Source organism: Amycolatopsis sp. NPDC003861 (assembly GCF_053605405.1).
This window is the reverse complement of sequence record NZ_JBSGJD010000009.1, coordinates 1-57671: the sequence shown is the minus strand read 5'-3', so window position 1 is coordinate 57671 and position 57671 is coordinate 1. Positions and strand designations below refer to the sequence as shown.

Sequence of the window (57671 nt, the reverse complement as noted above, 5' to 3'; positions counted from 1 at the left end):
TCGCCGGCGTGTCCGGCGCGTTCGCGCTCATCAGCACGCTGAAGCTGCCCCCGGCGGTGGCGGCGTTGGCCGGCGTGCTCTGGGCGGCCGTCATCCTGAACCTCGACCGGATGCTGATCGTCAACATCCGGCGCCAGTCCGGCTGGCTGCGCAACCTGGGGGCGGCGGTGCCGCGGCTGCTGCTCGCCGTCGTGATCGGCTCGGTCGTCTCGATGCCTCTCGTGCTGCGGATCTTCGAACCGGAGATCGCCAACGAGATCCAGGTGATGCACTCGGACAACCTGATCGCCGCGCAGGAAAAGCTGAACCGGCAGTTCGCCGACATCGACACGACACAGAAGAAGGTCGACGAACTCCAGGCCGTCGCTTCGGGACAGAGCCAGCCCAGCGTCAGCGGGGACACCGACGTCGTCGCCGCGCAGCAGCGAGTGACCGCAGCCCAGCAGGCGTATGACAAGGCCGCGGGCGAAGCCCAGTGCGAGCTGGTGGGCAGCTGCGGTACCCACGAACCCGGAGTCGGCCAGGCGTACCTGCAGGCCAAGGCGAAAGCGGACCAGGCGAAAGGCGACCTGGACACGGCCAACTCGCAGCTGAACGACGCCAAGAAACGGGCGCAGGACAAGATCGCCGGCGGGGCCGCCTCGAACGCGAAGGCCGCCGCGGCCGAGCTCTCGACCCTCGTGCCCCGGCTCGAGGAGCGCAAGAAGGCGCGCACCGAAGCCCAGGGCCGGCTCGACCGCGGCGAACTCGGCAACGACGGCCTGCTCGCCCGGATGGAGGCGCTCGACCGGCTGACCGAGGGCAGTTCGCAGATGCAGCTGGCCAAGCTGGCCCTGGCGTTGCTCTTCCTGCTGATCGAAGTGCTGCCGGTGGTGGTCAAGCTCCTGTCGCTCGTCGGAGAGCCGACCTTGTACGACAAGCTGCTGGCCAAGGAGGAGAAGACCCTCGAGAAGCGGGCCGGCGGCCGCACCGACCTGACGCTGGAGATCGAACAGGACCTCCAGGACCAGCAGCTCCAGCAGGCGAAGCTGGCCAACAAACAGCTGGTGGACCAGCAGGCGCAGATCGCCAAGGCGGCGATCGAAACCTGGGGCCGGATCGCGAAGAGCCGCAGCGACGAGGAGCTCAAGCGGTGGTACCGAGTGCATTCCGGGGAGCCGGAACCGGCCGCCACGCCACCACCGCCCGCCACGCAACCCGTTGCCGTGACCGTGCCACTGGGGCCGCTGAAGCCGCCGGCGGCTGCGCCCGGTGCCGGGCGGCACCGGGTGAGCACGAGCCAGACCTACCGGCAGTTCAAGGCCGACGCCGGTGCGCCGCCGAACCCGGTGCCGCGCAACGGCACCGCCGTCCCGCACTCCTGATCGCGAAAGGAACACCACCATGGAAGCGCACGGCGCCAAGTTGCTGCCGTTCTACATCGTCATCGACGCGTCCTATTCGATGTCGGGCAAGAAGATCGACTCCGCCAACCGGATCATCGTCCAGGTCAGGGACGCCCTCGCGCAGAACCCGATCCTCTCGGACAAGGTCCGGATCGGGCTCGTGGACTTCGCCGACGACGCCCAGGTGCAGCTACCGCTGTGCGACGTCCTGGATCCGAGCCTGTCGATGCCGGTCGTCAAGCCGCGTGGTGGCACGTCGTACGTCGCCGCCTTCCGGCTGTTGCGTTCGACGGTCGCGGCGAACATCAAGCAGCTGAAGGGGGACGGCTTCAAGGTGCACCGGCCCGCGGTGTTCTTCCTGTCGGACGGCGCACCGACCGACCCGCAGGCCGAGTGGCAGGCGGCCTTCGCCGAGCTCGTCGGGGACAAGGCTTACCCGAACGTCATCGCGTTCGGTGTGGACGACGCCGACGCGCGCGTCCTGCAGTCCTTGATCCACCCGTCGACCGGCGGGAAGCAGATGCAGATGTACCTGATGGAAAAGGGGGAGGACGCCGCCAGGGCGATCACCGCCATGGCCGAGATCATGATCTCGAGCGTGCTCGAGTCCGGGCGCAGCCTGTCCCACGGAGAATCGGGGATCAAACTGCCCGACAAGGAGGACTTGCCTGCCGGGGTCACCGCGCACACCGCCGACGACGACTTCGTGTGATGTCCGAAATGGACGGGACAGCGGGCACGACCGCGGCGGCGCACTCGCCGGAGGACGTCCTGCCGCGGACGGCCGAACCGGTCACCGGGCCGCCGGCCCCGGCGTGGCGCGGCGAGTTCCGGATCACGCCGTTCGCCGTCGGCGACCCCGGCCGGGCGGCCACCGCGCCGTCCTATCCGGATCCGGACCACTGGGACCAGCGCGACACGGTGCTCGACGGCTTGCTGCTGAACAGCGCCGAGGGACGGCCGCCGATGGTGCTGCGCGCGGCCAGCACCCGTGGCCGTGCCCACCGGTTCGCCGGCAAGGTCCGCCAGGACGCCTACGCCTTCCGGTGCGACGGCCGGTTCGTGGTCGCGGCGGTCGCGGACGGCATGTCGAGCCGCCCGCTGTCGCACCTGGCCGCGAACGTCGTCACCCGGCACGGCTGCCACCTGGTCGCCAAGCTGCTGGAGACGACGGACCCCGAAGCGCTGGACTGGGCGCACGTCCTGCGGGTGCTCGCCACGAAGGTGATCAACGCGGGCCGCCGCCAGCTGCAGGTGGCCGCGCAGCCCCGCGTCGTCGACCCGGACGCGCCGGAGGTGGCCCAGGCCCTCGCGACCACCGTCCTGTTCGCGGTCGTCGACATGCGCCCGGCTCTCGACGGCCATCCGGTTCACCTGCTGGCCCACGGCGACACCTCGGCCTGGGTGCTGCGCTCGGGTGTCCGCTGGGAGCCACAGCACCCGGTCAAGAACCAGGGGGCCACCGTGGCTTCCTCGGCCACCGCCGCGCTCCCGTACCTGCCCGAGCACCCGCCGCCGGTCGTCCGGACGCACCTCGCGCCCACCGACGTGCTGGTGCTCGTCAGCGACGGGGTGGCGGACCCCCTCGACGACGGGACCGGCCCGGTCGGAAGGTTCCTCGCCGCGAACTGGCGGCGTCCGCCCGAGCCGCTCGCGTTCGCCGCGCACGTCGACTTCGCCCGGCGGTCGCACGACGACGACCGGACCGCCGTGGCGATCTGGCCGGGGGAAGCCGGAGCGGGAGTGCTGCGGTGACGGGGACGCTCGCAGAGAACGCCGTCGTGATGCGGTGCCAAGCCACGGTGATCCGGGCGCTCACCGGCCGGTGTGCCGCGGCCGAGGTCGCCGAGGCGACTGCCCGCCTGGCGCAGCTGCCCACGGACCACCCCGAACGCGCCCGGATCGCCGCCGCGATGCTCATGGCGTTGTTCCGCGCGACCCATGCGAGCAACGGGGCGGCGACCGAATACGCCGCCTCCGCCGGTGACCTGCTGCGGCTGGCGGAAGCCGACCCGCCCACCGACCCGCAGTGGACGCAAACGCGGGCCCTGGCCCGGATGAGCGCGCTCCTGCACGCCGGGATGCAGGGGGAGCTGACCGATCTGACGCCCCTCGACGACGAACTCGGCGCCCTTGGCGACCTCGCCGGGGACAACCCGGAAATGGCCCCGGTTCTCGGCGTGCTGCGGACGATGTCGGGGTTCATGCGCGCGGTGAACGACGGCAACGAGAGCGTGGTCCGCCGCGTGCCCGACGAACTGGCGGCCCACATCGAGCAGCTGCGGGACCGGCCGGAGTTCGCGTCGCTGCTGGGCATGCTCGAACCCATGAGCCGGGCCTTCGCCGCCAACCAGCGCGGTGACCACGCCGAGACGCTGAAGTGGTTCGAGGCGAGCCGGCAGTCGGCCCAGCAGCTGTCGGGTCAGGATCTCGTCCAGCAGACGATGATCGACACGGTGACCCGCATGGAACCGTTGCGCGCCCTGCTCGGTGGGGCCGGCGAGGAGATGACGGAGGAACAGCTCGACCGGCTGCGGGAGCTGGCCGACCGGCCCGACGCCGCTGCGCACGACCGGGCCCTGACCCACCTCGCGCTGGGCGGCGCCTACCTGCGGGCCGGCCGGGAAACCGACCTCGGCCGGATCGACCTCGCCATCGGCCACTACCGGCAGGCACTGGAACTGCTGCCGCCCGAGCACCCGGAGCAGGCGTTCTGTCGTTTGTCCGTCGCCCTCGGCCTGTTCCGGCGGTCCGAGGTGGCCGCGAACACCGATGGTCTGGATGAGGCGGAGGAGCTGCTGCGCGGAGCGTGTGACCGGCTCGGCGGCCCGCAGCACCCGCACTGGGTCATGGCGAACGAACTGCTCGGCGCGGTCCGGGAGCGCAACGGGCACCACTACGACGTGGGGGAAACCGGCCTGCTCGCGCAGCGCAGCTACGCCTGGCGTGCCCTGCTGGAGTCCGACGCGGCCGGCGCGAAGATCGCGGTCCGCGATGCCGCCGACGGTGCCATCAGCCTGGCACGCCGTTGCCTGAACGCCGACAACCTCGTGGCCGCGTTGCGTGCCTTGGACACCTGCCGGGGTCTGATGCTGTTCGCGGCGACCGAACTCGCGAAGGTGCCCGCCCGGCTCGAAGCGGCCGGGCACGCCGAGCTGGCCCGGCGCTGGGAAACCGAAGGTGCCGAGTCCGGCGGGCTCCGTCGCGAGGTACTTTCGGTGCTCACCCAGGCTTCCGACGAGGCGGGCAGCCTGCTGGACCCGCCGAGCGTCGACGACATCCGCACCGCACTGGCGAACCTGGAGGCGGACGCGCTCGTCTACCTGGTACCGGCGGAATCGCCGCTGCCCGGTCTCGCGCTCATCGCTCCGGCCGACGGCCCGCTCGCGTGGATGGCCTTGCCGGAGCTGTCCGTCCACGACGACGAGGGCGTCGAACGGTATCTGATCGCCCTGGCCGACCGGTCCCGCGAACTCGTGACGCTCCCGGCCGAGCCGGAGGACATCCCCCCGGCCCGCGACCTCTCGGCCGTGCCGGAGGACGATCCGCTGACCGGCAGCTTCGACGCGTTGTGCGACTGGGCTTGGCGTGCGGCCATGGGCCCACTGCTGGACGGGTACCTCGGCGGGCGCACGCCGCGTGCGGACGGTGCTGTGCCGCGCATCGTGCTGATCCCGATGGGCGACCTGGCTCGCATCCCGTGGCAGGCCGCCCGGCGGCGAGATGGTGTCCACGCCGTGGAGCTGGCCGCGATCTCGCAGGCTGTCTCGGCTCAGCTGCTGTGCGAGAACGCCGCGCGCGCGCCGGTTGCGCTGTCCGCCGGGGGCCTGGTCGTCGGTGATCCGGACACCGGCCACGTCGCCCTCGGCCTCGACGCCGCCCGGCTCGAGGCACACACGGTCCGGCAGGAGTTCTACCGGGGCGCCCGGTACGTCGGCCGTCGGCCGAACGGGACAGTCAGCCCGTCCGGGCGTGGCACGGCGGATGAGCTCCGCCGGTGGCTCACCGATTGCGGACCCGGCGCCGGAGCCATGCTCCACCTCGCCTGCCACGGTTCGTTCGCTGCGGGGCTCGACGACGCGAAAGCCTTCCTCCTGCTGGCCGCGGCGGATCCGGCCGAACCGGGCTGCGGCGAGCTGTCGGCGGAGGAAATCCTCGAACTGCTCGTCGCCGTGCCGGAGCGGCAGGTCGGCCTGGTGGTCCTCGCCGCCTGCCACACCGGGCGGTCAGTGCACGGCTATGACGAGGCGTACAGCCTCGGCACCGCCTTCCTGACCGGCGGTGTCCGGTCGGTGCTGTCGACCCAGTGGAGCATCCCGGACGCGCAGACGCCGTCGATGATGTACCTGTTCCACCACTACTGCCGCCGGGAGGGGCTGCCGCCCTGGCAAGCGCTGCGGCAAGCCCAGATGTGGATGCTCGATCCCGCCCGGGTGCCGCCGGCGGGCATGCCCGCGGAACTCGTTGCGGCCGTGCCGTGCGGTGCACCCGCGCCGGTCGCCGCCTGGGCCGGCTTCATCCACTTCGGACACTGAACGGAAGGACGAACCGTTGACCGGAGACACGATCGCCGGGCTTCGCGCCGAGCTGGCGGACCTGGACGGCCCGGCCAGACTGAGTCCCCTCGTCCGGCTGGCGCAGCAGCTCGCTCAGCAGTACTGGCGGGCGGGCCCCGGCCGCCCGGCGGCCTTACCGGACCTCGACGGCGCGATCGCCGCCTGGCAGGAGTGCCTGCGCTACCTGCAGGAGGGCGACAGCGTTCGCGCGCAGGTCACCGCCCAGCTCGGATGGCTGCTGGGCGCGCGGTACAGCCTGCACACCGAAGACGACCGGGACCGGGACGTGGGGCTGCGGGTGCTGGGCGAGGCGTTGGACTCGCCGCACCTCGCCAAGGTGCACCGGGAGATGTGCCGGGTGCAGCTCGGGCAGCTCAGCTTGTTCAAGGTGAACAAGCTCTTCCAGACGCCGGGTGCGGCGATGCAGCTCGTGACCGGCGGTGCCCCCGCGGACGTCAAGGCCGACGTCGACCGCGCGGTCGCCTGCTTCCGCCAGGTCCTCGCCGAGGGGCCGTCCTCCGCCGACCTCGAGCGTACCGTGGAGCCGATGCTGGCGGTGGCCGAGATCATGCAGACCATGGTCGGCGGCACCGGCTTCGACCTGCAGGCGATGATGGGGGCGATGGCGAAGATGCAGGAGCTCCAGGGGCGCTTCGGCCGTCTTTCCGGGACGAATGCCGTTTTCCAGGGGACGGAAACGTTCTTCTCCTTCGCCGACATGCGGGCGGTCATGGAGACCGCGCCGATCGACCGTCCCGTCGCCGTCGTGGAACAGGCGCCGCCGGAGTCGGCTTCGCCGCAACCCCGGACGAAGCCCGAGCCGGCACCTACCGACAGCGATCGGCTGCGGAGCTCGCTGGCGGGCAAACTGGGCACCACCGACTCGGATCGGCCGGTCTGGGCACGCGCCGCCGATCTGCTGCTGCCGGACGCTCCCGGGCTCGAGATCGACGTCGTCGACGAATTGGTCGCGCTGGCGACGATGGTCGCCGAATCAGGGGAGAGCGACGCCGAAGAGGCCGCCGTGGACCGGTTCGTCCTGGCCGTGACCCTGAACCTGCGCAACCGGCTCGACGACGACGGCGACCGGGCCGACGCGGTCGCCGGCGCCGAAAGCCTGCTGGCGGCGGTGCTCGCCCTGCCCGCCGATCACCCGGCCACCACGACGATGCTGCTGGCCCTCGGCGCGTTCCTCGACGAAGCGCGGCCGTTCGGCGAGCCTCTGGAAAGCGTCGCGGGCGAATTCGCGGACCGGGTCGACGCGGTGCTCGCGGCCGGCGTCGCCGACCCGGCCGACCTCGCGGCCCTGCACGCCCTGCGGTGCCTCTGCCGCGCCACGGAGGCCGTCGGTGACTTCCGGCGCGCCGCGGTTCCCCCGGACTACCCCTGGCGCACCGCGCTCAAGGCGGCTGCGCAGGAGATCGGGTGAGCCCGGCGGGACGGCGCCGGGCGCTGCTGATCGGCGCGCGGACCGGCCGGCTGGCCGGCGTGGAGCGGGACGTCGCCGCGATGGGCGGGGCGCTGGGCGACTGGGGCTTCACCAGTACGACTTGTGCAGGAAGCGAGGCAACCCGGTCCGGAATCCTGGACGCGTACTCGCGGTTCGTCGACGAGACCTGCGTGGAGGACGCGGCCCTCGTGTACTACTCGGGCCACGGCGGGCGCAGCATCGCCCCGGAGGGCGCCCCGATCCAGTTCATCGAGCCGGTCGACTACGACAAGTCCACCGAGCACGACTTCCGGGGCATCACCTCGCTCGAACTGTCGCTCCTGCTCACCCGGCTGACCTCGAAGACGAAGAACGTGACAGTCGTGCTCGACAGCTGTCACGCCGCCCACATGTCCCGCGACCCGGAAAAGGTGGTCAAGGCGCGGTCGGCGCCGGTCCCGTACCAGCACCTCGCGGCCCACCTCGACCGGCTGCGGCGCGAGGACCCGTGGCTCGCCCGGTGGACGCCGCCGGGCAACCCGGACGCCGTACGCATCGTGGCGTGCGCGCCGGAGCAATCCGCGTACGAGTACGTCAACGCCGACGGCGTCCGGACCGGGCTGCTGACCGACGTGCTGGTCCGGACCCTCGCCGAGGCGAAGGACAGCAGGCTCGCGGTCTCCTGGGCCACGGTTGTCGACCGGGTGCGCCGCCGGGTCCTCGCGCTTCTGCCGGTCCAGCGTCCGGAAGCCGAAGGACCGGCCCGGCGGCTGCTGTTCGACGTCGCCGAGTCCGATCCGGTCGCGACGTTGCCCGCCGCCATGGTGGCCGGCAGGGTCCGGCTCAGCGGGGCCGCGCTCCTCGGGGTCGTGCCCGGCGACGAGTTCGTGGTCGTGCCCGGCGAATCCGCCGGTCCGGACGGGAGGCGGATCGGGGAGGTACGCGTCGACCGGGTGGATCCGGCGGCGGCCTGGGGTCACCTGCGGCCGGCAGCCGCGGAGCTGCCGCTCGGGGCGCGGGCCCACCCGCTGCGCACGGTCACGCCGGCGATGCCGGTCCGGCTGGCGGCCGCGGATCCGTGCCTCGCCCCGCTTACCCGGGCCGTCGAGGCCGCACCACTGATCCGGCTCGGCCGCCCCGGCGAGGAATCCCCCGTCGAGGTCGGCCGCGACGACGACGGCGGCCTGGTCGTGCACGACGAATCCGGGCCGCTGCACCGGCCTCGCCCGGCCGGCTCCGAAGGCGTCCGGCGGATCATCCGTGATTTGACCCGGGTGGCCCGCGCCCGCGCTCTTCGGTGTCTCAGCGAGCAGCCGGGGGAAGCACCGGACCTGCCGGTGTCGATCGAATTCGGCCGGGTCGAGGCCGGCCGCGCCGTGCCCCTGTCCACGTCGGGTTCCGTGCTGCACCTGGGGCAGCCGATCTACGTCCGGGTGCGCAACGAAAGCCCGGACCCGATCTACGTGTCCTTGCTGGACATCGGGGTCGCGTCGGCCATCTCGGTCCTGAACCCCTCCTCTCCCAGCGGCGTTCGGCTGCCGCCCGGAGGGCAGTACACGTTCGGCGGCAACGACCTGACCGGTGCTCTGCGCGGGGTGGCGTTGAGCTGGCCCGCCGAGCTCCCCCGTACGGTTCCGCGACCCGAGACGATCGTCGTCCTGGTGACGGCCGAACCCGTCGACAGCCGGGTCCTCGAGCAGGACGGAGTCCGGGCGGCGCCGCTCCGGACCGGTCCGTCCTCGGGGAGGAGCCTTCGCGTGCGCACGATCGATTTCGAGCTGGTTCCCGCGCCCGCGCTGCCGGTGGACACCGCCCACTTCGAGGTCGATGAGCGACCGGAGACCTCGACGTGGCTGTGGCGTCCCGGAACCGGGACTTCGGCCGACGTCGCGGTGTCCCTGCGTGACGTGGCCGCGAAGCCGGGGACCCGGCTGGATGTGCTGGTGGTGACCGGAAGCCCGGACGGGCCACCGGTGTACTTCGAACGCACCGAACACGTTCGTGCTCCGCGCCTTAACGAGCTGCCGGTCCACCGAGGACCGGTTACCGGCTACCTCGACATCGCGGTATGGGCCTCACTCGACAGCCCGGGAAGTCCTTCCCTGCACGAACTGCTGCGCGAGCGTCCGGTCGCCGATGAGCCGGGCGAGCCGGACGTGGCGGAACCGGCGACCTTGGCCGGCGCCCGCTTCACCACGAACATCGTCAATGCCGCCGACGCCGCGCTCCGGGCGGCGTCAGCCGATTGCGCCGGGCTGTACCGGACGACGCTGCTGGGCCACGAAGAGTTCGGTGCCGGACGGCCGGACATCCGGACCACGCTGCAGGCAGGGCGGGTCTCCTTCCGGTGCCTGGTCGAAGAAGTCACACCCGATTAGACCCAGGAGGATCCGTGCGTTCGTCAACGGACAACCCGATGGCGGGCAGTGTCCCGCTGTTCCTCGACGTCCTGGTGCGGTCCGTCGATCTGGCGCCCGGCGGCATCGAGATCGGCCTGATCCGGTTCTCCGGCTGGCAGCTGCACCGGATCGATCCGCTGCCGGCCGGCTTCGCCGGGCACGCGGCGTATCTGGTCCGGGTGAACTACGAGTTCGACGTGCCTCCCGGGGAGACGCCGCCGGCCTGGGCGGAGGTGCAGTTCGCCTTCGACGCCGCCGAGGTGATGGTGGTCGACGTGATCCCCCGCGCGGTCACGGTCGCCGAGCCCGCACGCACCTACGAGCTCACCGGGCAGCTCAACTTCGTCCGCCGCGCCGACAGCCGCTCCTGCTGGGCGGCCGACGCGAGCGAAGCCAACGTCGCGCTCCCCGCCGTCCGTCCGGAGGTGGCCAGCTTCGGACTCGGGAGTGCGCGGGTGCGGTGGCGGCACTCCGGCGGTGTCCATGTCGGCACGCACACCGCGTGGCTGGTCCTGCTGACCCCACCTGACTACACCGAGCTGCCGGTGCTGGCCGGCGGTGCCTACCACCTGGCGGCGGACGGCGGGCTCGGCCTCCGCGCGAGCGGTGAGCCGGACGCGTTCACCGTGCGGCTCCCGGGAGCGCCGCGACCGGACGTCCCGGCCATGCCCGCCGGCGACGGCAGGCCCCGCGTCTTCGTCTCCTACGCGCAGGAGTCCCTGGCGCACAAGCAGGCCGTCATGAGGCTGTGCCGGCTGCTGAGCCGGGCCGGCGTCGACGTGCGTGTCGATCAGGACGGCCTGGAACACCGTCGCAACTGGGACGAGTGGACCACGACCCAGCTCCTGCGCACCGATTACGTGATCGTCGTGGCGTCACCGGTGTACAAAGCGGTGGGCGACGGCGAACTGACCGACGGGACGCGCCACCGCGGTGTCCGGTCGGAGTACGGCAGGCTGGCCGACCTCCTGCACCGCGAGCGGGACCGGTGGACGAAGAAGGTGCTGCCGGTCGTCCTGCCGGGCCGGTCGCCCGACGAGATCCCCCTGACGTTCCTCCCCGCGATCGCCGACCACTATGTCCTTTCCGACATCACGGCGGACGCGGCCGCGGAGCTGCTGAAGGTCCTGTTCACCGCCCCTGCGGAGTGAAGCCGGCCCAGCTCTCGATGCCGATCGCGCGGGACCCGGGCGGCCGCAGCTCCAGCAGCGGCTCCGGCATCCCGTCGAGCGACGGTGCTTCCTCGAGCAGGGCCATCTGCGCCCGGCGCAGCGCCTCGGCGGGGGCGGGGGCGAGGCCGTGGCGGCGCACGTTCTCGTGGAACAGCCACATCAGCGCGGCCGTGCACCAGCCGGCGGGCACCCGCCACAGGGAGCCCACGACGGTCCGGGCGCCGATCGCCAGGAAGGTCGCCGAGAGGGACAGCGCCTCGTCGTAGTCCACTCCGGACACCTGGGTCGTGCACCCGGCCAGGACGACCAGCGCGAGTTCGAGGGGCCGGGCCGGGCTCAGCTCCAGGAGGTCCCGCGCCGACAGCGCGCCACCGGCCAGCTCGATCCGGGACTGCAGGGGGCTGCGCATGTCCGCGAAGGCGTGGCAGGCAAGGTGCAGCACGCCGAGCGGGTCGCGCAGGTGGTCTCGCACCTGTTCGGAGGTGCCCGAACCGGCCGGGGCCGGGACCCACCAGTGCGCCTGGCCGGTGCCGCCCAGGAAGACACCGCCGGGGTAGCAGGAGTCCCGGATGGCCACTGCTTCGGCGGCACCGTCCGGCAGGTCGCCGACGGGATTCCCGACCAGCAAGGCGGCGTCGTTGCGCACGTGGGGGCGGGCCACGGCTTCGCAGAGCAACCGCCCCGAAGGGACGTACGAGACGGTCGCGTCCTGCACGAGGTGCCGGTCGTGGCCGTCGACCTGACGATACGCGGCGTGCCACGGCACCAGCCCGAGGACGCCGAGCGGCACCAGGACGAGCCGTGGATCGCGCCCGGCGATCTCGGTGGCGTGGGCGAGGAGTTCACCGGCTGCGGCGTCCCAGGCCCAGCCGCAGACTTCGCGCAACTCGGTGCACCACTGCCGGTACTCGGGCCCGGTCGGGTCCTTCGCGTCGTCCCACGCGGCGTAGGCCTCCTGGTAGCGCTTGACCGGCTCGGCCTCGCCGAGCTTCGGCAGCGGCCGCACCACCGGGTCACCCTCCGCAGAAACGAGAACGGCGAGCGCCCCGTGGTGGTCGTTCGCCGGCAGGAGATAGGCGAGAACGTCGGAACCCTGCGTGCGCAAGGCGTTCCGGAGCTCCTCGACGCCGGGCGGGCTGAGGAGGTCTTCCGAGTCCTTGGCCAGCACTCGGAGCACCTTGCGCCGCAGACCACCCCAGCGGGTGCCCGGCCCGCCGTGCTCGGGAGTCAGCGGCTCGTCGACGCCTCCGGTGGACTCCCATTCGAGCGCGAGCCGGTCCTCGCCGAGGCTGCTCAGCTGGGCTGAGGCCGCCCGCGTCGTGTTGGCCGACCGCAGCACCAGGCTGCGCCGCGCGTCGACGATCTGGACGAGTTCCGCCACGGCACCGTCGTCGACGCACCAGGCGGTGAGCCGGTCGGCGGCGTCCATCGCGGTGCGCGCGATCTCCATCGCGTGCTCGCTCTCGGACTGGATCAGCACGCGCCAGGCGGCGTTCTCCACGATCTGCCGGGCGAGCTTGCGGCTTTCGGCGAAATCTCCGGAACGGCCGCGCCGCCGCAGCGCGGCAGCGAGTGAGGTCGCCTGCTCGGTGACCAGCGGGGTGCCGTCCCGGTGGATCCCGGTGAGACACGCCCGGTAGGCTTCGATCGCCCGCTCCAGCGCCTCGGTGTCGCTCGGGTCCAGCAGCGAGAGGTTGTCGTACGCGACGGCTCGCGGCACGTGCACCCCCAACGCCTCCTCTTCGTCGGCCGGAACCTTCATGGTCGACCACCGCGCGCAGATTTCCCTCAGCGCACCGGCATCTTTGTTCCTGATGGCGACGAGCACTTCGTCGCTGGCCATTACCGGTGCCAGCAACTTCCTGAGCCACGATTCGGCGCGCGCGCTGTCACGAGCGGGCGGCGGGTCGGTCCCCAAGGCGGCTGCCCCGGTACGGAGGACAATTTCGAGCATGTCGTAGAGCGGCTCGTTGGTGGGGTTGGGCGGCAGTGCGTCCAGAAGGTCCCAGGCACTCCGAGCGAGCTGGAAGACTTCCGGTATCTCCTTCCCCGCCTGGACGGCTCGGTTCACCTCGTAAACCCGGTGCATCGCCGCGGCTTCGGCGCGGGTGGCCGGATCCGCGGCCTGGTCGTCACGGACGCCGGCGAAATAGGCCAGCCCTGCGTCGAAGGCACTCAAGGATCCGGTGGCCGATCCCACCATGGCGAGCAAGGGGTGCATGAGCAACGGAAGGTCGTCCAGGCCCTCCGACAGCTGCGCTTCGGCGAGCGTCCTTCGCAGGGCGGAGAAGTCCGCGTCGCCGTCACCGGTGACGATGCGGGCGGTGTTGCCGAAGAATTCCGTCATCGCTTCCAAGACCGACCGGAGCTCCGGAGGCAGCTCCAGGACATCGAGGGCGTTCCGGAACAGCGGGCTCATCGAGTTGAGGAGGGTGCGGAATGCGCCGAGGTCGGTGGTCACTTCGTGGGAGCCCTTGGAGACCAGGTAGTACCAGGACATCCCGACCGTGTACGAGAGCCAGGCCGCTTCTTCGGAGAGCGCGCCCGTGGCCGCCGCGTCGTCGACGGCCGCGTGTGCCTGCCGCACCCACTCCACCACGGGCTGCCGGGCGATCAGCTCGCGCAGGTCCGGCCGATGGCCGTCCTGGAAGACCGCCTGGAGCCGCCGAGCGTGGAATTCGTACGTCAAGGCGGGTTCCGGAACCGGGAGCCCGATGCCGTGGCCGACCGCTTCCAGGACCGCGTCCGCGTGGCGCTGGTCTCCGGTCTGTTCGAACAGGTCGCTGTGCGTCTCGGCGAGCCGGCTCCAGACGAGCCAGTCGTCCCCGGCGTCCGGGCCCTGTCCGGTGGCGCCGTGGGCCAGCCACTCGGCGGCCGCGGTGAGATCGGCGAGGCTGCCGGTTTCTTCCCCACGGTCGAGCAGCGCTTCGCCGTACCACACCGCGGTTTCCGGTTCGGCCGGGTCGGCGACGACGGCGAGGCTTTCGATGATCCGGTCGAGGTCGTCGGGGTCCGGGTTCCCGGCCCGGCGCGTCAGCAGGAGTCTGGCCAGCAGCAGGTGACGCATCGGCCGCGCGGGATCGTCGTGCGGGGTGGCCTCGACGGCCGCCGTCGCCAAGGAGAGGGCGGTGTGGAGGTCGTCCGGGTCCTCGTCCTTCGCGTAGCGGTCGCGGTGGAGTCCCGCCAGTGCCGACATCCCCTCCGGCAGCATGGGATGCCCGGCCGGTAGGCACCCCACAGCGTTGTCCACCAACCGGATCGCGTGCCGCAGGTCGATGTCGGCGGCCAGGATGTCGTACCGGACGCTGAGCAGCCGGCCGCGGTGCAGGTCCAGCAGCGCGCGATCGGCGGGGTCCGCCAGCTGCTCGCCCAGTGCGGACAGCGCCGCCAGTGTGTCGTCGAGTTCGTGCCGGCGCGTCTCGGCGGACAGGTATTCGTCGCTCCACAGCGCTGCCAGCCGGTCCGCGTGGATGTCGGCGACCGTGAGCACCGCTTCGGCGAGCTCATCGGCGGTCGTCGCGGTCGCGACGGCCTGCTCGCCCCAGTGCAGCGCGGCGGTCCACTGTGTACCGTCACCGGTGATGGCCTGGTGGGCGCGCCCCACCGCGAGCGCGGTCCGCCAGGAGCACGACAGCGGGTCGTCGGCGGCGAACGCGAGCCCGTGTTCGAGCAGGAGTGCCGCGGTGTCGAGGTCGGCCGCGAAGCCGGGGGCCGAGTCGTCGAGCGAATCCACGAGGAGGTAGCCGACGGCCCCGGTCCGGCTCGCATCCACGGCCGTCGGATCCCGCTCGACCTGCGCGGCCAGTTCGCCGGCCCGGTGGCGGAGCTCGGCTTCGCTCAGGTGCCCGGTCGTCATCGGAACAGCATCAGCCGAGCACCACTCGGCGCGAACCGACCTTCTCGGCCGAATCCCGCACCTTTCCCGATGCCGGGATGGCCCGGTCGCGCAACTGGCGGACCTCGTCGATCCGCTCCGGTGCCGAACGCACCAGGGGCACGATGTTGCGGAAGGCGTTGCGGTAGAACTCGACCGGCACGTCCCGGTCGTCGGCGGCGGCGATCGCCTCGTAACCGATCTCCTTCACGGCCGCTTCGACGTCCGAGCCGGCGAACCCGTCGCTCAGCTGCACGAGCTCCTCGACGACGTCGTCCGCCACCGGGACGCGCAGGTACTTGCGGAGGTAGATCCGGATGATCTCCCGGCGCTCGTCGGCGTCGGGCAGATCCACGAAGAACATGTCGTCGAACCGGCCACTGCGCAGCAGCTCCTGCGGCAGCGCCCGGACGTCGTTCGCGGTCGCGACCACGAAGACCCGGGCCGGGGACTCCTGCAGCCAGTACAGGAACTGGCCGACCAGCCGGGTGGTGACGCCGGTGCTGTCCGTGCCCGAGCCGGCCAGCCCCTTCTCGATCTCGTCGATCCAGAGCACGCACGGCGCGACGGCGTCGGCCGTGGCGAGCGCCTCGCGAAAGCGGCTCTCGGACTGGCCGACGTAGTTCCCCAGCACCGACGCGATGTCCAGCCGGTACAGCGGGAGCTGCCAGTCACTCGCGATCGCTTTGGCCGACAAAGACTTTCCGCACCCCGGGACGCCGACGAGGAGCACCCCGCGGGGCGGCCGCATCCCGCGGTCGCGCAGGTCCATGGTCAGCAGCGGACGCTTGCGGTCCAGCCACCGCCGCAGCCCGGCCAGACCGCCGACGAGGTGGTCGCCGGCACGCACCGGGACCCGCTCGATGCCGGCCAGCTCGCTGAAGATGGAGTCCTTCGCCCGGCCCAGCTCGACCAATTCGGCCTTCGTGATGGACTTCCGCACCACGAACGTGGCGAGGATGTTCAGCGCCTCGATCTTCGTGACCCCGGTGAGGATCGACGCGGCCTCCTCACACTCGGCGGGACCCCATTCGATGCGGATCTCGCCCGCGTACTGGTGCAGGAAGCCCTCGATCTCCGCGCGCATCTCGTCCACGTCGGGCAGGTCGAGCGTGACCGCCATCCCCATGCGCTGCAGGGCGTTCCAGGTCGGATCGGCGGTGATCACCATGATGCACCCGCCGTGCTCCTCGGCCAGCTGGGCGAGGTCGACGAACCGCCGCGAGATCTCGTTGTCGTCGCCGAGGTGCTGGACGTCGGTGAACACGACGGTCTGGTTCGCCCGCGCCTGGAACCATTCGCCGGCCAGGTCGAGCGCGCCGAGCAGCGACTTGTCGTCGGAGAGCACCTGCCGGTTCTTGAGGTCCCGCAGGCCCTGGCTGAGCGTGTGCACGACGATGTCGAGCTGTTTCTTCGTGGCGAGTTCGCCGAGCATCTCCAGCGCACGCCCGCGTTCGACCGTGCGGACGGACACGAACGGAATGCGCGCCAGCAGGTACGACTCGATGCGAGCCTTGGTCTCCGCCCCGTTGGGCATGGTCCTGTTCTCCCTAGTCGAGGATGACCCGGCGGCCGCGCGCCGGTCCGGCGGGCGAGGGGGCCGCCGGCCTGGTCAGCGCGGGCTCGAGGCTGTTCTGCCGGACGGCGTTGCGCAGCGAAACCGGCGCGTCGCGCACGGAGTCCTCGAGACTTCGCTGCGCTGACGAGATCGTCTCCCGGAGCGCGTCGGCCACGCTGGTGCGCAGCTCGGCCGGCAGTCCGGGGTGGACGGTGAAGGCCACCAGGGGGCCGAGCCGCTTCCGCGCGTCCGCGAGGACGACCGGGAGCACGGTCATCGCCCGCTGTGGCTGGGCGAGCAGCAGCTGCTGGTCGCGCGAGAAGGCCTCCTGCCAGCGGCGCACGCGGTCGTGGAACGCGTCGGCGACGTGCCGGGCCAGCCGTTCGGCCATCTGCGGCCCGAGTTCGGCGTCGATCGGCGGCAGGTGACCCGACGGCAGGTCCTCGCCCCGGCCGAAGGCCGCGAGCCAGCTCACCCACGCGGCGTACGGTCCGGGCGTCCGGTACACGCCGTCACTTCCGGGGGTGCCGTCGAAGGAATTCGGCAGGCGGCAGGAGGTCCCAGCCGGGCAGGTCCAACGCGACCTCGTCGTCCTGGAGGGGGTGCCGGGGCTGCGGCTCCTCGGGGCGTTCGGGGACTTCCGGTCGACCGGTCATCGCTCTCGGCATTTCACGCTCCTCGCTTCGCGCCGGGCGCCGGTGCCGCGAACGCTGTGCTGTTCAACCGGTTCAGGTACGAGCGCAGGGCTTCGGCGAGAGCGAGTTCGCGCTCCCACTCGGCTCGCAGGTCCACCAGCTCGGCGATGCCACCTCGCAGCTGCGCTACCGCGACGGCCCGGCGCTGTTCGCCTTGGCGCCGCAGTTCCTGGCGGCGTGCGGGTAGCGCGCGGGCCTGGTAGGCGGACCAGCCGGCGAGGCCCGCCGTGGCGAGGAGGAAGAACACCGCGAGTCCGGGATTGTGCGCCAAGCCCGCCCACAGCGCCAGCAGCAGCACCATCCCGGCGGTGATCGCGGACGCCAGCGGCGGTCCCGTGAACCTCACCTTCGCGACCGCCGCTTCGGTCTCGGCGTCGATGTGCGCGGCCAGGCCGGTGACGAGGTCGGCCTCGCCGGTGGTCTGGTCGATCCGCGCCGACCACCCCTCGAGCCGGAATTCGACGGCCGCGGGCTGCGCGGCGACGTTGGCCGCCTCCAGCCGTCCGGCGCCCTCGACGATCCAGTCCTTCGCGAGCGCCACCGCGAACCGCTGGGTGCCCGGCGAGGTGCCGGTGCGCGAGTCGCCCACCGCCGCGTTGCTGACCAGGGTGAGGAAGTCGACCGTCTCCTCGTGCAGCGGCGCGGCCGTCTGGACTGCCTTCGCCGCCTTGGTCTTGTCGCCGTCGGCCTTGACGATCTCCTGCAGCTCGTGCTCCTTGCGCCGCAGGGGAGCTTCCTCGACGTCGTAGCCGGTGACGAGCCCGTCCAGGATGTCGTCGACGCGCTTGCGCAGGTCCTCGCTCTGCGGCAGCTCGCCGGTGAACAGGCCCCGGAACCGCTCCTCCGCGGTGCGGTGCACGGTCGCCCCTTCGTAGAGCTCCTTGAGCTGCGGCCAGGTGGGACTGATGTCCGGCAGCACGGTGTACCGCGGGTCGACCGGCCGCCGGTCGCCGTCGAGCAAGCGGGCCCACCGGTCCACCTGCCGGTCGACGATGTCGCGGTCGTCGGCGAGGCGCTCGTACCACTCGCCGAGCTGCCGCATCACGAGGTGCTTCGACTCGTGCCCGAACGCGCCGGTGCTGACCGCGTCGAGGATGACGGTGAACTCGCGCGACAGCCCGGTGGGGTCCTGGCGCGCGGTGTACTGGCGCAGCCACCGCGCGGTGGCCTCGTTGCGCTGATGCCGGCGAAGCACCAGCGCGAAGAAGAGGGCGGCCTTGTCGTTGTCCCGGCGGGTCGTCTCCACCAGGGCCTTTTGCGCGAGGTCCGGATCGTCGCGGATCCAGGCGGCGACGGCCACGAGCGCGGGGGCGAGCCAGTAGCGCGGGGTGACCAGCATCAGCTCCTCGGACAGCTGGCGCATCGTGCCGTGCGTGACGATCCCGACGTCCAGCGCCTGCAACGCGCCGGTGGCGAGCCGGCGAACCTCGGCGAAGTGCCCGAAGTTCGTTTCCAGCTCTTGGCGCACCTGGATGATTTCGGTGTGGGCGACCTGCAGGTTGTGCCGGAGCTCGTCGCGGCGCAGGAACTCGGTGAACTCCGCGCGCAGGCCGAGCAACTCACCCTGGGTCCGGTCCTGCGCGACGGCGACCTGGCCGATCGACTGCTGGAGCACGGCCTGCTGCTGGTGCAGTGCGTCCTGCGAGGCCGTGAGCTGTCCGACAGCTCGGCTGACGTCGTTGAGCTGCCGGGATATCAGGACCTCGTTCACGACTCACCTTCCAGCAGCACGACCGAGCCGTCCGCGCGCACGCAGACGAGCCGGTCCGGATAGACCTCGACGGCCAGATAGGCCGGCGACACGGCGAGGGCACGGGCGCGTTCGAGTGCCGCGGGCAGCGCCTGACCGCGGCGGTAGTGCTCGACGATCGACCCGTCCAACGCCAGGGTGTGCACTTCGAACGGTTCGCCGAGAAAGCATTCGGCCACGATCCCGAACGGAATCGTGTGATATTTTTCGGCGAATTCGCGGCGAACTCCGTCGACGAACTCGTCGGTCTCCACCGCGCTGAGACTTCCCGACGCGTCGAGTGCGCGAACCGCCCGGAGGTAGTTCTCGGACCGGCGACCGGATTTCAGCCTGCCGCCGCTCGCCGACGTGCTGTTCGTGGCGCGCTGCGACCGGGAAAGTATCCCGTTCTGCCGGGTGATCAATGGTTTCGGCACTGTGCCGGCTCCCTGGGGTGAGGCATTTCCTGTCCCTAGTCGTCGCGTGAGCGGCGGCTATTACGGATACCGTCAGCATCACCCGGATGGCCCAACGGGTCAGCTCGCCGCCAGGACGAGCAGGGTCGTCGCGGCCGCGAACCAGGCCGCGGCGGCGGCCGCCGCGAAGACTCGGGTGAGCCGGCCGGACGCGGGCCGCCGGGGTCGCAGGATCCGGCCGGTGTCGGCGACCACCAGCTGCCGCACGATCACCCGGCCCGATCGGTCGCGCCGCCCGTAGGCTTCGACGGCTGTGCCTGTTCCCGGCGCGTCGGGGCCCAGGTTCCCGGCCACGGCGCAGACGTGTTCCGTTCCCGTCACGTCCTTCAGCACGAGGTCGGCGACGTCCACGGTTCGTGACCGCACTCGCTCCTGCAACGGCAGAACCCACGGCCACCAGGGTGTTCCGGGCTCCCTGGCGGACCGGGGCAGCGTCGACCTCAGGCCGGCGCCGACCAGCGGGAGAACCGCCGCGGCGGCGCCGCAGGCCACCAGCAGCGGGCCGAGTGACGCGTGTGCCAGCACGGCGAGAACCAGCGCTGCGGCCGTGAGTGCCGCCCCGATCCGGCTCGCCCACACGAAGCTCCGGTCCACGACCGGTTCCTGGCGGACGGGGCCGGACCGGACGACCGTCCCGGTCGCCAGACGGCCGGGCACGCGGGGTGGCGGTTGCGCGCCGGCCGCGACTCGTCCCGTGGGCACCACCGGGCGGCCGCCGCACGCCGGGCAATCGGTGTCCGTCGTGCTCAGCGGTGCGCCACAGGAAAGGCAGGATGCCGGCATGATCGTCATTCCTCACCATCGCGGAGTTCGCGGAACCCGAAACAGAACGCGAGCCGGATGCGATTGTGTCGGGTGATGGCGCGCCCGGGAAGTCTCGATTGAGAAACGCTCACCCCGCGCGGCCGCCGAGGTGAAAGGTGCCCGAAGTGAACGGATCTCCGGTTTTCGACGATCCCGGGAACGAGCCGCCCGCGCGGAGTTCGTTGTGGGGTCCGGCGCGGGCTCCCGCGGAATCACCGGCCCGACCGGAATACGCGGAGTTCCGGCCCGGCGGCCCGCCGACGGAACCGATCGCGGCGATCCCGCCCGAGCCGTCCGGTGCGGTCGAGGAGCCGCTACCGGCGTCCGGAGAGGCGAAGAGCACCAGCCGGGTGAAGGTCGTGGTCGGCGCGGCCGTGACCGCGTTCGCCGCGGTGACGGCGGTCATCGTGGTTTCCGCGGTGACCTACCGGCCCGCACCGCGGTCCGACGCGAACAGTCAAGTCCTGGGGGCCGGGAGCGGCGCGGGCGCATACTCTGGCTACGCCCCGACTTACGCTCCGACGTACGTCTTGACCGAGACGCCGACACCAACACCAACAACGGCGTCCACGACGGAACCCACTTCAACGACGTCGATGTCGTACTCCCCGGGCGCGGTGCCCGACGGCTACCAGCGGGTGACCGGCCCGGCGGGCGTGTCGGTCAGCATCCCGGCCGACTGGTCGGTGCAGCGGGGGGCGTTCGCGACGACCGACGAAGCCGACGCCCCGGACGGGTCCGGCTCGATCATCCGGTACAGCGGAAGCCCGACGCCGGTGCTGTCGCTGCAGGACGCGGTGGCGGAGCTGGAGCGGAACACACCCACCATCCGCAAGGACTACGAGCGGCTCCGCCTCGACGAGCTCGCCTCCGGTGATGTCGTGTGGGAGTTCCGGTTCACGACGAAGGCGGGCGTCCAGCGCCATGCGCTCGGCCGGTACTGGCGCGCGAACGACCACGACTACGCGGTCTACGGCTCGGTCGACGAATTCCGCTGGACGGACTTCCAGCCGACCCTCGACGTCCTGGTGCAGACGGCGGCGCCACGCTGACCGGCGGCTGCTCGTAACGACACCGGCGATGGCAGCGAATGGTCCGGTGAACCGCCACACCGAGACCGAGCACGGCCGATCCGGCGCGAGCCAGCGCGGTGATCGGTGCCAGCCACGGCCATGCGGCCACGAGATCGAGCAGGGTGATCAGCATCGTTCCTCCTCCAAGCGGGGATTGCGGCCAGGACAGCGTCACCTCCCCGGTGTTCAACCTGCGGCAGCTGTCCTGAACTGAACGAACTGAACGAAGCGGGGGGAGCGCCGGTGCGGGCGGAAAGCGGCCACGACGTGTTGCGGCTCTTGTACGAGGCCGTCGGGTCGCCGGGCTACCAGGATCTGGTCGACTCCGCCGACCGCAAGGGCGCCCTGCTCAGCAAGGGCACGATCAGCAACCTGCTCGCCGCCAGGACCGAGCCGCGACGCCGCACGGTGCTGATCTTCGTCGAGGCGTGCCTGACCCACAGTCCGCGCGCGCGGACGTCCGCGCTGTTCCGCGAACTGCCCGCCGAGGCGCGCGACCCGGCCTATTGGGTCGACCGCTGGGACAAGGTGACCGGCAAGCCGGCCCGGGTGCCCGCGAGAGCCGGATGGGACTTCTTCATCGTCTGCCGCAGGCCCGACGCGCCCGCTGCCCAGCGCCTGACGGACCTGCTGCAGCCGCGCAGCCGCGTGTGCGGCAGCGTCGTCTTGGCACCGGACACCTCGCGGCAGGAGTTCGAGCAGCAGCACCGTGCCTCCGCCGTGACGGTCGTGCTCGTCTCCGGAGCCGGCGTCGGAGAAATCCGGCCATCGGTCGAAGTCGCCGCCGACCTCGTCCGGTGTGATCCGGACAGCCACCTCGTGGTTTCCGTTCTGCTCGACGCCACGGCGAAGCTCCCCGGGGAACTCGCCGGGACGGAGGTCCTCGACGATGCGCTGCCCGTCATCGCCGAACGCCTGCTGAAGCTCCTTTCCTCCCGGCGCCGCCCGCACGCAGCCGGAGCGGCGGAGCTGACCGATACGACAGTCGGCCTCCTGAGCGCGATCGACGACCACCTGCTGGGCCGGGCGTCCCGCCACGGCCAGACGGTCGAGGCGCTGCTCGAAGAGTTCGGTGATCCCGCCTTCACCGATCGGGTGCGCCGGCACGGGCTGCAGGCCGCGCTCGTCCTCCGCGGAGCGGAGAACCACGACGAAGCAGTGCGCCACTGGACCCGGGACGACGACGGGACCGCCGCACTCGCGCTCGACCGCTTCCGCGACCACCTGTCCGAGGCGATCGAGGCCGGCCGGTTCTCCCTGCCGGCCGCGCTCGCCGAGCAGGTCGCAGCCACAGTGCGCGGTGGTGCGACCGGGCAGCGCCTGCTCCAGGGTTTCACCGCGCCGGTCCGGTCGACCTCTCGCGAAGTCGTCGTGGCGGAGAAGGCGCAGCTGGAAACCTTCCACGCGAAACTCGACGAACGCGGTCGCCGGTTGACGCCGGCCGCTCGGCAGATGTGCGTGCTCCCACCGGTCGATCAGCGCTTCTGCGGACGGGACCGGCTGCTCGAAGCCGTGCCGGTCGCCTCCGTCGTCTGGCTCTTCGGTGCGCCGGGGACGGGGACGTCGGCGGTGGCCGTGCACCGGGCCCACCAGGTGTCGGAAGACTTCGACACGGTCCTGTACCTCGATCTGTACGGCATGACCCCGGAAAGCCGCCGCAGTGCGCGGACCGCCGCCCGGATCCTCCTGGATGCGCTGGGCGAGCGGATGGTCGCCGACCTCCGCGAAGACGAAGCACTCTACGAACGGCTGGCCGCGGCCCTGCGCCGGACGAAAACCCTGCTCGTCCTCGACAACGCCAGGGACGCCGACCACGTCGCACCGATCATCCGGGCCGGCGGCCCGCAGGCCACCCTGATCACGTCACGTCAGCGAGTGCAGAGCTTCACCGAGCGCACGGTCCGGGTCCCCGCCTTGGACCGGACGGCGTCGGTCGAGCTCCTGGACAGTTACGCGTCCGACATCACGGAAGACCTCCTCGACCGGCTGGCCGAACTGTGCGACGACCTGCCTCTCGCGTTGCGTCTCATCGCGGCCCGCCTCGGTGATCCCGAGCTGCCACCCGACGAGATCGCGCGACTGCTGGCCGCCGAACGCACCCGCCTCGACCTGCTGCAAGCCGGTGACCGAGCGGTCCGTGCCGCGATCGTCTTCACCTACAAGGACCTCAAACGGCTCGCCCGGCGTGCCGCCCGGTACCTGTCGATCGGCTTCGGCTCGGTGAGCGACGCCGAGGAGATGGCGGCCGGGCTCGACGACTTCGAGGACCGCACTTCGCTGGCCCTGCACCGGGTCGTGGACGCCAGCCTGGCGCGGTGCGCGCGGGGCCCGAACGGCCCGATGCGGTTCCGGATGACGCCGCTGGTCCGGCTGGCCATGCGCGAACGGTCGGCGAAGGAGGACGCGAGCAGCGACATCGCCGACTACCAGCGACGCGTAGCCCGGTACCTGGCCGACCAGCTCACCGCGATCGTCGGGCGGACGGGCGGCGACCCGGAACTCGAAGTCGACCCGACCAGGGCCCACGCGGCGCTCACGGCGGCGGTGACCGGCGAGTGGTGGAGCACGGCGTTGGACATCGGCGAGAACCTGCGGGCGATCTACCAGGCCGAATTCGATCTCGCCGGGGTGGACGCCACGACCACCGAGCTGGTGAAGGCCCACCTGGCCCTCGGGGAACCGAAGAAGGCCGTGCGAGCGGCCAAGGGCGCGGCGGTGGACCTGAGAGCGAGCGCCCAGCACCGATCCTCGGCGCTGGGCTGGGCGCAGGAGAGCGTGGCACTGGCCCGGGTCCACGACGTCTCCGGCGAGAAGGTCGGGTGCTGCTTGTTGTGCGCGGGCATCGCCTTCCAGCTCGAAGACAAGGAAAAGGCCATCGAGTACTCGCGGATGGCGGTCGAACTGAGCGATCCCACAGCGGCGGGCGCCATCCGGCCCCTGGTCAACCTGGGAAAACTGCTCGTCGACGTCGGCGAGCCGGAAGAGGCGGCGGTCACCCTGCGTCGCGCCGCCGATCTGGCCGATCGGGCCGGCAGCGTCGGGGACCGGGCCGCCGCCCACTTCGCCTTCGCCGCCGCGTTGAGCAAGCTGGGAAACAACGCCGAGGCGGCAGCGGCCTGGGCCCGGTCCGCCGAGTTGTATGTCGCGGGGAACGAGTGGATGAACGCCGCCATCGCGAAGGAGAACGAAGCCGGGGTTTCTCCCGAGCCCCGAGCGGTCACGGCGCTGACGGACGCGGTGGCCAAGTTCCGGAAGGCGGACAAGCCCGCCCGTGCGCTGGCCGCCCTCTGCGAGCTGTCCACGTCCGTCTTCGTAACCACGCAGGCACCGGAGAAGGCGCTGCAGGTGCTGGACGAAGCCCACGACATCACGTCGGGCCAGCCGGAACTCGCCCACGAGGTGGAGGTCCGCAAGACGTGTCTGCGCGCCATGCTCGGGCGGCCGGCGAATCTGCCCGACGGCGAGCCGCCCCAGCGCCTGGCCGAACACGACGCCTACCGGAGCGCCCGGGACGCGCTGCTGCACAGCCGTGACCCCGTGGCGCTCCTCCGGCTTGTTTTGCATCCGGTGATCGAGCAGCCGGAGTACCCGGATCCTTGGGTGTTCGAAGAACAGGGCGGCCACGACCGCAGACTCGAGATCGGTTAGAGCCAGCCCGGCGAGGTTCCGGCCGCCGCGGCCCGCCGGCTCCACCGCACATAAGGTGGGCAGAGGTCGTGACGAGCAGAGGAGTTCGCATGGAAGGCATCAACCCCGCGGTTCCGCCCAGCGGCACCGGCTGCGCGGACTGCGACAGCGCGAACCCGCAGGGCTGGTGGTTCCACCTGCGCCGCTGTGCCGAATGTGGGCACATCGGCTGCTGCGATTCCTCGCCCGCCCAGCACGCCAGTGCCCACGCCGCCGCCAGTGGGCACCGGATCGCGCGCAGCTTCGAGCCCGGCGAAGCCTGGTTCTGGGACTACACCGACGAGGTGCTCTACGAATCCGGCCCGGCGCTCGCCGCTCCCGAACACCGGCCGCTCAGCCAGGCCGTGCCCGGGCCCGCCGGCCGCGTGCCCGAAGACTGGACCCAGCACCTGCACCGGTAACCGTTCCTGTCTCGTGGACAACCTAGGCGTCACACGAGCAGGCTGCTATTCTGGCTTGAAACGTTTCAACAAGCCGTGGAGCGTTCATGTCCGGATATCGCGTGCTGCTCGCCGTCCTGTCCGCCCTCCTCCTGAACGCCCCGCCGAGCGTCGCCGCGCCCCAAGCGGCCATCCAGGTCGGCGACCTGCGCGTCGACAACGTTGTCAACCCTCTCGCCGCCGGCCCCGGCCCGACGCTGAGCTGGAAACTGCGCTCGGACCGGCCCGGGGAACGGCAGACGGCCTATCGGATCCTCGTCGCCAGCGATCCGCGGCTCCTGCAGGACAACCGCGCCGACGTCTGGGACAGCGGCCGCGTCACCGGCGCCGACTCGGTGGCCGTTCCCTACCGCGGGCCCGCCGGGAAACGGAACTACTGGACCGTCGAAGTCTGGGGCACCCGCGGCGGACCGCCCGCCAAGGCCGCGCCCGCCTGGTGGGAGACCGGCGCCGACTGGTCCGGCGCCCAGTGGATCGCCCCGGGCGACGCCTACGCCTGGCAGGACTTCGTCCTCGACGTCGACTTCACCATCAAGTCCGCGGCCGCGAGCGTGGTCTTCCGCGCCGCCGGCCCCGACGATTTCCTGCTGTGGCAGGTGAACGCCGCCGAGGCGCCGGGCAAGGTCCTGCTGCGGCCGCACGTCAAGAGCCACGGTTCGTTCACCCTCCTCGGCGAAACCGACGTGAGCCGGCTCGTCACCGTGAACGCGCCGCACCACCTGCGGATCGACGCGCGGGGGAGCACCGTCGTCACGTCGATCGACGGCACCCAGGTCGACTCCCGGACGGTCGACGCCGTGCGCACCGGCACCATCGGATTCCGGACCTCCGTCAGCCAGGGCATCCACGAAGCCGCCGCCTACGACAACCTCACCGTCCACGGCATCGACGGCACCCCGCTGTTCTCCGACGACTTCGAGTCCACTCCGGACGCCCGCTTCCCCGGAGCCACGATCACCGACGGCCGGCTCGAACCCCAGGGCGACCCGCTCCTGCTCGCCCAGTCCCCGGACGCGCCGTTGCTGCGGAACGAGTTCGTTCTCGACAAACCCGTCGCGAGCGCCCGCGCGTACGTCTACGGCCTCGGCTTCTACGAACTGCACCTCAACGGCGGCAAGGTCGGCGACCAGGTGCTGACGCCGGGGAGCACGCCGTACGACCGTCGGCTCCTCTACGACTCCTACGACGTCACGAATCAGGTCCACAAAGGACGCAACGCCGCCGGCCTGTGGCTGGGCAACGGCTACGGTCCCCGCTTCAGCCAGTACGGCTTCCGCTGGACCGGCCCGAAGCAGGGAATCCTCGCGCTGGCCGTCACCTTCACTGACGGAACCCGCCGGACGATCACGACCGACGACTCCTGGCGCTGGTCGGACGGCCCAGTGACGGCGAACGACCTCTACGCCGGCGAAAACCACGACGCCCGGCTGGACAAACCCGGCTGGGACCGGCCGGGGTTCGACGACTCGGCCTGGCGCCCGGTGCGCACCGCCGCCGCCCCGAGCGGCGAGCTCATCGGCTCGACCGCGCCGCCGATCCGGGTCGTCCGCACGCTCCGGCCGGCGGCCATGACACAGCCGCGTCCAGGCGTGTACATCTATGACTTCGGCGAGAACTTCGCGGGCTGGGCCCAGCTGCGCGTCGCCGGGCCGGCCGGTACGACCGTGCGGATGCGCACCGCGGAAGAACTGGCCGAGGACGGCATGCTCGACACCGCGACCAACCGCAATGCCGCGTCGACCGACGCCTACACCCTCGGCGCCGCCCGCGGAGTCCAGGTGTACGAGCCCCGGTTCACCTACCACGGCTTCCGCTACCTCGAGCTCACCGGCTACCCGGGGACGCCGGACCTGGGCAGCGTCGCCGGCCGGGTCGTGCACGCCGACGTCGCCGCCACCGGGCACGTCGAGACGTCCGATCCGCTGCTGAACAAGATCTGGGCCAACAATCGGCGGGCCGTCCTGAACAATTCGATGAGCCTGCCCACCGACAACCCGGTCCGCGACGAACGGACGCCGCCGGGCATGGACGTGCAGGCCTACCACGACGCCGCCGTCCTCGATTTCGGCATGGAAGCCTTCTACCGCAAGTACCTGCTCGACCTGCCGCCCGGGACGGCGTTGCCCAGCGACGACGGGAACGCCCAGCTGCCGGACATGGGCGGCGGCTCGGTGGACCTGGCGTGGTCGCTCTACGAGCAGTACGGCGACCTCCCGCGGCTGGCCGCCGCCTACCCGTTGATGAAGGCGTTCGTGGACACCAACGCGGCCGCCTACCCCGGCCGCATCTGGCCCGAGGACCGCGGCTTCGGCGACTGGTGCCCACCCGACCGGAGCCCGAACGCCAACGGGGGACAGGGAAGTCCGTCAGCAGGAGCGTGCTTCAGCGAGCGTTCGCTGGTCAACACCGCGTTGTCCTACCGGCAGGCCGAAGACGTCGCGAAAGCCGCACGGGCACTGGGAAAGACCGCCGATGCGACGCACTTCGAGGAGCTGGCGAGCGCGATCGCCACCGCGTTCAACGCGCACTTCCTCGTCGGCGCAACCTACGGCGACGGCCGTCAGACGACCAGCATCCTGCCGCTCGCGTTCGGGATGGTTCCCCCGGACAAGGTGGCGGCGGTCGGCGCAAAGCTCGTCGAAACGATCCTGACCAAGGACGCCGGGCACCTCGACACCGGCATCTTCGGCACCCGCTACCTGCCCGAAGCGCTCGCCAAGGCCGGCCGCATCGACGTCGCGCTGACCGTGCTCCGGCAGCGGACGTACCCCGGTTTCGGGTACGAGATCAGCCGGGGCGCGACGACGCCGTGGGAGCAGTGGACGTACGAGTCGGGCATGGAAACCCACGACCACGCGATGTTCGCCGGAATCAACGCCGCCTTCTACACGCAGTTCGCCGGCATCACACCCGCGGCACCGGGGTACGCGTCGATCGCCATCGCACCTCAGGTACCGCCCGGCCTCCGGCACGTCGCGGCATCGATCGACACGGTCCGCGGGCCGGTCGGCGCCGAGTGGACCCAGACCGGGTGCCGCTTCGACCTGACCGTCACCGTCCCGGTCAACGCGACCGCCACGGTCACCCTGCCCACAGGGGAACGGATCCCGGTCGGCTCCGGGACGTCGAAGTTCACCGCCCGCCACTGCGCCTGACCGAGTCGCGGTGTCGTTCACAGCCGGCGGAACCGGGCCTCCAGCAGCGCGAACACGCCGAACACGGCGATCCCCGCCGCGAGGGTCAGCAGCAACGCCTGCCCGTACGGCTGCACGGCCAGGGTCTTCAACGCCGGATCCAGGCCGCCGGCCTTGGCGGGGGTCGTAGCGGACGGCCGCCAGGACGAACATGGACCCCACTGTGGCGTACAGGACGCCCACCGCGCACCAGCCGATCTGGCCGAGGCGGGTGGTCGACGTGCGCAGGGTGGGGGAGGCGCCGCCGAAGTCGAGGTCGCGGAGGAACTTCTTCCGCGCCCCTCGGTAGGCGAGCCAGGCCGCGACCGCGATGACCACGATGCCGGCCGCGATCACCGCGACCGCGCCCCACGGCCGGCTCAGCACGCTCGCGACCACCGAGCCCGCCTTGCCGGACGCGCCCATCGCCGTCTTGCCCGCGCTGTAGGCGACGAGGCCGTACAGCACCACTTCGACGCCGCTGACCGAGCGCCGCACCCACCGCCGCCGGGGTTGCACGTGCCGGTGGCCGGTGATCGCCTCGGCGAGCTGCCACAGGGCGAGCACCCCGGTGCCGGCGGCGACCAGCCAGAGCAGCCACGCGCCACCCTCGGAGGCGACGATCTGCAGCGCGCCCGCCTTGTCGGCCCGCTCGTTGTCGCCGAGCGCCACTTGCACGGCCAGCCACGCGACGATGAGGTGCACCGCCGCGTAGCAGATCAGCCCGATCCGGGCGAGCAGGCTGAAAACTCTCAGTTCGGGCATGAAGGTGAGTTTTACTCACCTTGGCGGATTCGGCAGCGCGAAGGTGGGCCACGTCGACCCCGTCGATCAGGCGTCGGGCGGGCACCAGGTGTCGGACGTCGGCCCGTCGGCGGCGCCGCAGAAGCCGTGCAGCGACTTGTCGACTTCGCCGCCCGACACGCCCATCACCGCGACCGGCTTGTTCTGCGGCACGTTCCGGCCGATGTCGCCGCCGTAGTCGATCGTGCCGGTGACGCCTTCGAGGTACTTGTTGACCTGCTCGGCCCCCGGGCGCGAGGTGTGGATGGCGGTGATCTCGCGCCAGATCGCGCCCGGCGTCACCGGGATCTCGGCCGCCGTCTCGCGCAGGTACGCCGCCGCGACGATCATCACCTGCGCGGCGTCGTAGGCGAGCGCGGCGTGGCCGTCGTACGAGCGGCCCTCCGGCGTTTGCTCGAACGGGAACAGTGTCTCGTCCAGCGTCTTGTAGAAGTCCAGCGCGGCGCCGCTCGGCTCGGTGACCGGCGAGGTGGCGAACGACAGGTAGTAGTAGGGCAGTGCCCGGTTGCGCTGCCGCTCGCCCTGGTCGGCGACGAACCGCGTGACGTCGTCGTCGCCGATCACGGTGGCCCGGCTGCCGCACTGCGCGGCGCTGCTGAGGAACTGGCCGAAGTCGGGCACGCCCCGGCCGGCGAAGAACGCCAGGCCGTCGAACGAACAGGTGTCCCGGCCCGCCGCGCCGGCGTTGCCCAGCAACGTCTCGCTGTACCGCAGGTGCGACGGCGGCCCGCCGAGGCCGCCGTCCGGGGTGAACGCCCGCGCCTCAGCCTGGAAACCCTTGTCGCGGAACGACTTCAGGACGTCGTCGCGGAGGTTGGTGCTGTACACGTCGGCGTCGTCATCGGAGTAGTAGACGCGCACCACACGCGGACCCGGCAGCTGCTCGGCGAACCCGGCCGCCACCGCGGCCTCGCGCCGGTTCTGCGGCGTCACCTGGAAGTACATCGGGTTGAGGTCGGCCAGCGGGTCCGCGGACAGCGTCGAGGCGACCATCGGCAGCCCGGCGTTGGTCAGGGCGGCGATGGTCCGCTGGGTCGGCGCGCTGCTCAGGTCCAGCCCGACCACCCCGACGATGCTCTTGTCCTGCTCGGCCTGCTGCCGCAGCCGGTTGGCCACCCGCACGCCTTCGCGCATGTTGCGGCCCGCGTTGGCGATGAGCAGCCGGACGATCGGGTCGGCCGAGCCCGGCGCGTTGAGCTGCCGCAGCTGGGCGACCGCGAACCCTTCGAGGGATTCGCGTTCGGTGGTCAGCCCCTCCGCGAGGTTGTTGGACGAGGTCAGCGCCTCCAGCACGACGAGCGTGATGTACGGCCGTTCCGGGTGGGCTTCGTGCAGCCGTTCCGCGCGGTGGTTCTGGTCCAGCACGACCGCTTCGACCTGCCGGATCGTCGCGTCCGACGGCTGGAAGACGTCCTCGGAGCCGTCCGTGGCGCCGACGCACTCGGTGCCCGTCCAGGTCAGCCACGGATTGCCGGAGCCGCAGTGCTCGGCCCAGGTGTCGTGCCGGTCGTAGGCGACGAACCCGGCGACGAGCGCGACGAGGACGACCGGCACGCCGATCCGCGTCCACCGGCTCGCCCACCACGGCGGCCGGACCTGCTTGCGGAACCGGTAGTCGCTGCCGAGGGTCTGCAGCATCTGCCGGACCTGCGGCTCGTCGTCGTCCCCGGGCGGCTGGACCCCGACCGGCAGGTACCACGCGGTCGGCCGGCGCTCCCGCCGGTCGCGTTCGAGCTGGTTCTGCCAGGCCACGTACGCGGCGCGCGCCTGCGCGGCCTGGAACTGCGGCCGGTGCGGCGTCGGCTCGGCGTCCGGCGGCGGCGCGGGGCTGGCGCTGACCACCAGCAGCGGGTCGAACCGCCCGACCTGGTTGCGGACGGAGTTGACCAGCTCCAGCAGCCGGTAGCCGCCGTTGCCGACGCTCACCTCGTCCAGCAGCAGCACGGGGTAGGTCATCCGGCGCCGCCGCCACACCCGCCACGGCCGCAGCCGGTAAGCCCGCCGCAGGTCCTCGAGGAAGGCGTTGAGCAGCAGGCGGCAGACGTACTCGGGGGCCTCTTCCTGCCATTGTCCTTCGGTGAGCCGCCGGGCGAACCGGACGAAGCTGCCGGACATCTCCGGCGCCAGGTGCGGTTGCCGCAGGAACCACCGGTACCGCCCGGAAAGCAGCGGCACCCGCCCGGTGACGGCGATCCGGAAGGTCAGCAGGGTCAGCCCCCGCACGAGCAGCGAAAAGACCTTCCAGATGCCCTGGTTTTCGGGCAGCTGCTTGACGGCATCCTCGGCGGAGGAGCTGAACCGCTCGGCGAGGCTGATCCGCCGGATGGCCCGCCGCAGCACGCCGTCGGGGTCCTCGCGGCCGTCGTGGTCCTGCAGCATCAGCCAGTAGACGAGGTCGAAGAGCGGGAAGGGAAGCCGGCTGGTGTGCGCGGTCGCGCTGTCACCGAGCGCTTTCCGGGCGTCCCGCAGGATGTCCCGCACCACGGTGACGGAGTCGGCGGTCGCGGGCCCGGCTTCGTCCCGCCCTTCGTGCGCGGTGAGCTCGGGCCGCGCGTACCGGATGCTGCCCTGCGGTTTCGCGGTCTTGAGCCGCTCCGCGACGGCGGCGACCACGTCCCCGTTTTCGGCGGGCCGCACGAGGCACACCATCGGCAGGCCCCGCCGTTCGGACCGTTCGTCCTGGTATTCGCCCCAGTGGCATTGTTCGTCGAGTTTCCGCGGCCGGTCCCCGAGCCGTGGCCGCAGGCAGAGCGCCCCGAGCAGCTTGACCAGTACGTCGGCACCGAGAAAGCCGAGCGGCCCTGTTCTCCCCATCGGAACAGAATGGCACATTTTCGGCGAAACCGGTTCCGCAGTTTTACTTGCGGGTCGTTCGATTCCTCAGCGAGCCGACAAGGAGGCGCACGTGAGCCGACGTGGCGATCGGCGCCGCCCTGCTCCTGCCCCTGGTGTTGCGCGGCGGGCAGTTGCGCTGGGTCCTGCGGTACTGGCGGCCCGCGCTCGCGTTCGCCTTCCTGGAGATCCTCGCGCCCTGGTTGCTGCTTTCGGACAGAGAACTGCGGCTGTCCAGCTCGACCACCGGGCAGCTGATCGCCGCCGCGCCGATCCTCGGGGTGGCGATGGTCCGGCTGAGCGGCACCGGACGGCTCGGCTGGGTCCGCTGGGCCGGGATGCTGCTCATCCTGGCCGGCTGCGCGCCGGCCAACCGCACCGAGAAAGCCGCCCCGGTGCCGGTTCCCGCGGAACCGGCCCAGGAGGCTGGCTCGAGTCCCGTCACCAGATCCGTGTGAGGTTTCCGTTGAACGAGCCGGTCAAGTACACGTGGAGCGAAAAGACATCCCCCACACCTGGCTCAACATCGCCCCCGACCTCGGTGGTGTGCCCCGAACCTGGATCCCGCCACCGGGGACTCGGTCAGCCGGGCCGAGCTCTGCCGGTCGATGGCGGAACCGCTGGTCGACCAGGAGCCGGAGTTCGAGATCCCCGGCGTGGTCCGCGACATCTACCGGCAGTGGCGCCCGACCCCGCGGTACCGGGCCCGCCGGCTGGAACGCGCGTTGGACACCCCGGCGCGCATTTACCACAACAAGCAGGTCGGCAAGACCGGGCTGATCGCGGAGACCGGCGCGGGCCAGTGGGGCAGCGCGATCTCGGCCGCCGCCGTGATGTTCGGCCTGACCTCGAAGGTCTACATGGTCGGGGTCAGCTACCGGCAGAAGCCCTGACGGTGGGCGCTGATGGAGGCCTTCGGCGCCATCTGCGGGTCAAGCCCCGCCCGGAAACGGCGGTGGGCCGGGCCATCCTGGCGGCGAACCCGGGCCACCCCGGCAGCCTGGGCATCGCCAACGCCGAAGCGCTGGAAGTGGCGTGCAAGAACCCGGAGCTGGGGTACAACCGCGGCCCTGCAACCCGGCGTCTTCGACGACGCGGCGGACGCAATCACGGCGGTGCTGCCGAAGGCCAGGGCCACGTGGCGGACCCGAAGGTGCTCGGCAGCGTGCTCAAGCAATTCTTCGCCGCCTGATCCCGCCTTCCGCCCGTTTTCACTACCGATCGCCCCGACGACGGACCAGAACGCTGCCATTGCCGGTGTTGATGGCTCGCCATGGACTGTCAGGGCGCCCTCGAACGAGCCACACGCACAGGAATGCCGGCCAGACGATCATCGAGGCCATCTGAGTCAGGAACCACGGCAGGCTGCCCAGAATCGTGAACAGCGACAACCGGCCCCGCTGGCTGATTCCGGCACGGGACCGGCCGACACCGGCCGACACAAGCATCCCGATCAGGTAGCTGAAGGCAAAAGCCGTTCCCATACTGCACCTTCCAGTTGCGGACGTGCGAGCTTGCGGCCCGCGAACGTTGTGCTTGCTAGAGTCGACGACATGCGGTCGTTGTTACGACAGGGGGAAAACGGCGCTCGGCTTCACTCGAACAGCGCACTCTCGACACCCGGTGGCTGATAGTTCAGCGTCAAACGGCAAACGCTGAGCTATCATCCATCGCACCGTTTTGCCCTTGTCGAGGGAGTCCGAATGTCTTCGAGTGCCGATGAAGTGACTCTCCCCGGTCGAGGCATCTGATGTGGGGAAGAAAAGCACTCAGAACGTCATTCGGTTACGAAGCACCAGCTGAAGCGCGAGTTGTCGGTTGGCGTTGTCACGCGGACGGCTGTCATCAAAGTGGGGACGAAGTGCCGCGCAGATGGCCCTTCGAGTGCCCGGGATGCGGCCGCCCGGCCGACCCGGTCTTCGCCGAACCCTGGGAGCACGAAGCTCGCGGTTACGAGTTGCGTGGCTTGTCCGACTCCGCCAAGGGACACGAGCGCGAGATCGTCACCCTGGAGCTGATCGTTTGGCGTTATGAGGCGGCTCTGCGCGGTGGAGACCGGAACGGCGCCGAGGCGGCACGGGCGGAGCTGCGGGCCACGGCCGCCAGCAGGTCGACGCCATCCTCGTCAATCCCGGGGAGGTCACCCAGCGGGGAGGGCTGCCCTGGCTGAAGCGTGTAGCCGGCGGGATCCGGGGTGTGGAATGGGACCATGTCGTCGTAGAGCTCGAAGAATCGGTTGTCGGGATGGGTGTGAGCCCAGATTGCATGCATGTAGTGGAAAATGTGGTCGCGGATGTGGACCTGCAGCCGCATACTTGCGAGGTGGCACGCCGGTGCTCGACTGCGGACTCGGTGAACCGGTCCACTGCCTCCCGCAGCGCCGTCGATGCCGTCGTGAGCGCCGCTCCCTTCGACTCGATCTGACTTTCTAGGTAGGCCAGCGCCTGCTGCGCAGCCTCGCGCTCCGCCGCCTTCCCCTCGTTCTCGTCGGAAGTCCCCATGCCCAGCGCAGACGACAGGCCACCGGTCATGATGCCCGTGGCGATCCGCTGACCAAGGTCAGCCTCGACGGCTTCCGCGAGCCCCTCACCTTCAATGAGTCCGACGATCGCGTCGCGCCGCCGCCGGGCGGCGGCCTCCAGCGCCTCATACTCGCTCTTCAGGTCCTTCACCGCGCGCCGCTGCTCAAGCACGGCCGCACGTCGGATTTCGTACTCGATCGCTGCACCGGACTGAGCTTCCTCAAGCTCGTCCAACACACCAGCTAGCTGCGGATCCAGCAACGCACCGCGAATCGGCCAGATGTGCTCGAGGATCCACGCCAGGGTGATCTGGTCGGGTGCAGGGACCGGCAGCGCGACGAGAACGACAAGCCGGACGCGCTGCAGTCGAGTCGATACCTCGAACCGGCGCTCCAGCTCGTATAGCAAGTAGGTAACGGTGATCTCGTTGTTTGGGTTGACCACGGCGCGTACGTCGGACCGCTCGGTAAGCGTCTCAGTCGTCGATTCGACCGTCACCTCCAGCTGTTCGCGCAACGAGTCGACGGCCTTACGTGCAGCCTCCGAGAAGTTTTCAACACCCGCCGCGATTCCGCCGCGGTGTTGAGATCGAACTGCGACGAGCCGCCGATGGACCCCACACCGATGTTGAAGGACCCCGTGGTCGAGACTTGGTTGTTCATAGCAGTGGTAGCCGCCTCAATGGCCTCGGACTCCAAGCGGTGGGAAGCGCTGGACTCCCGCTGCGCCTCATGTGTGCTCGTCGAGACCGTCCGCCGGTTCTCATGCACCTTACGACTGGTCGACACCCGAAACTCCCGTCGCTCCCCCGGCGACAGAGGAATCGTGTCTACCAGGCGCCCCACCTGGTAGCCGTGCGGGCTCCACTCCTGGCGGTAGCTGAGCAGGATGCCGTAGTTGACCGTTCCCGGCTCTAAGACCGTGAACTCGTAGGTGCCATCGAGCCGCGCGCGTAGCTCGTCAAGCGTCCGGTCGGCCTCGGCCAACGCACTCGGCGAGCTCTGCAGGAGTGCCTCGATTTCGGACTCCTCCTGCGAGTATCCCCGGTGGTCGTGCACCTTGCTGTGGTCGCGGTGATCGCGGACATCGGCGTGGTTGCCGTCGTTCGAGCCCCAGAGCCAATCCCCGACGTCGCCAGCGACGTCACCAAGGACGTCTTGGACCACGTCGACCAGCGGGTTCAGTGGACCCCATCCGAAGTGCAGAGCCGAACCGCCGGAGACTGCTGCCTGCTTCGCCGCCGCGCGCTCAACGATGACGTCGCGGGCCTCGTCGCTCAGCTCGGCCCACTGCAGGCAGGATAGCCTTGGTAATGCATCTTGACCAGCCGCGGAGGTGGCTCGGTGGCGTTCGCGGCAATTGTGCGCCTGCAACTGATCAGGTACCGACGCAGCGTATTCGGGCTTGGAGCCTGCGGAGGATCGGGTAGCGCCAGCCCGAAGCCGGTCCGTAACCGTGTCGCCAGATTGCGGAAATGCCACCAGACCTTAAGCAGGTCGCTGTCAGCCAAGCGGATCGCAGGCTGGACGAACGCCACCTGTAACGACTGGACCTCTCGAGCAGCGACGACGGCGCTGGGGCCGCTCTGCTCAAGCTCTGCGGCTAGCGCGCGCAGCCGTGTCAAATCTGTCTGCGTGGAGGGCTGACCGACGGAGTCCGGATCTGTGGCCAGATCACCAATGGCCCCGATCGCCCGCCGCAACACAGCCGTATCGACCTTCTCCTCCAGCTGTTGCACAGTCTCGTCCGCCGGCTGGTCGGCGGCGGGCCCGTTTTCGTCAGGCGGCGGACCGGGCAGCCGCAGTGCGTCGGTCCGCGCGGAGACGAGCAGGCGCTCGCGCAGATCCGGCCGCCGCTCCAGCCCTCGCTGGTCACCCCGGACCCCAACTACCCGGCAGAGCGTCGGGATGTCCCCGCCGAGCGCAGCCTGCTCATCCTGCGACAGGCCGATGAGGGCGCCGGACTGGGTGAGATGGTCCCGAACCGTGGGCCACACGTAGACCATCTGATCTTCGAGGGTACGGTCCGTGACCAAAGGTGACGCCTCAATGGCGTCGCGCGTCGGGCCTTCGATTGCGTCCCAATCGCTGAAGGACAGCAGCTCGGGCGGGGTGCCTGGCCGGGCGGTGCCATCGAGCATCGCGCGCAGGCCAGGATAGGCGTTGGTGTGAGCTACGACCAGCTCGCAGATCGTCTGGTAGAGGTGGCGAGCAGGGCCGGCCTTGTCGGGGATGCGCAGGGTCTGCAGCCCGCTGAGGGGCTGTTCGGCGAGGTGGGCATCGTCGAAAATGACCAGGTCGGCCGCCCCGACCCTTGGCCTGCTGCTGAAGTAGACCCAGTAGTTCATGATTCCGACGGCTCGGGCTTGGTGGTAGTCGTCGAGCTTGGCACCGCCGTAGTCCTGGGCGGCGAAGCGAACGACTTCGATTCCCAGGTCGTCGGCTTCCCTCTCGGCTCGCTCAGCGAGCTGGCGTGTGCCGGTGAGGTAGGCAACCGACCACCCACGGGTAAGCGCGTGATCGGCGATCAGTAACGCCAGCAAGGTCTTGCCCTCGCCGGTGGGCATCTCAATGGTCAGGTCGGCGGTATCGAGGTGTTGGTCCGCGTACGCGGTGAGGACTTGACGCTGACCAGGCCGAAGCTCCCTGAACTTGGCTGATCCGAAATCCACCAGGTTCTGCTCGAAGTCGGGCTTTGCGGTGTCTGTCACTGCTCACTCCTCACCCCTAGGAGGTGAACTTTACGGGCTCGGGGCGATGATTCGGACGCGATACTTCCGTTCACGCAGGCGGGTGAACGCTACGACCTGGTAACACCCACGTGCACGGCTTTCGATCACAGCCTCACTCGGCGCACGCGCAGGGCTCGGCAACTTGACGAGCGAGTCGCCGCCCTGGAAGGCACCCTTTGCGGGCGGCGCCCGCCCGTCCTGTCGTTCTCTCCCTCGGAGCCGGCTGCCGCGCACTGTCTTGGGGGAAGGCCGGACGCCTTGCAGCCAGTTGCTTCTGCCAACCTTCGGCGAATGACGAGTCACCGCCAGCGGCGGCGACTGAACCAAGCGGTGCGATTACTGCCGTGTGCCGCACTGCGGCTTGCGTCAGAGTCGGTTCGAATCCATTCTTACCGCGGGAGGTGTCGTGCTCGTCGTCGCACTTGCCGTGCTCGCCGCGGTGTCCACCGCCGCCGCGATCTGGTTCTACTTCCGCAGCAAAAGTACGTCTGGAGAGACTCCAGATGCCGTCTACCAGCTGCTACGAACCACGCCGGTATTCCGTGAAACCTTTCGCAGGCTATAGCTGAACGCCTCACCGGGCAACTGCATGAGCAATTTGCTTGTGTCGCAGTCGGCATCGGGACGCACGAGCCCGACACGGGCGCTCGGCGAAGCCAGTTCCGTAGTATCGTCAGGGGTGTTGGACAAGTTGGCTTCTTCACCCGGCGGTGGAGCGCTGAGCAGTGAATTGCGTCGCTTCACGAGGTTTGTCGCCGTTCCAGTAGTGCCAAGGAATCATGGTTCTCCTGCAGGCTGTTGACCAGGGTTTCGACTGCGGCGCTCATGGCATGCGGGTCGCGACTTAAGGCTGCGAAAACTGCGCAAGCGGACCAATTTTGCTCGACTGACTGCGTTTCTTTTGGTTGGCCGCAGGGAGTTAAGTTGGCTCTTTCGAGCCTGATCAATCTTCTTACGACGTAGGAGCAGTCGGCCTCTTACTCGATCTTCTTGTCTTGCGATTATTGAATGAAACTGAGCCTCAGCTTCGGTTCGCCTCCGTTCTATTTCACGTTCGTATTCTGTTGAACCGCCTACGAGTCGAATAAGTAGCGGTGACAGAAGCATTACTGCAATCAGTAAGCGGAATACCCATGTGCTCCAGTAGATCAGATTGTCGTTCGCTTCCAGTGTGTCGAGCGCGTGAAACTGAGCGAGGATGCCGCGCTGACCAATTGGCGTGCCTTCGTGTGTAAGTTGTTGGTCGATTCTGTTGGCAAAGAATCGAAGTGTGAGCGGCTCTGTAAGGATCAGCGTGAGCATAATCTCCATTGCGGCCAGCGGGCCGAGGATAGGGATCCATCCTATCCATCGTCGAGGTCGGGGTGATGCGACCGAAAGGCGATAGCTTTCAAAAGTGAACAACAGCAATATTAGTGTGCCACAGGCGCTATTAGCCAAATGGAAAGCTCACCAATGGTTATATTTACTAAAGATATCATTGCCAGCGTTGTGGACACCACGGGAGCCAGATATAGTACCAATCCGAATCGCGAGAATCGTACGGCGTCACTGGGGTGGAATATAAGCACTGATTCGTCAATTCCCATAGCGGCTCGAAACCGTCTGCCGCGTAATGAATTTGACTCGCCGGAGCTCACTGACTCAATATCTCGCTTAAGCTTGGATTCGAATCGCAAGAGTAGTGTCAACATGACTAAGATGGCCACTAGGCCCACGACGACTGCTTCCGCGTTGGACACGTCCATCGACCACGAGATCAACGCACCTAGGGTCCCGGCGATTGTCAGTGCGCTGGCGAGTGCCGTGATCATTTCGACGCGGGCCGCGGCTGACGTCATAGCCTGACGTACCCAGATCGATTCCAACCTTGCGAGCTCGCCTGCGCAATGCTCTACAACTTTGTCAAGCGATTGTCGCAAAGTGACAACGGCCGCACCAGTTGCTTCGTCCATGTCGCGGCGGAGCTCCATCGCCTGACGCAGCCGAGCGCGAAGCCGGTTCCTGCGAGTCTGCCCCACCACTTTCGCACCGAGCACTACGAGAGCTCCGGCAGCGGCCGCCAGAGCGCTGATCAACTGCGCGTCGAACTTCACCTCAACGGTTGTAGTGGTTCTCGGCCGCTCACGCCAGTGCTGAACTTACCCGGAGGTCGGGGTATAGGGCCGTGGTACTCGGATTTCTCTCTCTCTGCTCAAGATGGGCGCACCCTGATCTGACGGAATACTCGGCGGCAGGGAGTCGTGATGGCGGAGCGTGGTGTGTGGAAGCGGTGTGGGTGTCGATCCGGAGACGGGACGTCCATATGGGCCGTGCTGCCCTCGGCTGGCTGTGCGGGGGCACGGTAGCTGGTATTTCACGGTGGAGTTGCCGGGGCAGCGCGATGGAGGGCGGTGCCGGCTGCGGCGTGGTGTGTTTTCGTCGCGGGCGGCGGCTGTGCAGGCTCAGCGGTACTGGCGGGGTGAGGATGTCGATCCTGACCTGACTCTGGTGACGGTGGGGCAGTGGCTGGATATCTGGCTGGCCACCCGTCACGCAATTCGTCCCGCGATGCGGCGGATCTACACCCAGCTCGTGCGGGACTACCTCAAGCCCGGCCTCGGCAACGTCGCCCTGGCGGAGCTGACGATCGGACGGGTGCAGGCGATGTTCACCAGCCTGCTGCGAGCGAACGCCACGCGGGTCCAGCCGTTGTCGCCGACGACCTTGCAGCGGATACGTGGGGTGCTGCGTGCGGCGTTGAACGGAGCCATCCGGCGTGGACTGGTCACGAATAATCCGGCGCGGTGGGTGGAGCTGCCGTCGCTGCGACGGCCGCGAGCGGTGGCGTGAACGGAGGCGCGGGTCGCGGTGTGGCGGGCAACCGGGGAGCGTCCGCCGGTGGCGGTCTGGACGGCCGAGCAGACAGCCGTGTTCCTCCGGCACGCCGGGTCGCATCCGCTGCACGCGGTGTTCCACGTCGCGGCCCTGACCGGGTTACGGCGTGGTGAGATTCTCGGCCTGCGCTGGTGTGATCTCGATCTGGCTGGAGCGTCGCTGACGGTGACTCATCAGATTCAGGAGCGGGACGGTCGGGCGGTGATCTGTCTGCCGAAGTCCACGGCGAGCGGCCGTGCGGTGTCGCTGGATCGGGGTACAGTCGCGCTGCTGGTGGGGCTGCGGCCTGCGCAGCGTCGTGAGGGTAGGGGAGCTGCTGACGGGTGGGTGTTCGCGCGGGAGAACGGCAGTCATTGGAGCCCGAGTTACGTGTCGCACACGTTCCGGCGGCTGATCGAGAAGGCTGGTCTGCCCCCGGTGCGGTTCCACGACCTGCGTCACGGCGCGGCGACGCTGTCCCTGGCCGCGGGCAACGACCTGAAGACCGTGCAGGCACTGTTGGGTCACGCCAGTATCGTCCTGACCGCGGACACGTACACCAGCGTGCTCCCGTCGCTGGCTCAGGCTTGTGCGGAGGCGACCGCGAGCTTGGTTCGCCGCGCCGGTTACGACCGGGGCGGAAGATCTGCAGGTCAGGTGCTAGGTCTGGCCGGCAAGGGCGACGTCGAGCGGTCGGACACGGTCCGCGCCTCATCCGTGCCGGCGGGACTTCGGGTGGGACCCACAGCGGCCCCAGCTCGGACCCACAGATCAACAAAGCCCACCGACAGCGACCCTGAATTTGCAGGGAAACCGTTGGTGGGCTTTGCTTTCCGACTGTGCGCCATCAGGGACTCGAACCCCGAACCCGCTGGTTAAGAGCCAGCTGCTCTGCCAATTGAGCTAATGGCGCCGGTGTCTGCCGGAGGATTCCCTCGGCGACGTGGAAAAGATTAGCACCCCTCTCCGAGGCCGTTTCAGGGGGGTCCCCCAAGCCGGTTGTGGCATAGCTGCCCCGGCGTCGCGGCTGGTCGGGCACACTGTAGTCGGACATCGACGGCGAAACAGGCGGGTGGGCATGCGGGGTGTGACGGTGCGGCTGCTGGTGGCCGCCGGGTTGGTCGGGCTGGCCGGGTGCAGCAGTAGCCCTTCGGGTGAACCTCCCCGGGAGACTGCGCCGCCGCCGTCCAGTCAGAGCAAGCCCGCGCCGAAGCCCGCCACGCTCAGTCTCACGCCCGCCAAGGACGCGAAGGACGTCGCTCCCGGCGAGCCGGTGAGCGTCACCGTCAAGGACGGGAAGGTCGGGGACGTCAAGCTCACCGGGGCCGATGGCAAGGTCGTCGGCGGCAAGGCTCGGGCTGACGGCTCCGGGTGGGACTCCGCCGAGCCGCTCGGCTACAACAAGACTTACAAGCTGACGGCCACCGCCACCGGCTCCGACGGCAAGCCCGTGACGCAGGAGTCGTCCTTCAGCACCGTCAAGCCCGCCCGGCAGCTCGGCGTCTCGGTGAACCTCGGCGAGGGGGAGACCGTCGGGGTCGGGATGCCGCTCATCTTCACCTTCACCGGCAACGTCGCCGACAAGGCCGCGGCCGAGAAGGCGCTGAAGGTCACCGCGGAGCCGGCCACCGAGGGCGCCTTCCGCTGGTTCGGCGACAAGCAGGTCACCTGGCGGCCGAAGGACTACTGGAAGAGCGGCACCAAGATCAAGGTCGACGCCGCCGTCTACGGCAAGCCGCTCGGCAACGGCAGCTACGGCCGGGAGGACAAGGGGGCCAGCGCGACCGTCGGCGACAAGCTCGTCGCCGTCGCCGACGGCCAGACCCACCAGATGACGGTCACGATCAACGACAAGGAGGTCAAGACCATGCCGACCTCCATGGGCAAGCCCGGCCACAACACGCCGCAGGGCACCTACACCGTCATGAGCGAGCACACCGGCTACACGATGAACTCCGCCACCTACGGCGTCCCCGAGGACGCGCCCGGCGGCTACAGCACCTTCGTGCAGTACGCGGTCCGCCTGTCCTGGAGCGGCATCTTCTACCACTCCGCGCCCTGGTCGGTGCGGCAGCAGGGCCACAGCAACGTCAGCCACGGCTGCCTGAACCTGTCCACCGAGAACACGAAGTGGCTGATGGACACGTCCAAGAAGGGCGACATCGTCACTGTCCAGAACAGCGGCGGCCCCAAGCTCGAGCCGACCGACGGCTGGAGCTTCTGGCAGCTGTCCTGGGACGAGTGGCGGACGGCGGCGAACTAGTCCGAGCCGCGGACCAGCTCCCGCGCCTCGGCCTCGGTCGACACCGCGGGTCCCGAGCCCCACAGCGGCTTGTTCGCCGTCTCTCGGCTGAAGTACACCGCGACCGCGCCGATCGCGCCGGCCGCCATCAGGTACCAGGCCGGCCAGAAGTCGTGGCCGGTGGCGGAGATCAGCGACTGCATCACCAGCGGGGTCGTGCCGCCGAAGAGCGACACCGAGATGTTGAACGCGATGGACAGCGCGCCGTACCGGATCGCCGTCGGGAACAGCGCGGGCAGCGCCGCGGGCATCGACACCTCGAAGCAGAGCAGCAGCAGGCCCAGCCCCATCAGCCCGAGGAACGTGAGCACGAGCCCGCCGTCGTGGACGAGCAGCATCAGCGGCCAGGACAGCACGAGGAACCCCAGGCAGCCGGCCATCATCACCGGCTTGCGGCCGACGTGGTCGGTGATCCGCCCGCCGACCATGATGATGAGCATCATCACGACCATGACGACGATGATCAGCAGCAGGCCGTGGGTGGCGTCGAGGTGCAGCTGCTCCGACAGGTACGTCGGCATGTAGGACAGCAGCATGTAGTCGGTGACGTTGAACACGAGCACCAGGCCGACGCAGATCAGCAGCGCGGGCCAGTACTCGGTGAACATCTTCCAGAACGGCTCCCCGGACCGCCCCCGCTTCTCGGCCTCCTCGGCGTGCTTCTGGAACGCGGGCGTCTCCTCCAGCTTGAGCCGCATGTAGAGCCCGATGATGCCGAGCGGCCCCGCGACCAGGAACGGAACCCGCCACCCCCAGTCGAGCAACGTCTCGTGCGGCACCCAGGCCTTCATCCCGGTGACGACGGACGCGCCCAGCACGTACCCGGACAACGTCCCGAACTCCAGCCAGGACCCCATGAACCCTCGCCGCTTGTCGGGTGAGTACTCGGCGATGAAGGTGGTGGCGCCGCCGTACTCGCCTCCGGTGGAGAAGCCCTGCACCATCCGCGCGAGCACCAGCAGGATGGGCGACCAGACGCCGATCGAGCTGTACGACGGGATCAGCCCGATGCACAGGGTCCCGATGGCCATCATGATCATGGTGACGGCGAGCACCTTCTGCCGCCCGATCCGGTCGCCGAGCGGCCCGAACACGAGCCCGCCGAGCGGCCGCATCAGGAAGGCGGCGGTGAACGCGCCGAACGTCCCGATCAGCCGGACGCCGGGGGACACACTGGCCGGGAAGAACACCTCGGCGATGGTGTCGGCGATGTAGGCGTAGACGCCGAAGTCGAACCACTCCATGGCGTTGCCGAGCGCGGCGGCCCCCACCGCCCGCTTGAGCAACGACCGGTCGACGACGGTGATGTCCTCGTACCGCAGCTTCTTCTTACGACCCCGGATCTTCGGTGCTGAACGTGCCACCAGAACACCGTGCACCGGCATTCGGCCGCGCGCACGCTGAGCCATCCGGTCGTGAGCGTTGCCACGGACGGCGGAACGCAAAACCCCAGCTCGGACCGAAGATCCAAACTGGGGTGATGGGGTGAGCGACGGGTTTCGAACCCGCGACCTCCTGGACCACAACCAGGTGCTCTACCAGCTGAGCTACGCCCACCATCGCCGAGGGGATCCGCTTGCGATCACCTCGCTGGCAGTAATCGTAGCGGGTGCCCTCGACCGGTTTTCACCGGGTCACCTCTGGTGGTGTTCCTGCACTTCAGCGGCGGCGGCTTTGGCTTCTTCGCTGGTGGGGCCGGGCTGGGGGACGAAGGCGACGCGCCGGTAGTAGTCGAGTTCGCCGATGGATTCGCGGATGTCGGCGAGGGCCCGGTGGGCGAGGCCCTTCTCGGGCTTGGCGTAGTAGATGCGCGGGTACCAGCGGCGCACGAGTTCCTTGACGGACGAGACGTCGACCATGCGGTAGTGCAGGTGGGCGTCGAGCGCGGGCATGTCGCGGGAGATGAAGCCGCGGTCGGTGGCGATGGAGTTGCCGGCGAGGGGCGCGGTGCCCGGCTCGGGGACGTGCTCGCGGATGTAGTCGAGGACGCGGCGTTCGGCTTCTTCGAGGGTCACCGTGGAGCGGCGGACTTCTTCGGTGAGGCCGGAGTGGGCGTGCATCTCGCGGACGACTTCGGGCATCCCGGCGAGTTTTTCCTCGTCGGCGTGGATGACGATGTCGACTCCGTCGCCGAGCACGTTCAGCTCCGCGTCGGTGACGAGGGCGGCGATTTCGATCAACGCTTCCTTGCCGAGGTCGAGCCCCGTCATTTCGCAGTCGATCCAGACTAGGCGGTCGGTCACCTGGTGACCCTAACCCGACACGGGGATGCGAAGGGCGTTACCTGCGCGTACGGCGCGTTACGCTCCCGGTGTGGTCCAGGACACACGATCGGGGAGCTGCGAGTGACCGAGCAGGCGTCGCCGGCGAGTGAGATCGCCGCCGGGTATGCGAGTGAGGGTGCCGCGCTGGAGCTGGGCGCGGTGGTGATCGACGGGCAGGTGGACGCGGCCGCGGCCGTGCGCCTGCCGTTGGCGACGCTGAACCGGCACGGGCTGGTCGCCGGTGCGACCGGGACGGGCAAGACGAAGACGTTGCAGCTGATCTCGGAGCAGCTGTCGGCGGCCGGGGTGCCGGTGGTGCTCGCCGACGTCAAGGGCGACCTGTCCGGGCTGGCCGCGGCGGGCGAGGCGAACGACAAGGTCACGAAGCGTGCGCAGGAGCTCGGCGACGACTGGGCGGGCGCGGCGTTCCCGGTGCAGTTCCTGTCGCTGGGCACCGGCGGGAAGGGCTCGCCGATCCGGGCGACGATCACCAGTTTCGGGCCGGTGCTGCTGTCCAAGGTGCTGGGGCTCAACGAGACGCAGGAGTCGACGCTCGGGCTGATCTTCCACTGGGCCGACCAGCGCGGCCTGGCGTTGCTGGACACGAAGGACCTCCGGTCGGTGATCACGCACCTGACCAGTGACGAGGGCAAGGCGGACCTCAAGGGGATCGGCGGGGTCTCGGCGGCGACGGCCGGGGTGATCCTGCGTGCGCTGTCCAATCTGGAGGCGCAGGGCGGGGAGGACTTCTTCGGCGAGCCCGAACTGGACGTGCACGACCTCATGCGCGCTCGCGACGGCAAGGGCGTCGTCACGCTGCTGGAGCTGGACAACCTGCAGTCGAAGCCGGCGCTGTTCTCGACGTTCCTGATGTGGCTGCTGGCCGAGCTGTTCGAGGAGCTGCCCGAGGAGGGCGATCTCGACCAGCCGAAGCTCGTGTTCTTCTTCGACGAAGCCCACCTGCTCTTCGCCGACGCGTCGAAGGCGTTCCTCGAGCGCATCGAGCAGACCGTGAAGCTGATCCGGTCGAAGGCCGTCGGCGTGTTCTTCTGCACGCAGCTGCCCACGGACGTCCCGAACGCCGTGCTTTCGCAGCTCGGCGCGCGGATCCAGCACGCGCTGCGGGCGTTCACCCCGGACGACCAGGCGGCGCTGGCCAAGACGGTGAAGACCTACCCGAAGACGAAGTTCTACGAGCTCGACACGGCGTTGACGTCGCTGGGCATCGGCGAGGCGATCGTCACGGTGCTCTCGGAGCGCGGTGCGCCGACGCCGGTGGCGTGGACGCGGCTGCGGGCGCCGCGGTCGAAGATGGGCTCGATCGGCGACGAGGCGGTTGCCGCTGCGGTGTCCTCGTCGGACCTGCACGCGAAGTACGCCGAGACGATCGACCGGGAGTCGGCCTACGAGAAGCTGGCCGCGAAGGTCGCGGCCGCCCCCGAGCCTGCGCCGGCTCCCGCTCCCGACGCGCCGGCACCTGTGCCCGAGAAGGACGAGCCCGGCTTCATCGAGTCGGCGATGAAGAACCCGGCCGTGAAGTCGTTCATGCGGTCCGCGGCGAGCGCGCTGGGCCGGGAGATCACGCGCGGGCTGTTCGGCAACCGGAGGCGCTGACAAAACCTGACGCAAGCTGTCAGGTATGGCTGGCAGGCTGGCGCCACCTTCGAAAGGAAATCAGCCATGACCAGCACAGCCGCCGCGTCATTCGTCCTCGACAAGTGGGAACCGCAGGCGACCGACGAGGCCGGAGGCACCGAGTTCGCCCGGGTGGCGATCGGCAAGACGTTCACCGGGGCGGTCGAGGGGACCAGCACCGTCGAGATGCTTTCGGCGTCCAACGCGACTTCGCGTGCGTACGTCGCCTTCGAACGTCTCGAGGTCTCGGTCGACGGCCGGAAGGGCGGTTTCGTCCTGCACCACTCGGCCGACGACTCCGGCCTGGCGCTGAAGATCCTCACCGGCTCGGGCTTCGGCGAACTGGCCGGGATCGCCGGGACGGCGAGCATCGAGATCGACGAGGAGAAGAACCACCTCTTCACCCTCACCTACACGCTTTGAGCAGCACGAAGGCCGTTTCGAGAGCCCCCGATTGACTCTCGAAACGGCCTTCGCGGTGTTTTCCCGCTCCCCGAAGCGGGGGGACGGGCCGCCCCGACCACGGCCCGTCCGCGTCCTAGTTGTTCACGATCTGGTCGACGATCTTCTTGGCGTCGTTGATCGGGATGGCGAAGCCGATCCCGACGCTGCCCGCCGAACCGTTGGCCGACGCGGTCGGGCTGTAGAGCGCCGAGTTGATGCCGATCACGTTGCCCTGGGTGTCGACCAGCGCGCCACCGGAGTTGCCCTGGTTGATCGAGGCGTCGGTCTGGATCGCGGTGTAGCTGGGCGAGTCTTCGCTCTGGTTCGACGTGCGGCTGAACGGCGAGCGCTGCTGCTGCTCACCCTGCCCGATGTCGGACAGGTTCCGGTTCAGCGCGCTGACGATGCCGGTGGTGACGGTGTTCTGCAGGCCACCCGGCGAGCCGATCGCGACCACCGACTGGCCGACGACGAGCTTGCTCGAGTCGCCCAGGCCGGCCGCGGTCAGGCCGCTGGCGTTCTGGGCCTGGACCACGGCGATGTCCGCCTTGGTGTCCGCGCCGACCACGCTGGCCTGGTACTTCTTGCCGTCGGAGGTGGTGATGACGACGTTCTGGGCGCCGTCGACGACGTGCGCGTTGGTCAGGATCCGGCCGTTCGAGGTGAGGATGACGCCGGAACCGATGGCCTCGCCCTGGTCGGTCGTGACGTTGATCTGGACGACGCTCGGCGTCACCTTCGCCGCGACGGCGCTGACATCGCCGGAAGTGGAGTTCGCGACCGTCTGCCCGTTCGCCGCCGGCGTGCTGACCGACGTCGTCGCGCCGTCCGCCGAAGTCGTCGTGAGCCCGACGATCGCGGCGCCGCCGACGCCACCGACCAGCGCGGCGCCGAGCGCGGTCGCGCTGACGATCATCGCGACCCGGCCGCCCTTGCGCGGCTTGGCCTTCAGCGCCGTGGGCGCCGGGGAGCCCGGCGGCGGCTGCGGGGTGAAGAGCGGATTCGGCGCGGCCTGCTGCTGGTAGGCGTACTGCGCGTACGGCCCGTACTGCTGGGTGCTCTGGTGCGGCTGGTGCCCACCGGTTGAGGCGGGGCCGGGCCGACTCTCGTTCTCGGTCATGACACCAGATTCGCGCCCGTGCTTGTGAGCAGCCTGTGGAAATACCTCAGGCTTTGCTGAGAAGAATCAGCTGAGAAAACTCAGGTAATCCTCAGGCGTCAGACGAAGAACGACGGAACGTCCAGGGCACCTCCCGCCGCCTCGAACTCGTCGTGCACGGCCCTGCGCAGCTCGGCGTCGCCGAGGTAGTCGGCGGCGGTCAGAGCCAGCCCCAGCGCGCCGTCGCGGACTCCCTGATCGCCCGTCTCGGACCCGGCCGCGGCCGCGAACTCCTTGGTGTGCAACGCCACCGTCGGCCCCGAGATCGCCAGCATCGGGTGCAGCGCGGGCACGCGGTAGGAGAGGTTGCCGAGGTCGGTGGAGCCGGTGAGCGACTCCGGCACGATGCCCGGTGGGAGTGGCTTGCGGCCGGTGATCACCTGGTTGGCCGACCAGCGCCCGGCGAGCGCGGTGTTGAACCGGATCGGCAGGTAGGCCGGCTGGGCGTCCCAGATCAGCTCGACGCCGCAGCCGGTCATCGCCGCGGCGCCCTCGGCGATCGACGTCATGCGGGCGGCGAGGTCGCGCAGGGTATCCGGGGACTGGGACCGGAGGTAGAACAGCAGCGCGGCCCGCGCCGGGATGACGTTGGGCCGGGCGCCGCCGTCGGTGAATACGCCGTGGACGCGGTCGCTCTGCGGGAGCTGCTGGCGTAGCGCCGAGACACCTTGGTACGCGGCGACGGCGGCGTCGAGCGCGTTGCGGCCCATGAACGGCTGGGCGCTCGCGTGCGCGCCGACACCGTGGAAGACCATCTCCAGCTGACGCCGCCCGAGGAACGGGTGCAGCGCGATGTCGTGGCTGAACGGGTGCAGCATGATCACCGCATCGACGTCGTCGAACACGCCGGCGCGGGCCAGGATCTCCTTGCCGCCCCCGCCTTCCTCCGCGGGGGTGCCGATCAGGCTGACGCGGCCGCCGAGCCGCTCGGCGACGGTGGCGGCGCCGAGGAACCCGCCCGCGGCGGTGGTGCAGATGACGTTGTGGCCGCAGGCGTGGCCCAGCCCGGGCAAGGCGTCGTACTCGGCGAGGAGCGCGATGTGCGGGCCGTCTTGTCGTGGAGTGCTGACGCGCAGCGCGGTGTCGAGCCCGCCGACGCCGACCGTGGCCTCGTGGCCGTGGCGTTGCAGGAGATCGGCCAGGGCGCGGACCGACCGGTGCTCGGTGAATCCCTCCTCGGGGTGGGCGTGCAGATCTTGGCTCAATACCACCAGATCGGGTGAGCTGCGTTCGACCGCGGCGGTGACTTCGGCCCGCGTCACCTCGTCCGCGCCGGTGTGTGGCGAGGACAGCGGTTCGGCGGCCGCGACGGCGTCGGCGGTGGCCTCGACCAGGGAACGCAGGTAGCTGTCGTCGGGCGGGACGGGGGCGGTGTCGGTCATGGGGCGATGCTAACCGGGAGCTCCGACATTTTGTGGTGCTCGGCCCGCGACGATCTGCGTGACGCCGGCGTACCGCTCGCTGAGTTCCGTGAAGCCGCGGGCGCGTAGGCTCGCCGCGATTTCGCCGCGGTCGAACATCTTCTGGCCGCTCACGATCCCGCCGGCCGACTCGATCAGCCGCGCGGGCTGCCAGCCGCGGCGTGCGCTTGTCAGCAGCACGATCCGGCCGCCTGGTTTCAGTACGCGCGCGAAAGAGTCCAGCGCGGTTTCCGGCTCGGCGAACATGTGCAGCGCGGCGAAGCAGCAGATTCCGTCTACTGTGGACGGTTTCAGTGGGAGATCCACGGCGTCGGCACGCAGGTAGGCGACGGTGTCCGGGCCGCCCTCGGCGACGGCCTTGGCGAGCATGGTGCAGGCGCCGTCGAGGCCGATCGCGAGGCCGTCCGGGCCGACGGCCGCGCCGAACGCGCGGGTGAACCGGCCGGTTCCACAGGCGACGTCGAGCACGGTGTGGCCGGGTTTCAGGCGGAGGAGTTCCGTGGCGATCCTGACCTCGCCCGTCATGCTCGGCCCGAGCGGGCCCTTGAGTGCGCGGCCGAGTGTGGGACGCCAGTAGCGTTCGTAGACCTGTGGGAGCAGGGTGGTGCGCATCAGCCGCTGCGTGAGCCCGGTCGGCGGGCCGGCCTAATCCGCGGCGCCGAGCAGGTCGAGGTAGCCGTCGTCCGCCTCGGCCGGCGTCCCGAGCAGGGCCTGAAGACGATCGGATGCGCTGGTCGGCACGGGTTCTCCTCGCTTTCGGATACCGGCAGTATGCCAACTTCCCGGCCACTCGTTCGAGTGAACAAATCCGGGCTCAGGCGTTCGACGCCCGGAATTGTCGGTCCCCCTTCCTAACGTCGCAGGCGAGGTCCCGATCGGGCCCGATCCGAGGAGGTAGAGATGACGACGATGTCCCGTCCCTGTGGCGAGATCTCGGTAATGGGTGAGTTCGACCTGGCCGCGGCAGCCCGCTTCCTGACCGGTTTCGCCCCGGCCGGCGAGCCGGACGCCGAACCCGGCGCTCTGCGGGTGGCGTTCACGCTCGACGGCGAATGGACACCGGTGGGAGCGGTGCTGCGGCAGAGATCGCCCGGCGAGGTCACGGTCGAGGTCCACGGCCCGCCCGCGCACACCGACGCCGTGGTGGCGCAGGTGAGGAGGATGTGCTCGCTGGACATCGACGGCACGGCCTTCCCGCAAGCCGGCGCCCGTGATCCGGTGGTTTCCCTGTTGCAGGGGTTGCACCCGGGCCTGCGCCCGGTCTTGTTCGCATCCCCGTACGAGGCGGCGTGCTGGGCGGTGCTGAGCCACCGCATCTGGATGACCCAGGCGGTCAGACTGCGCCGGCGCTTGACCGAGCGCTACGGCACCGAGGTCGACGTGGGCGGCAGCAGGCTGAGGACGTTCCCGGCTCCCGCGGCGCTGGCGAAGGCGGAGTACCAGCCGGGCCTGCCGGGCCCGAAGCTTCCCCGCCTGAGAGCCATCGCCGAGGCGGCGACGGAGGGCAAACTGGACGCGGCGACGTTGCGCGCGATGCCGGCCGAGGAAGCGCTGAAGCAGCTGCAGTTGCTGCCGGGCGTCGGCCGCTTCAGCGCGGAGCTGATCCTGATTCGCGGTGCCGGTCACCCGGATGTGTTTCCCCGTAGTGAGACACGGTTGCACGAGATCATGCGCGAGGCGTACCACGCCCCGGACGCGGGAGTGGGGGAGCTGGCGGAGATCGCGGAGGCTTGGGCGCCGTTCCGAAGCTGGGCGTCGTTCCTGTTCCGCGTCGAGGGCGAGGCCCGGATGAGGGAGTCTCGATGACCTGACCCAGCCCCGCCGGCCCCGGTGCAACGCGGCCTGACCGGCTCGATTCGCGCTGGACTGGCCCGAGCCGGCTGGACCTGAGCTGTTCCGACCGGCTCGGCGCAAGCCGGCCCGACGCCTCGGTCCCTGACTCGCTTCGGCCCTGGCCGGCCCGGCTCGACCTGAATTGTTTCGACCGGCTCGACGGGAGCCGGCCATGGACCGCCTTGGCCCGCCTCGGCCTTGGCCCGGCTCGGCGCTGGCCCGCTTCGGCGCTGGCTCGGCCCTGGCCTGGCTCGGCCGAACCGCCCGAGCCGAGTCGGCCGAACCGCCCGAGCCGAGTCGGCCGAACCGCACGAGCCGAGTCGGCCGACTGGATCCGGGCCGGCTCGGGCCCGAGCTGGCCCTTGTCCGACCCGGGGCCGGTCTTGGGCCGGGAGGCGGCCTGGCGCCCGCCGGCGACCGGTGCGTGACCTGCTCGCCGAGCCTGGACCCGACCCAGCCCGGCAAGGCGTCGGCCCGGCGGTAGCCACCCCGAACCCTGCCCGCCCGCCGGCCGGGAGCCCGAAACCCGGCCGCCAAGTCAATCGACCAGACAGAAAGGAGACCACCACGACCCAATACCGGAAGCCGCGCAGCAGCAGACGGTGGGGACTCACAGTAGCCAGATATCGCCTGTGGTGAGGTGTCCGGGTGAGCTCGCCCGTTCCTTCCGCGCTCGGCGGCCCGGCCGGTGACACCCTGTCAGCACTCCGCGCGGCTGCCGCCACCGACACCGGGTCTCTGCTCGAGCAGGCCCAGGCGCCCGCCGTGATCACCCTGATCGCCGGTGGGGTGGCGCTGCTCGTCGTGCTGGTCGGCGGTACGCCGTGGCGGCGGGCGCGCAACGTCGTCACGATGGTGCACGAGGCCGGCCACGCGCTGGCCGCCGTGCTGGTCGGGCGGCGGCTGCAGGGCATCAAGCTGCACTCGGACACCTCGGGCGTCACCGTCTCGCGCGGCAAGCCCGAGGGGCCGGGCATGGCGTTCACCGCGATGGCTGGGTACCTGGCGCCGTCGGTCCTGGGGCTTCTGTTCGCCAGCCTGCTGGGTGCCGACCTGGTCGGCACGGTGCTGGTGCTGATCGCGCTGCTGCTGCTCGGTGTGCTGGTGATGGTGCGCAACGCGTACGGCGTCTTCACGGTCGTCGCCAGCGCTGCGGTGCTGGCGCTGATCGCGTTCGTCGCTCCAGTCGAGCTGCAGGCTCCGTTCAGCTACCTCGTGACGTGGTTCCTGCTGTTCGCAGGCGTGCGGCCGGTCGCCGAGCTGCAGATCAAGCGTCGGCGGGGGCAGGCCCGCGACTCCGACGCGGACCAGCTGGGCCGCTTGACCGCGGTCCCGCCGATCCTGTGGGTCCTGGTCTTCGCGGTGGCGACGGTCAGCTGCCTGATCGCCGGCGCGCTCTGGCTGCTGGAGCCCGTGGCCAAGTGAGCCGCGGCGCCTGACGGCGGACGAGCCTGTCCGCGGTGGAGCCCGTGGCCGGTCACCGGCGTGCATGCGGCAAACTGGTGGTCCGCGCGGAGGGAGACGTAACGATGGACGAGGTCGCCAAGGCCGTCGAAGAGTGCGCACGGGCGGCGAAGCTCGCCGCGCCGTCGCTGGCTGCCGCAAGCGCCGAGGCCGTCGATGGCGCTCTCAGCGGGATGGCCGAGCGGCTGCTCGCGCACCGCGACGAGATCCTCGAGGCGAACCAGGCCGACGTCGAGCGCGCCAAGGCCGACGGGATGAGCGCCGGCCTGCTCGACCGGCTCACCATCACCCCGGAGCGGCTCACCGGCATGGCCGAACAGCTGCGGCTGCTCGCCGGCGCGCCGCACCAGGAGCGCTCCGTCGACGTCTCCACCCTGGACGGCGGGCTGCGGCTGGTCGAACGGCGGCGGCCGGTCGGCGTCATCGGCGCGAACTACGAGGCGCGGCCGAACGTCACCGTCGATGTGGCTTCCCAGCTGGTCAAGTCGCGCAACGCCGGCGTACTGCGCACCGGCTCGGCCGCGCTCGGGTCGGCCCAGCGGCTGCGGGAGGTCGTCATCGCGCCGGCGCTCGCCGAGGCGGGCATCGACGCCGACTGCGTCCAGCTCGTGCCGCGCGTCGAGCGCGAGGCCGCGTCCGCGCTCGTTCGGCTGCCCGGCCTCGTGCCGCTGGTGATCCTGCGGGGCAGCGGGGACAGCACGCGGGCCCTCGCCACCGAGGCGGCCGTCCACGGCGTGCGCACCCTCGCCCACGCCGACGGCGGTGGCGTCCTCTACGTCGACCGTGGCGCGGACGTCACCAAGGCGCGTGACCTCGTCTACGCGAGCCTCGACAGGCTGGGCGTCTGCAACCGGCTGAACCTGCTGCTCATCCACGAAGACATCCACGACGACGCCTGGCCGGCGATCTCGGACGCGCTCGCCGAGCGCGGCGTCACGCCTTCGCTCGCCCCGCACGAGCACCCGATCGGCTACGAGTGGGCGCTGGACTCCGACCGCGAGGCGACCGTCACCGTCGCGAAGGTCGGCTCGCTCTCCGACGCCGTCGAGATCGCCAACGAGCGCACGTCCGGCCTGGCAGCGGGCATCACCACCGAGGACGAGTCGGCCGCCGACGCCTTCTTCGACGGCTACACCGGCACGGGCGTCTTCTGGAACGCCCCGACCCGCCTCCTCGACGGCTTCAAGCTGCTCGCCGTCCCGGAAACCGGCATCAACCTCGACAAGGTCCCCGGCCCCCGCGGTCCGGTGACCTACACCGACCTCTACGTCCGTCAGTACGCGGTCCTGCCGGCCTGATTCGGACGGCGTCAGCGCGTCGGCGGGACGCCGGCGAGCCTGCGGAGCTCCTTGACCGTCTCGGCGGCGTTCGTGACCAGCTCGGACGGCCCGTCGGCCTCGCCGGAGTAGCGGTAGATCGCCGTCGGGCCGTCGCTGATGGCGATGGCCGCGACCAGGCGGCCTTCGGGGTCGCGGGTGAGCCCGGTCGTCACCGACACCTCCCGGCCGACGGTGTCGACCGTGGTGAGTGTCCGCTCCTTGTACCAGCCTCGCGTTGTCATGATCAAAATGCTCCGGGGGAATGGGCACGACAGGGGGATACGTCCTAGGACGCCGGGACCGCCCCGCGCGTTACGGCATACTGGCCGGGTGATCTCCCGGCCGCACGTCCTGCTGTCCGCCGCGCAGTCGCTCGACGGCTACCTCGACGACAGCTCGCCCGAGCGGCTCGTGTTGTCCACAGAGGACGATTTCGCCGTCGTCGACCGGTTGCGGGCCGAGGCCGACGCCATCTTCGTCGGGGCCGGCACCGTGCGGGCCGACAACCCGCGGCTGCTCGTCCGCTCTCCCGAGCTGCGGCGGCAACGCCTGGAGCAGGGGAAGCCCGAACAACCCGTCAAGGTCACCGTGACCACCCGCGGCCTCGATCCGGACGCGCAGTTCTTCACCGTCGGGGACACCGAAAAGATCGTCTACGCCCCACCCGGCGCCGCGGACGCGCTCAAGCACGTCGCCACCGTCGTCGACGCGGGCGACCCGCCCGACTTCGGGCGCATCCTCGACGACCTCGGCGCGCGCGGCATCGAACGTCTGCTGGTCGAGGGCGGCGGCGGGATCCACACGCGGTTCCTCACCGAAGGCCTCGCCGACGAGCTGCGGCTCGCGATCGCGCCGTTCTTCGTCGGGCAGCCGGACGCGCCCCGGTTCGTCGGGCCCGGCCTGTACCCGCGGCCGCTCGTGCTGACCGCCGCGAACGAACTGCAGGGTATGGCGATCCTCGAATACCGCGCCGCCGACGAGCCGACCGGCCGGGACGTCCAGCGCCTCAAGGAAGCCATCGCGCTCGCCGCCGAGTGCCCGCCCAGTCACACCTTCCGGGTCGGTGCCGTCATCACCGACGCCGACGGCGAAGTCGTCGCCACCGGGCATTCCGGCGAGGGCGACCCGAACAACCACGCCGAAGAAGCCGCGCTGGCCAAGTGCGCCGGTGACCCGCGGCTGGCCGGCGCCACCATGTACAGCTCACTGGAACCGTGCAGTCACCGCAGTTCGCACCCGCGCAGCTGCACGCAGCTCGTCCTCGACGCCGGCATCCCGCGCGTCGTGTTCGCCTGGCGGGAGCCGCCGGTCTTCGTCGACGCCCGGGGCACCGAGCTGCTGCGGCAGGCCGGGCGGCGCGTCGTGGAGGTTCCCGCGCTGACCCCGGAGGTCCAGCGCGAGAACACCCACCTCGACTTCTGAAACTCGCGAAGAGGTCAGCAGGCGCCGTTGTCCTGCCAGACGCCCCATTCGCCGGTGGTCCCGGGCTCCTCGCCCTGCGTCCACCACTTGGCGGTCCACTTGTGGCTGTTGTGCGAGACGACGTTGTCCTTGACGTAGACCTTCGTCCGGTCCCACTCCGCCGCGGTGCACGAGCCGCCGCCCGGCGTGGTCGGGGTGGTCGTCACCGGCGGGGTCGTCTGCGGCGGCGTCGCCCCGGCGAAGCGGACGCTGAACTTCGTGAAGTCCCAGTCGTTCTGCGGGACGTTGCTGCAGACGCCGTTGTCCGTGGTGCCGACGCACGCGCGGTCCCGGTTGACCGACCAGAACGTGAAGCGGCCGAGGCCGTGGCTGGTCGCGTAGTCGTACACCGTCTGGAAGTCCGCCGTGTAGAACATCTCGGACGCGTCCGACTTGCCGTTCATGCCGGAGAAGCCTTCGTGCGAGTACGCGGTGGCGCTGTCCCAGCCCATGTGGGACATCAGCAGGCCGTGGAGCGCCTCGAGCGCCGACACCTGCGACGAACCGCCGTTGAAGCCGCCGTCGAAGGGCATGATCGAGAAGTTGTTCGGCGTGAAGCCGATCGACTTCGCCTGGTCGATCAGCTGGGTGCCGAACCAGCCGGTGCCGGCCGCGGTACCCGGCATGGTCACCGAGACGAACAGGCCGGGGTTGTTGGCCTGCAACGTCTTCGCAGCGCCGAGCTCGTTCGCGATCGCGGCCGTGTTCTCGTACTCGGGCTCTTCGAGGTCGAAGTCGATCGCCTTGAGCGAGTACTTCGTGATGACCTGCTGGTACGCGGCGGCCGTCGCGGCCACCGTGCCGCAGGTCTGGCCGAGCTTGGTGCCGCCGTACCCGCCGACGGACACCGAGACGTCGCCGCCCGCGCCGCGGATCCGCGAGATCACGCCCGCGACGGCGGTGTCGGACGAGACCGCGGACGTGCCGTCCCAGGTGGGGCTGCAGCCGCCGCCGTTCGGGGCGAGGATGAACGCGAGCTGGAACGCCTTGAGCCCGGTCGCGTTCATCACGGTGATCGGGTCCGGCGGGTTGTTGCTCTGGGGCATCAGGTACGGCGCCGCGGCGTACCAGTTGTTGCTCAACGCCGCGGTCGCCGACGGTGCGCCGAGCACGAGGCTGACGGCGGTGGCGGCGAAAGTGGCGGCGGCGAGCCCGACGGCGGCCAGTCTGCTCCTGCGCATGAGCTGTCCTCCCGGTGGGGATCGAGGTGGACAGATCATTGGACTAGACCATTGATGAAGTCAAGGCGCGAAAGTCGGTTGGGTGGAAAGCGCGGGCGAAAAGCGCCGGAATATCCGAAATTCGTCCACGGGACGAGCCGGGCAGGTCACGCCGCGGGCAGCGACACGACCACCACCAAGCCGCCGTCCACGCGAGCGCTCGCCGTCACCTCGCCGCCGTGGGCGTGCGCCACCGAGCGCACGATCGACAACCCGAGCCCGGTCCCTTCCGCCGCCACGCGGGCGCGGCGGTGGAACGGGTCGAACAACGCCGGCACCTCGGCCGGCGGGATCACCGGCCCGCTGTTCGCGACCTCCAGTTCCACCCGTCCCGGCCGCGACCGGGTCGCCACGCGCACCCAGCCGCCGGGCACGTTGTGGCGTGTCGCGTTCTCCACCAGGTTGGCGGCCAGGCGCTCCAGCAGCACCGCGTCGCCCGCCGTCACCGCTTCGGCCAGGGACTGTTCCACCTCCGGCGGCGCCACCTGCGCGACCAGCGCCGCGAGATCCACCGGGCTCCGCGAGGTCAGCGCGCTCTCCGACTTCGCCAGCAGCAGCAACCCGCTGATCAGCTTTTCGTTCCGCGCGTTGATCCGCAGCAGCTTGCCGCCGAGCTCCCGGACGTCACTTCCGCGGCGCATCGCCACCTCGACCAGGGACCGGTTCAACGTCAGCGGCGTGCGCAGCTCGTGCGACGCGTTCGCGACGAACCGCCGCTGGGCGTCGAACGACCGGTCGAGGCGCTCGACCATCACGTCGAACGCGTCGGCGAGGTTCTTCACCTCGTCGTCGGGCCCGCACAGGGCGATCCGCGCCTGCCCGCCCGGGTCGGCCGCCGCGGCGATGCGGCGCGCGGTCTCGGTGACCTGCCGCAGCGGTGCCAGCGCCCGCCCCGCCACCAGCCACCCGAGACCGGCCGCCAGCACCGCGACCGCGCCGAGGGCGATCGCCCCC

46 protein-coding genes, 2 tRNA genes and 1 pseudogene (1 of these 49 running past the window's edge) are annotated in these 57671 nt (G+C 70.2%); 24 read left to right on the top strand and 25 right to left on the bottom strand.

The features are described from left to right. The 7 genes in view from ACWEVN_RS04550 to ACWEVN_RS04520 are tightly spaced (at most 19 nt apart) and all read left to right on the top strand, a layout consistent with a single transcriptional unit that may run on beyond the window. Positions 1–1364, top strand: the 3' portion of a protein-coding gene (locus tag ACWEVN_RS04550; RefSeq protein WP_452050262.1) for a DUF4407 domain-containing protein. Its footprint begins 148 nt before the window's first position; only the last 1364 of its 1512 coding nucleotides appear in the window; its start codon lies beyond the left edge, outside the window; it ends in the stop codon at positions 1362–1364. Positions 1365–1383: 19 nt separating this feature from the next. Next, entirely contained in the window at positions 1384–2097 is a 714-nt protein-coding gene (locus tag ACWEVN_RS04545) for a vWA domain-containing protein (RefSeq protein ID WP_449681376.1), read from the top strand. 8 nt (positions 2098–2105) lie between these two features. After that, a complete protein-coding gene (locus tag ACWEVN_RS04540) occupies positions 2106–3140 on the top strand; it encodes a protein phosphatase 2C domain-containing protein (protein WP_452050261.1) in 1035 nt (344 codons plus the stop codon). After that, positions 3137–5920: a CHAT domain-containing protein gene (locus ACWEVN_RS04535; protein ID WP_452050260.1), complete on the top strand. Its 2784-nt coding sequence runs from the start codon at positions 3137–3139 to the stop codon at positions 5918–5920. Before ACWEVN_RS04540 ends, ACWEVN_RS04535 begins: the two co-directional genes overlap by 4 nt. A gap of 16 nt (positions 5921–5936) precedes the next feature. Further along, positions 5937–7370 carry a hypothetical protein gene (locus tag ACWEVN_RS04530; RefSeq protein ID WP_452050259.1) on the top strand — a complete coding sequence of 478 codons (1434 nt, stop codon included), beginning with the start codon at positions 5937–5939 and terminating at the stop codon, positions 7368–7370. After that, positions 7367–9748, top strand: a complete 2382-nt coding sequence (locus ACWEVN_RS04525; protein WP_452050258.1) for a caspase family protein — start codon at positions 7367–7369, stop codon at positions 9746–9748. Before ACWEVN_RS04530 ends, ACWEVN_RS04525 begins: the two co-directional genes overlap by 4 nt. Positions 9749–9762: 14 nt before the next feature. Beyond that, complete coding sequence (locus ACWEVN_RS04520) at positions 9763–10920, top strand: toll/interleukin-1 receptor domain-containing protein (RefSeq protein WP_449681371.1); 1158 nt, start codon at positions 9763–9765, stop codon at positions 10918–10920. On the opposite strand, the gene ACWEVN_RS04515 is transcribed toward ACWEVN_RS04520, so the two are convergent. The 8 genes from ACWEVN_RS04515 to ACWEVN_RS04480 form a co-directional block, all read right to left on the bottom strand. Further along, the gene (locus ACWEVN_RS04515) at positions 10901–14797 is read right to left on the bottom strand and encodes a CHAT domain-containing protein (protein ID WP_452050257.1); all 3897 of its coding nucleotides are present in this window, start codon (positions 14795–14797) and stop codon (positions 10901–10903) included. The two genes, ACWEVN_RS04520 and ACWEVN_RS04515, sit on opposite strands and share 20 nt — an antisense overlap. A gap of 10 nt (positions 14798–14807) precedes the next feature. Then, a complete protein-coding gene (locus tag ACWEVN_RS04510) occupies positions 14808–16352 on the bottom strand; it encodes an AAA family ATPase (protein ID WP_449681369.1) in 1545 nt (514 codons plus the stop codon). A gap of 13 nt (positions 16353–16365) precedes the next feature. Beyond that, positions 16366–16848, bottom strand: a complete 483-nt coding sequence (locus tag ACWEVN_RS04505; RefSeq protein WP_449681368.1) for a hypothetical protein — start codon at positions 16846–16848, stop codon at positions 16366–16368. A 37-nt stretch (positions 16849–16885) separates the two neighbouring features. After that, entirely contained in the window at positions 16886–17041 is a 156-nt protein-coding gene (locus ACWEVN_RS04500; protein WP_452050256.1) for a hypothetical protein, read from the bottom strand. Position 17042: 1 nt separating this feature from the next. Next, entirely contained in the window at positions 17043–18779 is a 1737-nt protein-coding gene (locus ACWEVN_RS04495) for a hypothetical protein (RefSeq protein WP_452050255.1), read from the bottom strand. Then, positions 18776–19222 (bottom strand): hypothetical protein, encoded by a 447-nt coding sequence (locus tag ACWEVN_RS04490; protein WP_449681366.1) that lies wholly within the window; start codon positions 19220–19222, stop codon positions 18776–18778. The genes ACWEVN_RS04495 and ACWEVN_RS04490 overlap by 4 nt, the downstream gene beginning before the upstream one ends. A 111-nt stretch (positions 19223–19333) precedes the next feature. After that, positions 19334–19867 (bottom strand): hypothetical protein, encoded by a 534-nt coding sequence (locus ACWEVN_RS04485; RefSeq protein ID WP_452050254.1) that lies wholly within the window; start codon positions 19865–19867, stop codon positions 19334–19336. Between the two features lie 298 nt (positions 19868–20165). After that, positions 20166–20483, bottom strand: a complete 318-nt coding sequence (locus ACWEVN_RS04480) for a hypothetical protein (protein ID WP_452050253.1) — start codon at positions 20481–20483, stop codon at positions 20166–20168. Positions 20484–20673: 190 nt separating this feature from the next. Here ACWEVN_RS04480 and ACWEVN_RS04475 point away from each other — a divergent pair, with 190 nt between their 5' ends. The 4 genes from ACWEVN_RS04475 (at position 20674) to ACWEVN_RS04460 (ending at position 28432) form a co-directional block, all read left to right on the top strand. Then, a complete protein-coding gene (locus tag ACWEVN_RS04475) occupies positions 20674–21129 on the top strand; it encodes a hypothetical protein (RefSeq protein ID WP_452050252.1) in 456 nt (151 codons plus the stop codon). 264 nt (positions 21130–21393) lie between these two features. Then, on the top strand, positions 21394–24798 hold the full coding sequence (locus tag ACWEVN_RS04470) for a hypothetical protein (RefSeq protein ID WP_452050251.1): 3405 nt from the start codon (positions 21394–21396) through the stop codon (positions 24796–24798). 89 nt (positions 24799–24887) lie between these two features. Further along, the gene (locus ACWEVN_RS04465; protein WP_449681362.1) at positions 24888–25238 is read left to right on the top strand and encodes a UBP-type zinc finger domain-containing protein; all 351 of its coding nucleotides are present in this window, start codon (positions 24888–24890) and stop codon (positions 25236–25238) included. 86 nt (positions 25239–25324) lie between these two features. Next, positions 25325–28432: a family 78 glycoside hydrolase catalytic domain gene (locus tag ACWEVN_RS04460; protein WP_452050250.1), complete on the top strand. Its 3108-nt coding sequence runs from the start codon at positions 25325–25327 to the stop codon at positions 28430–28432. A 17-nt stretch (positions 28433–28449) separates the two neighbouring features. Here ACWEVN_RS04460 and ACWEVN_RS04455 read toward each other — a convergent pair whose 3' ends face one another. The 3 genes and pseudogenes from ACWEVN_RS04455 to ACWEVN_RS04445 form a co-directional block, all read right to left on the bottom strand. Beyond that, the gene (locus tag ACWEVN_RS04455) at positions 28450–28563 is read right to left on the bottom strand and encodes a DUF1206 domain-containing protein (protein WP_452050249.1); all 114 of its coding nucleotides are present in this window, start codon (positions 28561–28563) and stop codon (positions 28450–28452) included. A 241-nt stretch (positions 28564–28804) separates the two neighbouring features. Beyond that, a pseudogene (locus ACWEVN_RS04450) lies at positions 28805–29215 on the bottom strand (DUF1206 domain-containing protein); the annotation flags it as partial. Positions 29216–29281: 66 nt separating this feature from the next. Continuing rightward, positions 29282–32068 (bottom strand): ABC transporter substrate-binding protein, encoded by a 2787-nt coding sequence (locus ACWEVN_RS04445; protein ID WP_452050248.1) that lies wholly within the window; start codon positions 32066–32068, stop codon positions 29282–29284. Positions 32069–32169: 101 nt separating this feature from the next. Between ACWEVN_RS04445 and ACWEVN_RS04440 the strand changes: the two genes are divergently transcribed. The 3 genes from ACWEVN_RS04440 to ACWEVN_RS04430 all read left to right on the top strand — a co-directional run bounded on the left by ACWEVN_RS04440 (position 32170) and on the right by ACWEVN_RS04430 (position 33278). After that, positions 32170–32544 carry an EamA family transporter gene (locus ACWEVN_RS04440; protein ID WP_452050247.1) on the top strand — a complete coding sequence of 125 codons (375 nt, stop codon included), beginning with the start codon at positions 32170–32172 and terminating at the stop codon, positions 32542–32544. A gap of 150 nt (positions 32545–32694) precedes the next feature. Next, on the top strand, positions 32695–32979 hold the full coding sequence (locus ACWEVN_RS04435) for a hypothetical protein (RefSeq protein ID WP_452050246.1): 285 nt from the start codon (positions 32695–32697) through the stop codon (positions 32977–32979). 62 nt (positions 32980–33041) lie between these two features. Next, positions 33042–33278 carry a hypothetical protein gene (locus tag ACWEVN_RS04430; protein ID WP_452050245.1) on the top strand — a complete coding sequence of 79 codons (237 nt, stop codon included), beginning with the start codon at positions 33042–33044 and terminating at the stop codon, positions 33276–33278. A 22-nt stretch (positions 33279–33300) separates the two neighbouring features. Here ACWEVN_RS04430 and ACWEVN_RS04425 read toward each other — a convergent pair whose 3' ends face one another. The 4 genes from ACWEVN_RS04425 to ACWEVN_RS04410 all read right to left on the bottom strand — a co-directional run bounded on the left by ACWEVN_RS04425 (position 33301) and on the right by ACWEVN_RS04410 (position 37318). Then, a complete protein-coding gene (locus ACWEVN_RS04425) occupies positions 33301–33570 on the bottom strand; it encodes a hypothetical protein (RefSeq protein WP_452050244.1) in 270 nt (89 codons plus the stop codon). Positions 33571–34089: 519 nt separating this feature from the next. Continuing rightward, positions 34090–35124: a hypothetical protein gene (locus ACWEVN_RS04420; RefSeq protein WP_452050243.1), complete on the bottom strand. Its 1035-nt coding sequence runs from the start codon at positions 35122–35124 to the stop codon at positions 34090–34092. Beyond that, a complete protein-coding gene (locus tag ACWEVN_RS04415) occupies positions 35103–35774 on the bottom strand; it encodes a hypothetical protein (RefSeq protein ID WP_452050242.1) in 672 nt (223 codons plus the stop codon). The genes ACWEVN_RS04420 and ACWEVN_RS04415 overlap by 22 nt, the downstream gene beginning before the upstream one ends. Positions 35775–35884: 110 nt before the next feature. Then, positions 35885–37318, bottom strand: a complete 1434-nt coding sequence (locus tag ACWEVN_RS04410) for a DEAD/DEAH box helicase family protein (protein WP_452050241.1) — start codon at positions 37316–37318, stop codon at positions 35885–35887. A gap of 427 nt (positions 37319–37745) precedes the next feature. Between ACWEVN_RS04410 and ACWEVN_RS04405 the strand changes: the two genes are divergently transcribed. From ACWEVN_RS04405 to ACWEVN_RS04395, 3 genes are all read left to right on the top strand, one after another. Beyond that, positions 37746–37904 (top strand): hypothetical protein, encoded by a 159-nt coding sequence (locus tag ACWEVN_RS04405; protein ID WP_452050240.1) that lies wholly within the window; start codon positions 37746–37748, stop codon positions 37902–37904. Positions 37905–39829: 1925 nt separating this feature from the next. After that, positions 39830–40171: a hypothetical protein gene (locus ACWEVN_RS04400; protein ID WP_452050239.1), complete on the top strand. Its 342-nt coding sequence runs from the start codon at positions 39830–39832 to the stop codon at positions 40169–40171. 18 nt (positions 40172–40189) lie between these two features. Beyond that, on the top strand, positions 40190–41074 hold the full coding sequence (locus tag ACWEVN_RS04395) for a site-specific integrase (protein WP_452050276.1): 885 nt from the start codon (positions 40190–40192) through the stop codon (positions 41072–41074). Here the strand turns inward: ACWEVN_RS04395 and ACWEVN_RS04390 are convergent. Continuing rightward, positions 41036–41108 (bottom strand) — tRNA-Lys (locus ACWEVN_RS04390). The two genes, ACWEVN_RS04395 and ACWEVN_RS04390, sit on opposite strands and share 39 nt — an antisense overlap. A 165-nt stretch (positions 41109–41273) precedes the next feature. Between ACWEVN_RS04390 and ACWEVN_RS04385 the strand changes: the two genes are divergently transcribed. Next, positions 41274–42458: an Ig-like domain-containing protein gene (locus ACWEVN_RS04385; protein ID WP_452050238.1), complete on the top strand. Its 1185-nt coding sequence runs from the start codon at positions 41274–41276 to the stop codon at positions 42456–42458. On the opposite strand, the gene proP is transcribed toward ACWEVN_RS04385, so the two are convergent. The 3 genes from proP to orn all read right to left on the bottom strand — a co-directional run bounded on the left by proP (position 42455) and on the right by orn (position 44740). Further along, complete coding sequence (proP, locus tag ACWEVN_RS04380) at positions 42455–43882, bottom strand: glycine betaine/L-proline transporter ProP (RefSeq protein ID WP_452050275.1); 1428 nt, start codon at positions 43880–43882, stop codon at positions 42455–42457. The two genes, ACWEVN_RS04385 and proP, sit on opposite strands and share 4 nt — an antisense overlap. Positions 43883–43978: 96 nt before the next feature. After that, a tRNA-His gene (locus ACWEVN_RS04375) sits at positions 43979–44054 on the bottom strand. 77 nt (positions 44055–44131) lie between these two features. Beyond that, entirely contained in the window at positions 44132–44740 is a 609-nt protein-coding gene (orn, locus tag ACWEVN_RS04370) for an oligoribonuclease (protein WP_310971174.1), read from the bottom strand. A gap of 102 nt (positions 44741–44842) precedes the next feature. On the opposite strand from orn, the gene ACWEVN_RS04365 reads away from it, so the two are divergent. Both ACWEVN_RS04365 and ACWEVN_RS04360 read left to right on the top strand, forming a co-directional pair. Continuing rightward, the gene (locus tag ACWEVN_RS04365; protein WP_452050237.1) at positions 44843–46375 is read left to right on the top strand and encodes a helicase HerA-like domain-containing protein; all 1533 of its coding nucleotides are present in this window, start codon (positions 44843–44845) and stop codon (positions 46373–46375) included. Between the two features lie 66 nt (positions 46376–46441). Next, positions 46442–46819: a DUF3224 domain-containing protein gene (locus tag ACWEVN_RS04360; RefSeq protein WP_449681262.1), complete on the top strand. Its 378-nt coding sequence runs from the start codon at positions 46442–46444 to the stop codon at positions 46817–46819. 115 nt (positions 46820–46934) lie between these two features. Here the strand turns inward: ACWEVN_RS04360 and ACWEVN_RS04355 are convergent, their stop codons facing one another. From ACWEVN_RS04355 to ACWEVN_RS04345, 3 genes are all read right to left on the bottom strand, one after another. Then, complete coding sequence (locus ACWEVN_RS04355) at positions 46935–47960, bottom strand: S1C family serine protease (protein ID WP_452050236.1); 1026 nt, start codon at positions 47958–47960, stop codon at positions 46935–46937. A gap of 98 nt (positions 47961–48058) precedes the next feature. Beyond that, positions 48059–49381 (bottom strand): M20 family metallopeptidase, encoded by a 1323-nt coding sequence (locus tag ACWEVN_RS04350; protein ID WP_452050235.1) that lies wholly within the window; start codon positions 49379–49381, stop codon positions 48059–48061. A 9-nt stretch (positions 49382–49390) separates the two neighbouring features. Beyond that, complete coding sequence (locus ACWEVN_RS04345; RefSeq protein ID WP_452050234.1) at positions 49391–50032, bottom strand: class I SAM-dependent methyltransferase; 642 nt, start codon at positions 50030–50032, stop codon at positions 49391–49393. 288 nt (positions 50033–50320) lie between these two features. On the opposite strand from ACWEVN_RS04345, the gene ACWEVN_RS04340 reads away from it, so the two are divergent. From ACWEVN_RS04340 to ACWEVN_RS04330, 3 genes are all read left to right on the top strand, one after another. Then, on the top strand, positions 50321–51226 hold the full coding sequence (locus tag ACWEVN_RS04340; RefSeq protein ID WP_452050233.1) for a DNA-3-methyladenine glycosylase family protein: 906 nt from the start codon (positions 50321–50323) through the stop codon (positions 51224–51226). Between the two features lie 675 nt (positions 51227–51901). Further along, positions 51902–52678: a M50 family metallopeptidase gene (locus tag ACWEVN_RS04335; RefSeq protein WP_452050232.1), complete on the top strand. Its 777-nt coding sequence runs from the start codon at positions 51902–51904 to the stop codon at positions 52676–52678. 104 nt (positions 52679–52782) lie between these two features. Then, complete coding sequence (locus ACWEVN_RS04330; RefSeq protein ID WP_452050231.1) at positions 52783–54015, top strand: aldehyde dehydrogenase family protein; 1233 nt, start codon at positions 52783–52785, stop codon at positions 54013–54015. 11 nt (positions 54016–54026) lie between these two features. Here the strand turns inward: ACWEVN_RS04330 and ACWEVN_RS04325 are convergent, their stop codons facing one another. Continuing rightward, on the bottom strand, positions 54027–54278 hold the full coding sequence (locus ACWEVN_RS04325; RefSeq protein WP_449675771.1) for a hypothetical protein: 252 nt from the start codon (positions 54276–54278) through the stop codon (positions 54027–54029). An 88-nt stretch (positions 54279–54366) separates the two neighbouring features. Here ACWEVN_RS04325 and ACWEVN_RS04320 point away from each other — a divergent pair, with 88 nt between their 5' ends. Continuing rightward, on the top strand, positions 54367–55458 hold the full coding sequence (locus tag ACWEVN_RS04320) for a dihydrofolate reductase family protein (protein ID WP_452050230.1): 1092 nt from the start codon (positions 54367–54369) through the stop codon (positions 55456–55458). Positions 55459–55472: 14 nt separating this feature from the next. Here ACWEVN_RS04320 and ACWEVN_RS04315 read toward each other — a convergent pair whose 3' ends face one another. Further along, positions 55473–56678 carry a chitinase gene (locus ACWEVN_RS04315; protein ID WP_452050229.1) on the bottom strand — a complete coding sequence of 402 codons (1206 nt, stop codon included), beginning with the start codon at positions 56676–56678 and terminating at the stop codon, positions 55473–55475. A 146-nt stretch (positions 56679–56824) separates the two neighbouring features. After that, on the bottom strand, positions 56825–57671 hold an 847-nt coding region (locus ACWEVN_RS04310), incomplete at its 5' end, for a HAMP domain-containing sensor histidine kinase (RefSeq protein ID WP_452050228.1).

What these genes read in the sequence shown, in the direction of transcription:
- ACWEVN_RS04545 (WP_449681376.1), top strand. Translation starts at nt 1,384, where the DNA reads ATGGAAGCGCACGGCGCCAAGTTGCTGCCGTTCTACATCGTCATCGAC.
- ACWEVN_RS04540 (WP_452050261.1), top strand. Translation starts at nt 2,106, where the DNA reads ATGGACGGGACAGCGGGCACGACCGCGGCGGCGCACTCGCCGGAGGAC.
- ACWEVN_RS04515 (WP_452050257.1), bottom strand. Translation starts at nt 14,797, where the DNA reads ATGACGACCGGGCACCTGAGCGAAGCCGAGCTCCGCCACCGGGCCGGC.
- ACWEVN_RS04510 (WP_449681369.1), bottom strand. Translation starts at nt 16,352, where the DNA reads ATGCCCAACGGGGCGGAGACCAAGGCTCGCATCGAGTCGTACCTGCTG.
- ACWEVN_RS04500 (WP_452050256.1), bottom strand. Translation starts at nt 17,041, where the DNA reads ATGCCGAGAGCGATGACCGGTCGACCGGAAGTCCCCGAACGCCCCGAG.
- ACWEVN_RS04480 (WP_452050253.1), bottom strand. Translation starts at nt 20,483, where the DNA reads ATGACCGCCGTCACCGCGGCGAACGCGGTCACGGCCGCGCCGACCACG.
- ACWEVN_RS04475 (WP_452050252.1), top strand. Translation starts at nt 20,674, where the DNA reads ATGTCGTACTCCCCGGGCGCGGTGCCCGACGGCTACCAGCGGGTGACC.
- ACWEVN_RS04465 (WP_449681362.1), top strand. Translation starts at nt 24,888, where the DNA reads ATGGAAGGCATCAACCCCGCGGTTCCGCCCAGCGGCACCGGCTGCGCG.
- ACWEVN_RS04460 (WP_452050250.1), top strand. Translation starts at nt 25,325, where the DNA reads ATGTCCGGATATCGCGTGCTGCTCGCCGTCCTGTCCGCCCTCCTCCTG.
- ACWEVN_RS04445 (WP_452050248.1), bottom strand. Translation starts at nt 32,068, where the DNA reads ATGGGGAGAACAGGGCCGCTCGGCTTTCTCGGTGCCGACGTACTGGTC.
- ACWEVN_RS04435 (WP_452050246.1), top strand. Translation starts at nt 32,695, where the DNA reads ATGGCGGAACCGCTGGTCGACCAGGAGCCGGAGTTCGAGATCCCCGGC.
- ACWEVN_RS04425 (WP_452050244.1), bottom strand. Translation starts at nt 33,570, where the DNA reads ATGGGAACGGCTTTTGCCTTCAGCTACCTGATCGGGATGCTTGTGTCG.
- ACWEVN_RS04385 (WP_452050238.1), top strand. Translation starts at nt 41,274, where the DNA reads ATGCGGGGTGTGACGGTGCGGCTGCTGGTGGCCGCCGGGTTGGTCGGG.
- proP (WP_452050275.1), bottom strand. Translation starts at nt 43,882, where the DNA reads ATGCCGGTGCACGGTGTTCTGGTGGCACGTTCAGCACCGAAGATCCGG.
- ACWEVN_RS04360 (WP_449681262.1), top strand. Translation starts at nt 46,442, where the DNA reads ATGACCAGCACAGCCGCCGCGTCATTCGTCCTCGACAAGTGGGAACCG.
- ACWEVN_RS04355 (WP_452050236.1), bottom strand. Translation starts at nt 47,960, where the DNA reads ATGACCGAGAACGAGAGTCGGCCCGGCCCCGCCTCAACCGGTGGGCAC.
- ACWEVN_RS04350 (WP_452050235.1), bottom strand. Translation starts at nt 49,381, where the DNA reads ATGACCGACACCGCCCCCGTCCCGCCCGACGACAGCTACCTGCGTTCC.
- ACWEVN_RS04345 (WP_452050234.1), bottom strand. Translation starts at nt 50,032, where the DNA reads ATGCGCACCACCCTGCTCCCACAGGTCTACGAACGCTACTGGCGTCCC.
- ACWEVN_RS04340 (WP_452050233.1), top strand. Translation starts at nt 50,321, where the DNA reads ATGACGACGATGTCCCGTCCCTGTGGCGAGATCTCGGTAATGGGTGAG.
- ACWEVN_RS04330 (WP_452050231.1), top strand. Translation starts at nt 52,783, where the DNA reads ATGGACGAGGTCGCCAAGGCCGTCGAAGAGTGCGCACGGGCGGCGAAG.
- ACWEVN_RS04325 (WP_449675771.1), bottom strand. Translation starts at nt 54,278, where the DNA reads ATGACAACGCGAGGCTGGTACAAGGAGCGGACACTCACCACGGTCGAC.
- ACWEVN_RS04315 (WP_452050229.1), bottom strand. Translation starts at nt 56,678, where the DNA reads ATGCGCAGGAGCAGACTGGCCGCCGTCGGGCTCGCCGCCGCCACTTTC.